Source organism: Clostridium sp. UBA5988, assembly GCF_002435615.1.
Classification (GTDB): Bacteria; Bacillota; Clostridia; order Clostridiales; family Clostridiaceae; genus Clostridium_J; species Clostridium_J sulfidigenes.
The window spans coordinates 1-57,671 of record NZ_DJBA01000019.1 but is presented as its reverse complement, the minus strand read 5'-3'; the positions used below and the strand labels follow the sequence as shown (position 1 = coordinate 57,671).

Below are 57,671 nucleotides of genomic sequence, written 5' to 3'. Positions count from 1 at the left end.
AATATTCATGAGCCTATAAATATTGGCAAGATACATCTACCTATAGGAATATCATTTTTCACATTTCAAGGACTTTCATATGTAATAGATGTATATAGAAGTGAAGCAAAAGTTCAAAAAAACATTTTTAACTTAGCACTATATATAGCACTATTTCCACAACTTATTGCTGGTCCTATAGTTAGATATCATGATGTTGCAAAGGAGATAGAGAATAGGCAAATAACAAGTGAAAAAATTACATATGGAATAAAAAGATTTATATTGGGTTTTGCAAAGAAAATTCTTATAGCTAATCAGCTAGGAGGTATTGCAGATAAAATATTTGATATATCTCAAGGAAGTATACCTACATCAGTAGCTTGGATAGGTATATTATGCTATACAATGCAAATTTATTATGATTTTTCAGGATATTCAGATATGGCTATAGGATTAGGAAAAATATTTGGATTTACTTTTTTAGAAAACTTTAACTTCCCTTATGTTTCTAAGTCTGTTAAAGAATTTTGGAAAAGATGGCATATATCATTGACAAATTGGTTTAGAGATTATGTATATATATCTTTAGGTGGAAATAGAAAAGGTAAATTAAGAACGTATGTTAATTTAATAACTATATTTTTACTTTCAGGTTTATGGCATGGGGCAAGTTGGAATTTTATACTTTGGGGAGGATACCATGGTATATTCTTAATTTTAGAAAGAACAAAGTTTGGTGATATTATAGAGGAACTATGGAGTCCATTAAGACGTATATATACTATGATAGTAGTTATGATAGGTTGGGTAATATTTAGGCTAGATAACTTAAATCAAGCATTTCAATATATAAAAAGCATGTTTATATTTGAACCTTCAAATAACATGTATTATAGTTCGTTATACTTGAATTCTAAGGTGATATTTATTTTAGTAATGGCAATATTATTCTCAGCACCAATTTTAGAATATATCAAAAAACTTATTGGTTTTAAAATAAAAAGTAATCCAGTATGTATTGCATGTTGTAACTTTGTAGTATTCGGCTTGTTTGCAATATGTTTAGTAACATTAGCGGCAACTACATACAATCCCTTCATATATTTTAGATTTTAAGGATGAGGAGAATAAATGAAAAACACAATGAAATTAAATATAAAAAAAATTATCAGTATAAGAAATATTATTATCTACGTTATATTTTTCTTATTTATTTGCTTAACTTATGTTGGGATATGGGGAAAGAATGTAAAGGTGGATATAAAGGCTAGTCATCAAGATAAGAAAGAATTAATGCTATTTTATACCAATGAGCATAATTTAATATATAACAATGAAATGTCTGTAAAGTCCGATAGTGTTAGTGATGGTAATTTAGTTAATATAAAATTTAACATACCATCTAGAGATATAGAGGGTCTTAAGATTCATTTTGGATATGATACTAAACCTACAGAAATTAAAAAAATTACTATAAGAACTTTATTCAAGACTATAAACTTTGATGCAAATGAAGTAAAAAGTATTTTCAACAATGTTTCCCCACATATAGACACAGTAGAAGTTAAAAATAAATATCTTAAAATTAATCCTATAGATATAGATGCTTATATTTATTCTAATGAAGTCGGCAACATAATAGGCAAGGGTAATATAAGTATTATAAAAATAATTATTATAGCAACTATAGCATTAGCTATATCAATAATTAGTATATTAATTTATGATTATGTTACAAAAATAAAAGGTATAAAGAGGGAAAATTTCTGGGTTATATTTGTATTCATATTTATACTATTTACCCCCAATCTATTTAATTTACTAGGAATTAGTGATGGAGAAAATACTGAAAAGAGGAATACAACCTATTATTCTTCAGATGAAAAAGAAAATATTTTAGTTAAAGCAATAAATAAGGTTGAAAATTACTACACAAATAATTTTGGATTAAGAAATATATTAATAAGATTAAATAGTAAAATTAATTTAAATATTTTTGGTATATCTCCTACTGAGAAGGTAATTGTAGGTAAAGAAGGATGGCTATACTACGGATTAGATGGAGATAAGGATTTAACAAATTTATATAGAGGGATAACAAGGTTTACAGATGAAGAGCTAGAAAAAATTAAAAGTAATCTTGAAGAAAAAGATAGATGGCTTGAATCTAAAGGTGTCCCTTTTGTACTAATGATTACACCTAATAAAGAGAGTATATATCCGGAGTACTATAGTGAAAAATATAAAATAGTAAATAAAGACACCAGAATGGATCAGTTAATTAAATATTTAAATGAAAACTCAAATATTAATGTTATTGATTTAAGAGATGAGTTGATAAGCAAAAAAGGCGAAGTAAGACTTTATGATGTTACAGATACTCATTGGAATGAATATGGAGCATATTATGGATATAAGATTTTGATAGAAAATTTAAGTAAATATTTCCCTGGCATGGAACCTAAACCTTTAGAGGAGTTTCAGGTTGTAAAAGAGGTAAGTGAAAGGGGTGGAGATCTAGCTAATATGATGAGCGTACCTATGGATTACAAAGAAGAGAAGATAATGCTTAAACCTAGAGAAGAAAGATTATCTGTGCCTTATACAGAAGATATATATGGATTGGTAAATGGAATGGATATGAGAAATGCGAATAGTTCATTACCTAGGTTGTTAATGTTTAGAGATTCATTTACAGTACAGTTACTTCCCTTTATATCTGAACATTTTAGTCAATCTGTATATCAATGGGATACTAATATGAATGTTGATCTTGTTAATTCTGTAAATCCAGATGTTGTAGTACAGCAGATAGTAGAAAGAAATATTGAGATGCTTTTAGAGGACAATCCCCAAGATATGAATTAATCTGCAGTTAAATATTAACTTAGAATAAAATACTAAACAGTGAGTTATTAAAGTATATGTAGTTATATGTTATAATAAAAGTCGTTATAGTAATAAGTTTGTTATAAAATATATATAAAAATAGGAGGTAAAGCAATGCTAGAACCCAAAGTAGAGTATTCAAGTTTGAGTATAAATGTAAAAGAAGAAAAAAATGTGTATAAGATCTTAAAAAGGACTGTTGATATAATAGGTTCTCTTTTAGGATTAATATTACTTTCACCAATATTTTTAATTTTATCAATAGTAGTTAAGGCGGATTCTCCAGGTCCCATATTTTTTGCACATAAAAGACTTGGGTATAATGGGGATTTAATAAAAATATATAAATTTAGAACCATGGTAATAAATGCAGAGGAATTGTTAAACAACTTATCTCCAGAGCAAAAGGAAGAGTTTGCAAAGAACTTTAAATTAGAGAATGATCCTAGAATAACAAAAGTAGGTAACTTTCTTAGAAAATCAAGCTTGGACGAGCTTCCACAGCTCTTGAATATTTTAAAAGGTGAGCTAAGCATAGTGGGACCTAGACCAATTGTAGAAAAAGAATTAAAAAACTACGGTATATATGGTGAGAAGCTGCTTAGTGTAAAACCAGGACTTACAGGAAACTGGCAAGCTAATGGTAGAAGTGACACAACCTATGAAGAGAGAGTAGAAATGGATATGCAGTATATAGATAATAGAAGTATATTTATGGATATAAAAATTATATTCAAAACTTTTAGTGCTGTAATAAAAAAGCAAGGGGCAAGGTAAAATGAAAAAATATGATTATGTAATAGTTGGAGCAGGGCTTTATGGGTCAGTATTTGCCCATGAAGCTAAAAAAAGAGGAAAAAAATGCTTGGTTATTGATAAAAGAAACCATATAGGTGGGAACGTATATTGTGAAAATAAAGATGGAATTAATATACACACATATGGAGCACATATTTTTCATACCAGTGATGACGAGATATGGGAATATGTAAATAATTTTGTTACATTTAACAGATTTACTAATTCACCTATAGCCAACTATAAGGGAGAGTTATATAATCTACCCTTTAATATGAATACCTTTAATAAGCTTTGGGGAGTAATAACTCCAGAGGAAGCAAAAGAAAAGATAGAAGGACAAAAACAAGTATTAGGAGGAAAGACTCCTGAAAACTTAGAAGAACAAGCCATATCCTTAGTAGGAACAGATATATATGAAAAGTTAATTAAGGGATATACAGAAAAACAATGGGGTAGAAAGTGCACAGAATTGCCATCTTTTATCATAAAACGACTTCCTGTTAGATACACCTATGACAATAACTATTTCAATGATAAATATCAAGGTATTCCTGTAGGTGGATATAATAAACTTATAGAAACACTATTAGAAGGAATAGAAGTTAAGCTAAGCACAGACTTTTTTAAGATTAAAGATGAAATTGTTGCAATTTCAGATAAAATAGTGTTTACGGGAATGATTGATGAATTTTATGATTATAAATTTGGAGTTTTAGAATATAGAACACTAAGGTTTGAAACTGAGTTTAAAGAGACTAATAACTATCAAGGTAATGCGGTGATTAATTATACTGATAGCGAGACACCATACACAAGAATAATCGAACATAAGCATTTTGAATTTGGAACAGGAGAAAATACTTTTATAACTAAAGAATATCCAAAGGAATGGGAAAAAGGGGACGAGCCTTACTACCCAGTATTAGATGAGAAAAATAGTTTAATATATGAAAAGTATAAAGAATTAAGTGAAAAAGAAGAAAAGGTTATTTTTGGAGGAAGACTTGGCCAATATAAATATTATGATATGCATAATGTTATAAAGGCTGCTATAGAACGTATAAAAGAGGAGTTTAAGTAATGGATATAAGGGTGTATGTTGCTACACATAAAAACTATAAAATGCCACAGGAAAAAATGTATATTCCGCTACATGTAGGTAGAGAGGGTAAGAATGATTTAGGATATTTAGGTGACAATACAGGAGATAATATATCTATTAAAAATTCAAATTACTGTGAGTTAACAGGATTATATTGGGTTTATAAAAATATAGATTGTGAATATATAGGATTAAGTCACTACAGAAGATATTTTACAGTTAAACCTTTAGTAAATAGAGTTTTATCCCAAAACGATAAATTTTCTCTAATCCTTAAAGAGGAAGAGGCATTACAGCTACTTAAAGACGCTGATATAGTTTTACCAAGTAAGAGAAATTATTATATTGAAACAGTAGAATCACATTATAAAAATGCCCATCATATAGAGGATTTAAATAAGGTAAGAGAAATAATTAAGGAATATCACAGTGAATATACTGAAAGCTTTAATGAAGTAATGAATGGAAAAAAGCTTTATTTATATAATATGTTCATTATGAAAAAAAAGGATTTTGATGAGTATTGCAAATGGCTCTTTGATATTTTATTTAAGTTAGAAAGTCAAATAGATATAAGTAACTATGATAACTATCAAAGTAGAATTTTTGGATTTTTAAGCGAAAGACTATTTAATGTATGGATAAGAAAAAATAACCTAAAAATAAAAGAAATTCCTGTTATAAATATGGAAGGAATAAATTGGTGGAATAAGGGTATAAACTTTTTGAAAAGGAAGTTTATTAAATAACAGTTAATGTTAAAGAGGAGAGACATACAGTGAGAAAATTAATATTTATATTCTCTAGTCTTATATATAAACTTTTTTCTTTGATCCCAATAAAAAAAGATAGAATAATAATGGAATGTGATTACGGAAAAGGATTTTATGGAAATCTATTATATATATATCAGGAGATTGAAAAAAGAAATCTCACAGTTGAGATTATAATTCCTTTGAATAAAGGGATAACTATAGATGTTAACAATGTAAAGGTAGTTAAAACTAGAACACCATTACATTTGTATTACCTTGCTACATCCAAATATTGGATAACTAATAATCATTATTATCACTTTTTAAAAAAGCGAAGTGGTACCATTATGATTAATACATGGCATGCGATGGGAGCTTTTAAGAGATTTGGTATAGATTCTGCTAAAAGTGAAGAAGAAATAAATAGATTTGAGAGAGATAGTAAAAATATCGATTACCTTTTAGTTAGTTCATCAGAACTAAGAAGTATTTATTCTAAAGCATTAAATGTAGATGAAAATAAAATATTATCTATGGGAATTCCAAGAACTGATGTTTTGATTAATGAAGAAGAGATAGAAAAAGCAAGGATTAGATTTTATAATAAATATCCTAGCCTTAAGGATAAAAAGCTTATATTATATGCTCCAACCTTTAGGGATGATGAAAAGGAATATTTTAATATGCAGTTAAATCTAAAATTATTAAAAAACAACTTTGGAGATAACTATAAATTTATATTTAAATTACACCCAATTATAAGAAATTCCTATGAAATAGATGATGAGGTTAAGGATTTTGTTATAGATATGGGGAAAGAAAACATAAATGATTTAATGATTGTATCTAATTGTTTAATCACTGATTATTCATCAGTGATATTTGAGTATTCCCTACTTAAGAAGCCAATGGCCTTCTTCACCTATGATTTCCATAAATATAAAGAAGAGCTTAGAAATTTTTATTTTCATTTTGAAGATTTTATTCCAGGAGAAATGATGAATACTACTGAAGAGATAGTAACCTTTATTAACAATGCTACAATGGGTGACTTTGATATAGATAGAATAAATAGTTTCTCAAGTAGATTTTGTGAATATAAAGATGGAGAGGCTTCAAAAAGATTTGTAGATTATTTTTTAAACTTTTAAATTCAATGAATATCTATCATTGATCACTAATAAAGGAGGAAGCTATGAATATAGGATTAATACTTGCAGGAGGAAGTGGCACTAGAATGGGTGGTGATCTTCCAAAGCAGTTTATAGATATATACGGTAAACCATTAATTGTACATACCATAGAGGCTTTTGATATAAATCCCAACATTGATTATATAGCGGTTATATGTAAATCAGACTATAAAGAGGATTTAAATATATGGGTTAGAAAATATGGGCTTACAAAGGTTAAGTGGATAGTAGATGGCGGAGATACAAGACAATCCTCTGTGGAAAATGGACTTAAGGCTATAGAGGAGTTTTGTGGTGGTGATGATATAGTAGTTGTTCACGATGCTGCAAGACCACTTATATCTCAAAGAATAATTGATGAGAACATAGAAGGTGCAAAGGAATATAAAGCTGTAGACACAGTTATTCCAAGTGCAGATACTATTATAAAAACCTTAGATGGAGAATTTATTGAGGAAGTACCCCCAAGACATGAGCTTCATTTAGGTCAAACACCTCAGAGCTTTGAATATGCCCTAATAAAGAAGGCACATGATCATGCTAAAGAAAATAATATTAACACAGCTACAGATGACTGTCAGCTAATTCTTAAGTTAGGAGAAAAGGTTCATTTAGTTAAGGGAGATAAACTTAACTTTAAGGTTACAACCTTTGAAGATTTGTTAATATTAAAATCTGTAATAAAGCTAGGAAAGTTAGAAGTTAAATAGTTAAATATACAAATAGTTAAACAGTAAAATTGTTAAATATGTGAGTAGTTAAATAGTTATATAGCTAAAAAGCTAAATAGTTAAATATAGATATAGGCTTTAGGTGGTGATAAGTGTGTTAAGTAAAGGGTTTAAAATAGTTTCTCCCAATACCTTTGAAATATATTATGAAGATGTAAATATAAAAGCCAATGAAGCCCTTGTGAAGATAGATATGGCAGCTATTTGCAAGGCAGACTTAAGATATTTTTTAGGTTTGAGATCAGAAAGAATATTAGGTCTTAAGTATCCTATGAGACTTTTACATGAGGCTGTGGGAACAATTATTAAAGATCCTACAAATACATTTGAAATTGGAGATACTGTGGTTTTAGTTCCAAACATAACTGACTGTAGTATTAATGGGGGAGAAGGTAATTGCAATTTATATAAAAATGTAGCAATATGCCCTCTTAAAGATAATAACTTAGGAGAAAATTATTGTCCTAAGGCAAAGTTTGCTTCTAGTAATATAGATGGTTTCTCTTGTGAGTATATATCATTTCCTATATCTAATATAGTGAAAGTTGGACATAAGGTTTCCAAGGAAGTGGCAGTATTTTCAGAGCTTACTTCTGTTGCTATGGCAGCGATGAGAAGGGTTAGAGATTTAAATAATAAAACCATAGCTCTATGGGGAGATGGAATTGTGGGATATATTCTAGCTTCTGTTTTGAAAAGTAAAACTAATAGTAAAATTATAGTTATAGGAAAGCATGAAGAAAAGTTAAAAAAATTTCCTGTTGATAATTATTATTTAGTAGGACAGTCATCTCTAAAAGAGTTAAATATGGACATAGCCTTTGAATGTGTTGGAGGAATTGGTTCACAAGGAGCAATAAATGAAATTATAGATTCCATAGCTATTGGTGGAGAAATAGTTTTAACAGGAGTTTCAGAAGAAAATATAGAAATCAATACTAGAAAAATACTAGAAAAAGGTCTCAGACTCACTGGAACTACAAGAAGTTCTATAGAGGATTTTCAGGAATCTGTAAAGCTCATGGAAAATCTTAATTACTCAAATTCTATAGAACAGTTAATAAATGGTGTGAAAGTAATAAATCACATTAGCGATTATTATGTAGTTTTCGAAGAAGAAGTAAAAAATAAATCTTTGGGAAAAACTATAATGAAGTTTTCAATATAGAAGGGAAAGAATATGAACACTAAGATTTCAGTAATAATACCAATTTATAATGTGGGAAGTTATATAAAGAAAACTATAGAATCTCTTGCAGTACAGAGTTTCAAAGATTTTGAAGTAATAGTTATAAATGATGGTTCCACAGATAATTGTAATATTATATGTGAGGAGGAACTTATAAAGTTTAATTTGACTTACACCATTATAAATAATAAAAATCAAGGGGTAAGCCACGCAAGAAACCAAGGCATATCTCTAGCTAAGGGAAAGTACTTATATTTTTTAGATGGTGATGACTATATTGAAAAGCAATGTCTTGAGAAGTTCTACAATTATGCTGAAAAAGAAGGTACATATATAGTATTTTGCGGCTATACACATCTAAGTGCTGATAATAATTATAGTGTTATCTCAAAGGTTCATAAATACATAGATTCCATATTAGAAGGAAAAGATGCTGCTGCAAGGATGCTTAGAAATGAATTTTGGATTAGTGCAATATCAGGATTTTATCTAAGAAGCTTTATAATAGAGGAAGCCTTGAAGTTTCCAACAGATATAAAATTTGGGGAGGATACTGTCTTTATAGTTAAAGCTCTTGCAAGAGCAGAGTCCGTAGGCTGTGTTAAGGAACCTTTAGTGAATTATGTAAGAAGAGGAACTTCTGTAACGAAGACACCAAGTACAGCCTATTATAATCTCCATGATTCAGATGTGAAAATTTTAGAGTATAACAAAGAAGTTTGTAAGGATAAAAATATTAAAAACGCTCTATTGAACTACCATATACCAAGAAATATAATAAGAATTTTTTCTACTATGGCAAAGGGTGGAGCAGATAAAAAAGAGTTATATGAGTTTATAATGAGGGAAGATGTACGAAATTTTTTAAAAGGGTTTAATCCTAAAAGTAAGAAATTTAAAGTGGCTTCCCTTATGATTTTGAGGGTTCCTAAGATAGCCTATAAAGTTTTTAATATCTATGGAAAAATGGGTAAAAAACAATGAGATTAAAGTATGCAAAACGTAATGTAATATATGGTACCATAACATATGTGGTTTTAATGCTTCTAACATTCATAAATAGAAGAATATTTATAAATATGTTAGGACAAGATATGGCAGGACTCCAAGGATTGCTTCAAAATGTACTAAGTTTCTTGAACTTGGTAGAATCTGGAGTTGGCATGGCCATAATGTTCTCATTATATAAACCCTTTGCAGAAGATGATAGGGTTCAGATAAAGAGTACAGTAAATTTATACTCTAAGATTTACAAGGTATCTGGAACTATAGTGTTAATAGCAGGAATTGTACTTTCAGGGGCTTTGGGTATTTTTGTGAAAAATCAAATACCTATAGACTATGTAAGGATATGTTTTATTCTTTATGTTATAGATACTACATTAACATATTATTTTTCTTATAAAACATGTATGCTATATGCAAGCCAAAAGGGATATATAATATCAATTTGTGATTTTGCATTTAAAGCTGTAAGAGGCATAGTTCAGATATTTATGTTGTTTATATTTAAATCATTTTTACTTTATATAGCAATACAGATTTTAACTAATGTAGGATACTTAATAACTATAAACTATATGGTTAAAAAGAAGTTTCCTTGGTTTAAGGAAACAGAAGTTTCAGAAGTTAAAGAGAAGAATAATATAATAAAAAATATAAAAGCATTATTTATTCATAAGGTGGGAGCCTTTGTAGTTTTTGGAACTGATAATATGCTAATATCATACTATTTGAATTTAAAAATAGTTGCAATGTATACAAACTACCAAATGGTAATATCATTTTGTCAAAATTTTATTAATAAGATTTTTGAAGGACTTACAGCTAGCATAGGAAATCTTCTTACAGAAGGAGATTCTGAAAAATCCTTTGGTATATTTAAAAAGCTGATGTTTGTGAACTTTTGGATTTCGTCTATGGCAACAATTTCTCTTTATAATGCCTTTGATAAATTTGTTACTATATGGATTGGAAAAGAATACATTTTAGACAATATGGTGGTAATAGTTCTCCTAGCAAACTTTTATATAACTACCATGAGAATGTGTATAGATAAGTTTAAAGAAAGTGGAGGCCTATATTATGAGGATAGATATGCTCCTATTTTTGAAGTTATTATAAACTTAGTTTTTTCAATTATGTTAGTTAAAAAAGTTGGCCTTGTAGGTGTATTTGTAGGAACATTGATAAGTAACTTATCTGTAGTATTCTGGGTTAAGCCTAAAGTGGTATTCAATAAGGTATTTAAAAGAAGCTTAAGTCAATATATTGTAAGGTACATTGGGTATTTAGGTATTGGAGTTATACCCTTTCTATTAACTAGAATTATAGGAAGTTTTATAAATGTTGAAAATATAATTTTTTCATTTTTAATAGAGGTTGTATTAAATGTAGTAGTAATAAATCTAACTTATTTGATAATTTTCTGTAGAAGTGAGGAATTTTTATATTATAAAGGGTTAGTTATTAAGAAACTAAAAAGGCGTTAGAAAGACTATGTAGTATAGAATGTTCGAGGTGGTAGAAATAATGGAATATATTAATAGGCAACTTAATAAGTTAGAAGAGTTTTCCAGAAATGAATTTTTTATTTATATATTAATATTTTCAACTTTATTAATAAGTTCAGGTGTGAGATATATAGAAGACTATAGGTTCTTAGGATTAATCAAAAATATGGTTATAATAATTATTCCATGTATGTTAATAGCAATTACGATTAAAAGAAAGAAACTTAAAGAATATGTATCAGGTGTAAATCTAATATTTTTTCTTATTGTATTATTTGCATTAATCTCATCTATATGGTCGCAATCTATAGTAGATACAATGAAAAATTCTATTTTTCTAGGATGCACAACTATTATAGCTATATATATATCTCTTAATTATGAAAAGGAAGATATATTTAAAGTTTTATTTATATGGTTTTTATCAATTGTAGCTATAAATTTTGTAATATTTATATTTAGGATAGGAAATATTTATGATGTTCAAGAAGTTAGATATGATAGTGTAATCAGAGGGATATTTAAACATAGAAACCTTTTAGGGTTTTACATGACTCTAGCAATAAGCTTTTCAGTATGGTTTTTATTATACAATTGTGATAATAAAAAAATGAAATATATATGTATATGTGAAATTATAATTGCGTCAATACTTTTATATATGAGTAAAAGTATGACATCAATACTATTATTAATTGGTATGTTAATACTTATAATTGTTACAAGGTATAAAAAAATTAATAAATTTGTAATATACGGATTTATACCATTGTTATTGCTATCTGTTTATATAATTATATATCAACCTCAATGGTATATAGACTTGTTGGCGTTAATAGGAAGGAGTCCTAATTTAACAGATAGAGATGTAATATGGAGAGGAGCTATTGCGGGGGTTGAAACTAAACCATTATTGGGTTATGGATACTCTGGGTATTGGACAAATAATATTTACTCAGTAAATTTTGTAGCAAAATTTTATGGGGGATTACCTAATCACGCTCATAATGGATATCTGGATGTGCTCCTGGATTTTGGGTTTATAGGAAGTACTCTAATTGTCAGTGCATTTGGAGTTACAATTAGAAAAATAAAAAGATTAAATAGTATAGACAAAATGGAATATATTAATTTTATTTTAGCTTATACAGTGTTTATATGTTTCTATAACTTAATTGAAAGTCCACTAGTTAGGCATCTATCAACTATTTATATATTGTTTATTATATTTTTTAATATTGTAGAAATGTCATATAAGAAGGAGTCCTTGAAGAATGACAAATAGTATGATATTTTATTCATATAAAAAGTTGGATTTACCTAAATTAAGAAATATATAAAAAAATAGTAAAATAGGAAATTGAATATCAATTATAATTTAAAGAGGAGAAAAAATGAAAGTTTCTATAATATGTCCAGTGTATAATGGAGAGTGTTTTTTAGAAGGTCTACATGATTCATTAATGAAACAGAGGAATGTTCAGATTTCATCTATTGAATATGTAATGACAGAAGGAGAAGATAAGACTGAAGAGGTATTAAAAAAATTAGATTGTAAGTATATAAAAATAAAAAAGAGTGAATTTAGCCACAGTATAACTAGAGAAGAGGCTTCTTTTAGAGCAGATGGCGAAATACTAGTATTTATTACTCAAGATATAAAAATAGAAGATGATCTATGGCTATATTATTTAATAACTCCTATAATAGAGGGTAAATGTGTGGCTTCATTTAGTAGACAAGTATGCATAGACAAGACAATAGAGAAGTATGTAAGAGAAAAGAATTATCCACTAGAGGCTAGAATTAAAAGTATAGATGATATAGATGAGTTAGGTATTAAAACTTTTTATTTTTCAGATGCCTCATCAGCTATACGAAAGGATATATTTGTAGAGCTTAAGGGTTATGATAATAAGAATTTATTGACTAATGAGGATATGTACATTGCATACAAAATTATAATGGCTGGATATAAAATAAGATATTCTCCTGAATCATGGGTTATACATTCTCATAATTTAACAATGAAGGAGCAATATAAACGATACTATAGTACAGGTATTTTTCTTGGAGAAAATAGTTATATGCTAAATTATAATGCAAAAAAAGCTGGTATGGGACTTCTTGAATATGTGGTGAAAAGAAGTTTAAAAGAAAAGAATTACAAGGCTTTTGTAAATATCATACCAAACTTTGGAGCTAGATATTTAGGAGACTTTTTTGGAAAGCGTAAAGGAAAGAAGAATCTTAAATAACACAGTACGTGATTTATATATTATATTAAATTAATTATAAGGAGAGAAGCACAATGAAGGGAATTGTACTTGCTGGAGGTTCAGGAACAAGATTGTATCCTGTTACAAAGGCTATGTCAAAGCAAATGGTACCAATATACGATAAACCTATGATTTATTATCCAATGTCAGTACTTATGTTATCAGGAATTAGAGAAATTTTAATAATATCCACTAAAAGAGACTTGGAAACCTTTAAAGAGCTTTTTGGCGATGGAAGTGAATTAGGGCTTCAAGTAAGTTATCAGGTTCAAGAAGCTCCAAATGGACTAGCAGAGGCATTTATCATTGGTGAGGATTTTATAGGAGAAGATAATGTAGCTCTTATTTTAGGGGATAATATATTTTGGGGACAAAGTTTTGATAAACATTTAAAGGCAGGAGCTGAAATTGAAAAAGGAGCTCTTATATATGGATACTATGTTCAAAATCCAAGGGAATTTGGAGTAGTAGAATTCGATAAAAACAATAGGGTTTTATCTTTAGAAGAAAAACCAGAAAAACCAAAATCTAAATATGCAGTACCAGGATTATATTTTTATGATAACTCTGTAATTGAAAAGGCAAAATCTTTAAAGCCATCAAAAAGAGGGGAATTAGAAATAACTGATTTAAACAAACTGTATATGAAAGAAAATACTCTAAAGGTAGATTTATTAGGAAGAGGAATGGCTTGGTTAGATACAGGTACCCATAGCTCTATGCTTAAAGCATCAAATTTTGTAGAAGCAGTTCAAAATACTCAAGGTACATATATAGCAAGTCTAGAGGAAATTGCGTTTGGAAAAGGTTGGATAAATAAAGAACAACTAAGAAAGTTAGCGGAGCCACTAATAAAAAGTGATTATGGAAAATATCTTATTGAAATTTCAGAAGAGTAAGTATAAGAAAATTGTGAGGGAAAGATTATGAGTAACTTCATATTTGAAAAAACATCTATTGAAGATCTATATATAGTAAAGCCAAAAGTATTTCAAGATAATAGAGGATACTTTATGGAAACCTATAGTAAAAAGGCATTCTTTGAAAATGGATTAACAATGGAATTTGTACAAGATAATGAATCTTTTTCAACAAAGGGTGTATTAAGAGGACTTCATTTTCAAACAAAGCATTCTCAAGGTAAATTAGTAAGAGTTATTCATGGAGAAATCTTTGATGTAGCTGTAGATCTTAGGAAGGATTCACCAACCTATTTAAAGTGGGAAGGGGTATATCTCTCAGGAGAAAATAAAACTCAATTTTATATTCCGGAGGGCTTTGCCCATGGATTTTTAGTTTTATCCAATGAGGTAACCTTTAATTACAAGTGTACAGATTTTTATCATCCAGAATATGATAGTGGCATTCGTTGGAATGATGAAACTATTGGGATAAAGTGGCCACTGGATAAAATAGAAGAAGTAATTCTTTCGGATAAAGATAAAAAGCAGCAATTTGTATCTGAATTTAACAGCCCTTTTTAGGTGAGAGGAGAAGGAAAATGAAAATATACTTAGTTACTGGAGGAGCAGGCTTTATAGGCTCAAACTTTATAATATATATGTTAAAAAATTTCAAGGATATAAGAATAATAAATCTGGATAGTTTAACCTATGCTGGAAATCTAAATAATCTTAAAGAGATAGAAAGTGATGTAAACTATCATTTTGTTCATGGGGATATAAGGGATAATTTCCTGGTAAATAAAATATTTGAGGATTTTAAAGTAGATTATGTCGTAAATTTTGCAGCTGAAAGCCATGTAGACAGAAGTATTGAAGATCCTGAGACCTTTGTAAAAACAAATGTACTGGGAACCTTAAATCTTCTAAACTGTGCAAAAAAAGCTTGGTATGTAGATGGAAAATGGAAAGAAGGAAAGAGATTTCACCAAGTTGGAACAGATGAAGTATATGGATCATTGGGAGAAACAGGTTACTTTACAGAAAGTACTAGCTTAGATCCTCATAGTCCATATTCTGCAAGTAAAGCTTCATCAGATTTAATGGTAAAGGCTTACTTTGATACTTTTCAGATGCCTATAACTATTACAAGATGTTCTAATAATTATGGACCTTTTCAATTCCCAGAAAAATTAATACCATTACTTATTAACAATGCAATAAATCATAAGGCACTGCCTATATATGGAGATGGTCTTAATGTAAGGGATTGGCTTTATGTAGAAGATCATTGCAAAGCTATTGATATGGTGATTAATAATGGAACTATAGGTGAAGTTTACAATGTAGGTGGACATAATGAAAGAAAAAATATTGAGATAGTAAAAGAAGTTATAGAATATTTAAATAGAGATTATGATAACACTATAACAGAAGAGCTAATAACCTATGTAGAAGATAGAAAAGGTCACGATAGAAGATATGGTATAGATCCTAGTAAAATTAAAGATGAACTAGGGTGGTATCCAGAAACCTCTTTTGAAAAGGGAATAATTAAAACTATAAAGTGGTACTTAAAAAATAAACAGTGGATGGAAGAGATAACATCTGGAGAATATGAAAATTACTACAACAAAATGTATAATAAGTAGGAAGATTAAAAGATATGAGAAAAAATATAATTAAGGATAGAAAGGTTAAGGATTTAATATATACCCTTTCTTCCAATATAATAACTCTTCTAGTTGGAGTGGTAATAACATTTTTAATACCAAAAGAACTATCAATAGGTGAATATGGATATCTTAAAATATTTACTTTTTATGTTGGATATATAGGATTTTTTCACTTTGGTTTTAACGATGGTATATATGTTAATTATGGAAATTATGAGTATGAAGACCTACCTAAAAAAACCTTTAGAGGTTATTTTAGGTTTCTTTTAGCATTTCAAGGTTTAGTATCAATATTAATAATAGCATTGGCCATAGCATTTTCTGGTGATAAGATTAGAACAATTATATATATATCACTAGGAGTAAATGCCTTGATATTAAATATCACGGGGTATTTTGAATTCATAAGTCAAATAATAAGGAAATTTAAATTTTATTCAATAACTTTAGTATTGAATAAGGTTATGTATATCATTGGAACTATATTTTTGATCTTAAGTAATTATAATGGGGCTATACATTTTATTATACTTCAAACTATAATAAACTTAATAATTTTAGTCATATATTTATCAAAATATAAGGAATTAGTATTTGGTGATTCCAAAGGTATTATAGAGTTGAAAGATGATGTAAAAAACAACATGTCAATGGGTTTCTTTATAATGCTAGGAAACTTTGTTAGCATCATAATTATAGGTGTAGATAGAATATTTATAGATAAATTCTTCACATTAGAGGATTTTGCTATGTATTCCTTTGCTGTATCTCTTTTATCTATGGTATATGTTATATTGAACGGTGTAAGATCTGTAGCCTATCCATATTTATCAAGAATTAATGAAGGAGACCTTAAAAGGACCTACGAAATAATGAAAACTGTAATTTTCATTATACTTGGGTACTGTCTTATGGCATACTTTATATTTAGTGTTATTGTAACTAATTTTATACCACAATATAGTGCTGCCCTTGGTGTTACGTCTATAATATTCCCTACAGTATTATTTAGTGGAGAAATTAATATTGTTACTACCAATTTTTATAAAACTCTTAAGTTAAAAAAAGAATATACTATAAATACTATTGTAGCGGTTGTTATTTCACTTATAACTATAATTACAGCCTTTATTATGTTTGGAACAAAAGAGGCCATAGCGGCTTCATCATTGATATCATTTTGTTTATGGGGTTTTTATGGAGATAGGTTTTTTTCTAAGTATATAGGGGTAAATACTATAAAACATAATATAGGAGAGATTCTTACAGTAATTTTATTTTTGTTTTTAGCATTTAAGTTTAAATGGTATATTGCAATAGTATTATATTTTGTAGGATTCACTAGTATATCTATTGTGTTATTTAAAAATGAAATAGTTAACAGTATTAACAGTCTTAAAAAGAAAAATAGTACAGAATAAGAGGAAATATTATGAAAAGAAAAATATATGTAAATGGAACTATACTTAATGAAAATCCAACGGGGCTTGGAGTTTATACTAAAAATATTATAAATAAATTGAAATATAAGGCACATATTAAGGTTTTTACACCTATTAATATTGATGATGTAGAGGTTATAAAGACAACAAAATACCTAAAACCTAACTATAAAAAAAAGGGTGGAATGGTAAGATTTCTCTATACACAGTTTATTATGCCTTTTAAAGTTAGAGGTAATAGTATTTTATACCATCCATTTCAATATTTATCCTTACTAAGTAATAAAAAGCAAATAATAACTATTCATGATTTTATACCACTACATTATCCTAAGGTAGCAAAACATCAATACAATTACTATAAATATTTTATGCCTATTTTACTTAAAAAGGCATATAAAATAGTATGTATATCAAATCAAACCAAAGGAGATTTATTAAAGTTTTACAATGTAGAAGAATCTAAAATAAAAGTTGTATATAACGGCTATGATAGAGAATTATTTAATAAGGATAATGTACACAAAGAAGTTATAGAAAACTTAAATATAAAATATCCATACATTCTAATGGTAGGTGGAGGTTATAGCCATAAAAACTTACATTCAGCTATAATGGCCTATAGCCAAATTGAAGATAATAAGGGTGTTAAGCTAGTTATAGTAGGGAAAACTTCACCATATATAGAAAGATTAAAGTCCATGGTAGAAGAATTAAATTTGGAGGATAAAGTTAATTTTGTTGGATATATTTCAGATGATAATTTACCAAGTTTATATGGGAAAGCAGAAGCTTTTCTATATCCAACATTATATGAAGGCTTTGGGTTACCTATTTTAGAAGCATGGGCTTGTGGAACGTTAGTATTATGCTCTAACAATTCATCCTTAAAAGAAGTGTCAGAGGATGGAGCTATAACCTTTAATCCAGAAAGTATAGAAGAAATTAAAACTGCGTTGGAAATTGTTATAAATAAGAAGGAAATAGATTATATTGAAAGAACTAAATTAAGAGGGGAATTACTACTGGGTAAGTACTCTTGGGAAAAAACTACAGAAGAAATATATGAAGTAATAAAAGGTATTTAAAAGGAGGAAAGGTATGACCTATGAAGTTTTTGCCATAATTCAGCTTTTAGTTTTGATTTTTATATTAGCAAGATATCTTAAAAAACAAGGAATTGTAATATTAGTAGATCAGGTTAAGATAATGTTTTTATTATGGATTATAACCTTAATATTATATGATTTTAAGCTTAGTACTTTATATAGTCCTACAATACAGATTAATATTATTTCCATAGTAATATGGGGAAGCTTTTTGATACTATCAAAATTTACTTTTCTTAAAACAAGGGATATAAATACACTGTGTCAAGAATTAAAGGAGAAAAAGAATTTTAATATTTATTTTCACATATCAAATTTAATATTTATAGTTGCAGTTATAGTATTTATTTATAATGTAAATAAATATGGTCTTAAAATATTAGAAGAAAATAAGATAGATAAACAGCAGATTGACCATTATGCTACTTATATTGTTCATATGCTAGTGTTATGTGCAGAAATAAAATATATTTTATTTAGAAACAATAAAAGAATAGTTGATATTATTGTATTTATAGGAAGTTTAGTAGTATTAGCTTTAACTTTAAACAGAGGGCCCATAGCATTTTTATTTATAACAATAGGAATATATGAAGTATTTAGATTTATAGATATAAAAGACTCTTTATCAAAAGGTAAAAAATGGATTATATATGGTGGTTTTACAGGAGTAATATTATTATTTATATGGTTCTTTGGATATATTGGAAATATGAGAATGGAGTATGTTCTTGAGAATATATATGATAGAACTCTTTGGGAACATTATGGTGTAAGTCCATTGATACCATCAGGGTTTCTATGGTTATATATATATTTAACTAGTCCATTACAGAATGCAGCCTTCGCAATTTCTAATGAAGTAATAAATGGTTATGGATTTTTTGGTAATCTATTTTACCCCTTTGTAAAGTTTGGTGCAAATATTATTGGAAAAGGTGAAGAATTTAAATTATGGCTTATTAACCAAGGAAATTATACTCCGCATCTTCAAGAAGAAGTCGGCTTAAATGCCATGACTTTTATTCCTGAAGCATTTCAAGATGCAGGATTGATAGGCCTTGTTAGTTATTTGAGTATATATATACTTCTTGGATATATATCTATAAGAATTATTAAAAGTAAAAAGATGTCAGCTGCCGGTAAAATATTAATATACACTAATATCACTAGTATTATATTATGGAGTATTTTTGTTAACTCTTTTAAAATACCTATATTAATATTAAATATATTATTAATTTTTGCCATAGAATATTTATTAATTAAAAAAGAAAGTTGGGTAAAGCCATGGATGAAAAGGTATATATAGTACTTTTAAACTATAAAGGATACGAAGATACGATGGATTGTATAAATTCTCTTAAGAAATTAACTTATAAGAATTATCAAGTAATTATAGTAGATAACGCTTCACCAGATGATAGTTATAATAGATTAAAAAAGGATATAGGTGATACCTATATCCTTTTACAATCTGGAGAGAATGGAGGTTTTGCTAAAGGTAATAATGTAGGAATTAAATATGCATTAGATCACGGAGGAGATTATATACTTCTCTTAAATAATGATACTTTAGTAGAAGAAAATTTAATAGAGGAACTACTAAAGCCTTTTAAAGAAAAGGGGAATATAGGAATTTCAACAGGAAAGATATATTACGAAGAAAAGAGAGACACATTATGGTTTGCAGGTGGAGAATTTAATACAAAAAGATTTTATGGAATGCATATAGGTGAAGGAGAAAGAGACGATAATAAATATAATGAGCCTAAGGAAATAACATTTTCTACAGGCTGTTTAATGATGATAAAAAAAGAGGTATTTACTAAAGTTGGATTTTTACCAGAAGAATACTTTATGTACTATGAAGATGTAGACTTTTCTTTGATGGTACAAAAGTGTGGATACAAGATTTATTATAATCCTAAGGCAGTTATTTATCATAAAGTAAGCGCATCTACAGGAGGAGAAGAATCCCCCTTTGCCATTGAATGGAATACTAGAAATAGAATATTTATAATGAAAAAATATAATAAGAACTTATGTTTTTTTTACTTAACTAGAATAGTAATTATATTAAAATATTTACTAAGTGGTAAAAGATTTAAAATTAATCCAATTTTTTTGGGGATTAAAAGAGGAATTTCGGAATATAAGTAGAATAAGTAATTTTAAAGAAATATATATATGTTTATACACATATGTAAATGGCGTAATTTTATTATAAAAACTTTAATAATTACAATTTAAATACATGTAAAATTATAGATTAATATTAGTTAATATTAACTAATATTAAGAATTTTATGGACAAGTATCTAATTATGTATTATAATTGTATTAGCATTTATTTCTATATAATAAAAATTAATAATAAATGCAATATAAAATGTATTTAATGGGGTATATTGGGGAGGATTTTTAAAACAATATGGATTAAAGACAAGAATTAATTAGATTTCTCAGTGTGCTCATTATAATAAATTTTGTTATCTAAAAATTAGGAGGTAATTCTAACATGAAAAAAAATGTAAAGGTATTAAGTGGAGCATTAGCTGCTAGCCTTACAATGGGAGCTATGCCAGTATTTGCAGCAGGTATGTCTGCAGATGATTTATACAAAGCCGCTTTTGAAGCTGTACTTGCAGCTCAAAAAGCAAGAACTCAAGAATCTATAAACACTGCAAGAACTGCTATAAAAGCTTTAGCAGGAACAGATGCAGAATTTGCTGTAGGAGAATTCTCTAAGCAAGTTGATGGTGTTCAACAAGAATTATTCGAAGGATTCTTAGCAGCATTAGACAAAGCTCAAAAATCAAACAAGCAAGCTGATATAAATGCAGCTAGAACATACGTTGAAATGTTCAGAACATGCCCAGATACATTAGTATATGTTGAAGGTGGATGGTCTCAAGAAGTTGACCTAGTTCAACAAAAATTAATAGATAAAGCAGAAGCAGCTGTAAACGCAGCTAAAGAAGCTAAAACTCAAGAAGCTGTAGATGCTGCTAAAGCATTACTTGAAGAGTTAGCTACATCTACAAACAAAGATGTAACGGCTTGGGTAACAGCTATTGGAGCTGAATTAGATGAAGTTGTAGTTGTAAATCCTAGTAATTATACAAAAGTTCAACTTATAACTGAAGGCATGATAAGAGTTAATAATAAAAACTACTTATTTACAAATGCAACAATGGCTACAATAGTAGAAGATGGAAAAGTAGTTGCAGTAGAGGTTGGTGGAGCTGATATAAAGGCTAAACTTGCTATGGGCGATTATTTAGTAGACATAGTTACTGAAGGAGATAAAGTTATTTCTTTAGAACTTAATAAGAATGTATCTGCTGGTCAACAATTTGTTGATGCTATAGAAGCTAATAAAACATTATTAGAAGAAGCGAAGGCAAATGTAACAGCTTTAACAGCTAATGATAAAGTAGCATTAGATACTGCAGACGATACTTTCATTAGTATTCTTAATAGCAAAGCATTTGAAAATGCAATAGTTGAAGCAGAAAAAGTAACTGTAAAAGATGCAAAACTTGTTGATATAACAACTGCTGCAACTACATTAACAGCTGCTGCAACTACATTTGAGGGTGCTAATAATACATTTAATACTGCAGTTAAAAACCTTAAAGATGCAAGAGTTAAAATGACAAACGATATAACTGCTGCACAAAAGTTATTAGCAGATAAAAAAGTTGAAGTTGCTGGAGTTAATTCAGATGACCAAAAAGCTTTAGGATCAAAATTCACAGATTTAAAAAATGCTGTTGCAAAAACAGGAGCTTATACTATAGCAATAGATACTGCTATAAAAGCAAATATAGAAAAAGCTACAGCAGTGGAATTAGGAGCAGCTAATACAGCATTAGGTAATGGAACAACTACATTTAATGCTACTATAACAGCATACAATGATGAAGTTAAAGCTTTAGCTACTGCTAGAACTGACATGAACAAAGCAATAAGCACAGCTCAAATATTATTAGATGAGCAAGTTGCAAAAGTTACATCTGTAAGTTTAAATGATAGAGTAGCTTTAGATACTGCTTACACAACTATGCAAACTGAAGTTATATACGGAAGTGATTATTATAAAGCAATAACAGTTGCAAATGTTGCTAACGTTGCAACTGCAAGTGCATCTACTTTAAATACTGCTAAAGATAATTTAACTGTTGCAAAAACTGCATTTGAAGGTAAAGTTACAACTTATGAAACAGCAGTTAAAGCTTTAGCTACTGCTAGAACAGAAATGGCTAAGGCAATAGCAGAAGCTCAAGAATTCTATAATGTAGAATCTCTAAGATTAAAAGGATTTACAGCAGCTGAAATAGCACTTGTAAATGCCGATGCAAATGGATTCACAGTTTATTTACAAGCTGTAGAAGCATTAAATACAAGAGTTAAAACTGCAGTAGGTGCAAATACTGCAACAGCAAGTGCATCTGATTTGGATACAGCTAAAGCTGCAATTAAATTAGCTGATGCACAAGTTGCGAAAGCAACATTTGATGGTTTAGCAAGTGTTGTTTCAATAGGAAAATAGTTCTAGTAAAATTATTTTAGGTTTATAAAGCAGGATATAGTCATTAATGACTATATCCTGCTATTATTTTTATGTATAAAATAGTATAATAGATTACAAAGATATTTTTAAGGTGGTGTAATTATGAAAAAAGATATTAGCATATTAAATATAAATGATATTGAATTAATTAAGAATTTAAATGATAATTTAACTGAAGATATAATTAGCAATATAGAGAATTTAATAGAAAAAATTTTAGATTATATTTCATATTCTTATACTAATGAAAATCTATGTAGAGATGTTACGGAATGTATAATATTGGATAATCCTTTTTCTAATATAAATATAGTTTCCGATAATATATACAATAATGTAGAAGAGATTATATTAAAGTGTGTTGATAAAGTAAATTTAATTATTGATAAAGTAAGAACCTCTAATTGTAACATTAAAATGTTACATGCAATAAGTTATTTAGAAATAGATGAATTTGATGAACTTAATTTAATAAAAAGGATTGAAATTGCTGAGGTGTTAATTGAAACTTTAAATAAAGATATATATTTAATTGAAAGAAAAGGATTAAAGTGGCTTAAAGAAATAATATATAATATTATAATTACACAAAGATTTTCTAAATAAACAAGTAGTATAAGTTTTCATATTGATTTAAAAGTAATTTTATTGGGGAGGAACTATATTGAATAACGATATTGTATTAAAAATTGATTTAAAAAATAGAATTTCTACGAATAGTATTATAATTAATACGAACGATATAAGTGGTATAAATAAAGATATAATAATTGATTTAAATTTCAACTTGAAAGTATTTGAAGAATATATTATTCGTAGAGAATATGAAAAAGCTTATGATTATTTAAAAAATTCATACAGAAAATTCTTATGTATTGATTACGAATTTTTAGACTATAATGCTAGGAATTTAAATGGGTTTATATATTTATTTCATAAATTCCAAGAGTTCGGTAATATTTCAAATACTGGTACTAATATTGCTATATATAAATCTTTAAAAAATTGTATGTCATATATAAATAAAATAAAGATGTATAGTGATAGTTCTTTATTTGAGAACTTATATAATGATGTGATTATTTATGTAGAGCATGAATTAAGCAAATTCGATATTTTTAAAATTCTTAAAGAATGTAAAAAAAGAATAGAAAAACTAAACTATACTACTGAAGATTTCGAGTTAATAGATGAATTATATATTTTAGGGTCAAAATCTGAATTAGAAAAAGAAATTTTAGTTGAATTAAGTAGTAAAATATATAATATAAGAAAATATTATATAGAAAATTATAATAAAAAAATAGATCTTGAAAAATCAATAGAAATTCTTATAGGAAATAAATATAAAGAAATTTTATCAGATTGTTTTAAGGATAAATATTTAGAAAAACTCAGTGTGTACTATAATACGTACGAAAAGTTTTTAAGTGACGTAGAACAATTATATAAGTTATATTGCTTAAATAATTCACTAAATTTTCAAGAGTACTATAATAACTTATTATCACTACCTGTAGATAAATTAATAAATCTTACTTCTTACTTAAGAGAATATGTATCTAGAAAACTTTATAATGAGAATAGGGAATATTATGATGTTAATGATCTTAACTTAGGTATAGAGAATATAGTAAGAAATCTAGATATAAAAAACAATTCTAAAACTATACCTTTAGTATAGAAATCTATATTAGAAAACAGGGAGTGATAATATGCCAAGTTTATTTGATAAATTATTTAAGAAACCAGAAGCCCTAGCTGAAGAGTTGGATCAGGTTTTAATTGGTAGGGAGTATAAAGAGTTTCCTTTAAGCTTTGATTATGGAGTTTCAGATTTTAAGAAAGAGCTAGTATATAAGGATTATAAAGACTTTGATAAGGCTAGGTTAGAAAACCAACTGACTATAGAAACTTTAAATATATATCATGGATATGAAGGGGTTGAAGCTGGAGTATTTATATTTAATACATCATCAACACCAGTAGAACTTTATAATGTAAATTTAGCATTAGAAAATAGTGAAGGAAAATTATTAGCTAGAAAAACTGTAGATTTTAAGGGAGATTGTAGAATAGAACCAAATTCAAGTGTGTTTCACGAAATACTTTTTGAAGATGTGGTAATAGAAGGAGAACCTAAAGATATACAAGTAATATTTACTAACTTATTTGGTATGAAAATTTCCTACACAGAAGAAATGGATATTGAATCTTTTATGGATGAAAATCTTCCTGAAGCAACTAAGGAATATCTTAGAAATAAGCTTTATGAAGTACCATCTATTCGTAGTGGTGAGTTAATTGTAGATCCTATAGTAGCTGTGGGTGGCAAAGATTCTATTACAGCAATGATTTTAATAAGAAATGCAAGCAAAAGCAATGTTACCATCAATTCAATACCAATAAAAATATATATGAAGGAAAATATCCCTATATATATCGGAGAATATACTGCATCAGAGAATGGGATAAAAATAGAAGGAAATAAGGGCAGGTTAATTACAGTGAAGATACCTAATAAGTATATATATGGTAATATAGTAAATGCCGACCTATACACTTTGAAAATAAAATAGCTATTGTGAAAATTTTTTTAAATTATTAGTCTAAAAATGATGAAAAGTTTGAAAAGTATGTTTAAATTTTTCCAATGATATGATATAATAAACATATGAGAAAGATTTATCCAATGGGTATGAGTATTTCTAATCTACTTCTATTTTAGATAATAAAAATGAAGGGTTGACCTTAGGGTTGACCTTTTGTTTTTTTTGGCAAATGTTAGGGTTACTTTTGCAATGCAAATAGAGTATAATTATACTGATAATTATATAAATAATATCCAAGGAAGGTGCAGCAATGGCAGGAATATTAGATTTTTTAGGAACATATAGTGATAGAGAATTAAAGAGTATAAATAGAATTGTAGATAAAATAGAAAACTTTGATGAAGAAACGTCAAAACTTTCAGATTATCAACTTAAAAATAAGACAGAGGAATTCAAAGAAAGACTATCTGCTGGAGAAAGTCTAGATAATATCCTACCTGAGGCATTTGCTGTAGTTAGAGAAGTAGGTTATAGAGTTTTAAATAAAAAGCATTACAGAGTTCAACTTATAGGTGGAGTAGTATTACATCAAGGTAGGATTGCAGAGATGAAAACTGGAGAAGGCAAAACTTTAGTTTCTACGTTACCAGCATACTTAAATGCACTTTCTGGGAAGCCTGTACATATAATTACTACTAATGATTATTTAGCAAAACGTGATAGTGATGAAATGAGACAAATTCATGAATTCTTAGGTGTTACTGTAGGTGTTATTCTCCATGACATGGAACCTGAAGAAAGAAGACAACAGTATAAATGTGATGTAGTATATGGAACCAATAGTGAATTTGGATTTGATTATCTTAGAGATAACATGGTTACTAATAAGGAAGAGAGAGTACAAAGAGAGTTATCCTATTGTATAGTAGACGAAATTGACTCTATACTAATTGATGAAGCAAGAACGCCACTAATTATTTCCGGTGAAGGGGAAGAGTCTACAAAGCTATATATAGATGCTGATAAATTCGTAAAAAAATTAAAGTATAAAATTCATTATGAAGTAGATAGAAAAGGTAAATCTGTAATTTTAACTGATGAAGGAATAGAGAAACTAGAAGAGCATTTTAATATAGAAAATTACTCTGATATGGAAAATAGAGATCTTCAACATCATATTACACAAGCCTTAAAGGCAAACTATACTATGGAAGTCAATAAGGATTATATAGTTAAAAAAGGTGAGGTTCTAATTGTTGATGAGTTTACAGGAAGAGTTATGGAAGGAAGAAGATTCAGTGAAGGTCTTCACCAAGCATTAGAGGCGAAGGAAAAGGTGAAGATACAAAAAGAGTCAAAGACTCTTGCTACTATTACCCTTCAAAACTATTTTAGAATTTATACTAAGCTTTCAGGTATGTCAGGTACAGCGGAAACAGAGGATATAGAGTTTCAAGAAATTTATGGATTAGACGTTATAGTAATTCCTACTAATAAACCTATAACAAGAATAGATGAACCTGATTTAATATATAAAAATCTTGCCCTTAAATATAATGCTATAGTAGAAGATTTAATAAAATGTCATGAAAAGGGTCAACCAGTTTTAGTTGGAACCTCCAGTATTCAAAAGTCAGAGGATATATCTTACCTATTAAAATTAAAGGGAATAAAGCATTATGTTTTAAATGCAAAAAATCATGAAAAAGAGGCAGCTATAGTTGAAAGAGCTGGAGAAAAAGGAGCTATAACTATAGCTACAAATATGGCTGGTAGGGGTACTGATATTAAGCTTGGTGAAGGTGTTATAGAGCTTGGAGGTCTTAGAATTATTGGTAGTGATAGGCATGAGGCTAGAAGAATAGATAATCAGCTTAGAGGAAGAGCAGGACGTCAAGGAGATGTGGGAAGCACAAGATTTTATCTATCCTTACAGGATGACATATTAAAGGTATTTGATACTGATATATTTAATAACATTTTTGGGAAGATGGATATTCCAGATAACATGGTTATCCAAAGTAAGGCAGTTTCAAGGGCTGTTGAAAATGCACAAAAAAATGTGGAAGGAAACAATTTTGAAGCAAGAAAAAATCTAATTGGATTTGATGATGTCATAAATAAGCAGAGAACGGTTATATATAATGAAAGAAATATTGTATTAGAAAATGAAGCGGTTAGCGATGAAATTGAAGCAATGATAAATTATATTGCAGCTGATATTGTTAAAACTCATCTTGAGGAAAATATAGGAGTACAAGATGATTATGAAGAAGTATACAGTGAAAATATAAAATCACTACTAATATCTGCAAAAACTTTTGGAATTGAAGATAGTTGCATAAATGAAAACAAGCTTTTAGATTTATCTTTGGAAGATATTGAAGAACTATTTAAAGAATTATTTATGATGAAATATGAAGACTCTAGGTGTAGCTTTGAAAATGATGATTTTACTTCAAAGGAAAGAGAAATCTTACTTTCTGTAGTAGATGAAAAATGGATAGATCATCTAGATAATATGGAGCATCTAAAAGAAGGAATAAAGCTAAGATCTTATAGACAAGAAGATCCTGTTGTGGCTTTTAAAATTGAAAGTAGTGAAGCTTTTAATGATATGATAAAAAATATAAAATATGAAGTTGTAAGAAGAATAATTACAATATAATAGTATTATGGAAATATGATTGTGGAGTAGATTATGAAAAAGAGAATTCAGTGGATTGATATAGCAAAAGGAATTGCTATTTTAGCAGTAATTATTGGTCATACAGTACCACATAGAGGGTATTTTAAATTACTTTGGAGTTTTATATTTTCTTTCCACATGCCCTTGTTTTTTATAGTGAGTGGATATTTATTTAATGAGAGCAGTTTTAAGGGGATTATAAGAAAAAACTTTAAAAGAATGATAGTACCTTATCTTATTACATTTGGAACATATTCAATATATGTTGCATATACTTGTGAGGAAAGTTTTATAAGTAGTATTCTAAAATCATTAATTTCTATAGTTTATGGTTCTGGAAAGGCAGTTGAGGCATTGCCTTGTATTCAGTCTGTTGGAGCACTGTGGTTTTTGGTAGCTTTATTCTTTTCAACTATACTTTTTAATTTAATATTAAAGATAGTTAAGGATAAAGATAGGATTACTGAATTAGCAATTGTAATGGGATTATGTATTATGGGATACATACTAAAGGATATTAAGTATCTTCCTTGGAGTCTAGACCTAGTTTTAGTATCTCAGTTGTTTATGTATGTAGGATATGAGCTTAAATCTATGGATAAAGGAAAAATAAAAATATCTAATATAGGATTAATTTTTCTTGTATTACTATGGTTTTTATGTATAAATAAATATGCATTTGATTTAAATCAAAGATCATATAGAGACTTTGCAATTTCTATATTAGGTTCTATTAGTGGAAGTATAGTTATATTATATATTTCTCAATATATAAGTAGATTTGATTATTTAAATAGATTTTTAACCTTTTGTGGTAAGGAGTCCCTTGTTATTTTATGCATTCATTTTTTAGAATACAGAATAATAAACTGGTATGGAATTTTCAAGTTTACCAACTTAAATGAAGCTAGCGCTTTAGTAATAATAATATTAAATATATCAAAGTTACTTCTAATTATACTGAGTACAAGAATTGTTGTTTATCTTAAGGTGAAAGTTAAATCCTTAGTACTTAAGAAACTATAAATATATTCATATGAATACAACAAAAAATTACAGTAAAGATGTTGATTTAATAGTGGTATGCTATTAGAAACTTCATTAAAATAGACAATAGACATATACCTATTGTCTATTTTATTATATATATAAATCTTTAAATTTTAATCTGAATTTCCACCATAGCATTCAAGTTTCTATGGGTAAGATATTTTTTTACAACTGTATTATAATTAAGGTTGTTTATCATGGAACATGAATATTGTTTATAGTATAGACATTAGTATATAATATAATAATTAGGTATAAATATATTTAAGGAGTTTTACTTATGAAGATATTAATAGCAGGAGGAAACTCTCAGCTCGCAAAAGAAATAAAGTATATAATAGATAAAGGAAGTTCATCCTTAGGAGATATAGACTCTAGAATTATTAAAGGAGAAGTGATTTCTTTATCAAGGGAAGAATTAGATATTACTGACTTAAATATGGTAAAGGAAGTTATTAATAATATAAAACCTGATGTTATTATTAACTGCGCTGCCTATACTAACGTAGATGGCTGTGAGAGTGATTTTAAAGGAGCCTTTAAGGTTAATACTTTAGGCCCAAGAAACTTAGCTATAGCAGCTAAAGAAGCAAATTCAAAGCTATTGCATATATCTACGGATTATGTCTTTGATGGAAAAGGCATTAGTCCTTATAAGGAATATGATAGGATTAACCCTAAAAGTGTATATGGAAAAACTAAGGCTCTTGGAGATGATTATGTAAGAGAGTTTTGTGATAAATATTTTATAGTAAGAACCTCTTGGCTTTATGGAAGGTTTGGGAAAAACTTTGTATACACGATAAGTAATTTAGCTGATAAAAATGATTCTATAAAGGTAGTTAATGATCAACTAGGTAACCCTACTAACTGTGAAGATTTAGCTTATAATATATTAAATCTTATAGTTACAGAAGAATACGGTATATACCATTGTACTGGTGAGGGGATTTGTTCTTGGTATGATTTTGCAGTAGAGATAATTAAACTTAAGGGCTGTAATTGCAGGGTGGAGCCTTGTACTACAGAAGAGTATCCTAGACCAGCTAAAAGACCGACCTATTCTGCTTTAGATAATTTAATGCTACAGTGCACTATTGGGAATACTATGAGATACTGGAAAGATGCACTTAAGGATTTTTTTCAATTACAGATTAATGATAAAAAGGAAGTGTAATATATAAGAAGATAGTGTTTTGTAACTAAACAGTAAATCTGTTACAAGAACATTATCTTTTTTTTATATGAGAAAAATGACTGTATTAAAAGTTTATCATAACAATAGCCTTACCGCTCATAATTTGCACAAATCCATGTTTTTTTCAGGCTCTATTGAAAATTATAGTGATAGAATATCATTGGCTATTTTCACTTCTTTAAAATAGCAAAATGTCTGAAACCCTTGAGGCCACAACAACTAGTTAACTAGTTATATAGTTATATAGTTACATAGTTTCCTATTAACATATATAAATAGTTTAATATATAACTATTTGTTGTATGTTAATATAGGTTCCCTCCAAATCTTATAACTTTGATTAACCACGGAGCATTTTTCAGTAAGTCTTGATAATCATAAGATGAATTTCTAAAGTTATAAATTGCATAGTGAGATATAAATGATATTTTCTACATATTCTTGTAAAATATTTGGAAATATATTATAATATTCAAGTGACATACAATATTATACAGATTGAAAGGGGAAAACTATGAAAAGAACAAAAAAGCTGATATCATTAGCCTTAGTGATATCTATGGTACTAGGGACAGATGTTGTAGCCTTTGCTTCAACTAATAATGAAGTAAAGGATAAAGTCTATTTCGGGGAAAATAGATTTACAACTGCAGTAGAAGTAAGTAAAGCTGGATGGACTTCAGCAAAGGAGGTTGTATTAGTAAATGGCAATGCAATGGTAGATGCTTTATCAGCAACACCATTTGCTTATACAAAGGGTGCACCTATACTATTAACAAATACAGACAAGTTACAAGAAGATACGGCTAAAGAATTAAAAAGACTTGGTACTGAAAAAGTATACATTATTGGAGGTAAGGGTGTAGTATCTGATAATGTGAAAAATAATCTTGAAGGTATGAAAATTATAGTTGAAAGAATAAGTGGAGAAAATAGATATGAGACTTCAATAAAGGTAGCTAAAAGCTTAGATACAGTTAAAGATGTATCTGAAGTAGCTATTGTAAATGGAGAAAAAGGGCTAGCAGATGCTGTTTCAGTAGCTTCCGTTGCTGCTCAAAATAATATGCCAATAATTTCAACTAAAACTAATGGAGATAAAGATTCCTACACATGGATAAAGGGAGAAGATATAAAAGCTTCATATCTTATAGGAGGTAGTGGAGTTTTAGGTGATGCGTTAGAAAAAGAATTACCAATGGCCAAGAGAATTGGAGGAAGTAATAGACATGAAACTAATGCAAATGTAATAGATAGATTCTTTACTGATGAAGAGTTAGATAAAGCCTATGTAGCAAAAAGCGGAATGAATAAGTTAAACGAAATAGTAGATGCTCTTGCTGTAGGACCATTAGCTGCTAGAGATAAAGCTCCAGTTATTATAGTGAATAATAAGCTGGATAAGACTCAACAGGAAGTTGCAGAAAAGAAAATTATTAAAGAGTTTATACAAATAGGTGGAGGAATAAGCACTTCTACAATAAAAGCTTTAAAGGATACACAACAAAGTAAAGAGTTTAATGTTACTACCATGGATGAGTTAAAAGCTTTATTATCTAAAATTAGAAGCAATGATGTAGTAAACTTTAGACCCTCAGCACCTATAGAAACAAATATAGACCTGGTTACTTCAAAATATATAACCTTAAATATATATGGTATGTTTAAAGGAAATGTATCAGTAAATATGCCTAATGCTGAGGTTGTTAATAAGGGAACAATGTTTAAGGATCTCATTATAGAAGATATTAAAGGTAGTACTTTTACTAATGAGGGAAGACTATTATCTATTAAAGTCAATGATACTAATGGAGGAAGAATTGTGAACTCTTCTACAGGAAGTATAGAGAGAATTCAATTAAATAAGGATTCTATAACTGAAATAGATGGACAAGTTAATGAAGTTTTAGTAGAAGGAAATAATGCTTCAGTTAATATTCAAGGTTCAGTAGACAAGGTTGAAATTAAGGGTAGAGATACTAAGTTAATAGTTAAGGAAAAATCAACAATTAAGAATGTGCAAGTTGTTGAAACTGCTATAGGTTCAACTATTAATAATAGTGGTAAATTAGTAAATCTACAAGTTGAGATAGAAGGTATAACTATAAAAAATAATGGAGTTATAGAAAAGGCTGAAATTCTTAAGGATACAGTGGTTGATGGAAATAAGCCTGTTGAAGTAGTATTACCAAAGGATGAAGAAGATAGTGGAAATACGGAAGAGCCACCAGTAGTAACTCCGCCAGAGCCACCAGTAGTAATACCACCAAGTGAAGGAAATCCTGGTGAAGAGACACCACCGCTTGTAACTAATATTGAACTTGGTACAGGAACCAATACTTTAACAAGTGGAAACTATGGTGTAGTTAGTGTAAAGGGAACTGAAGAAGTAGTTATTACAGGCGTAACTGCCAAGGTCTTAAATATTGAAACAGATCAACTTCTTAAGGTTACTAACTGTAATATAGAAAAAATAAATGTTATAAATCCAAAGAGCTTTTTAGCACTTAATAATGTTACTGTAAAAGAAATGATTACAAGTGATGTAGTTTCCTCCATTAAAGGATTTAAAACTACTAGAAATATCAGTGAAGAAATGAAGATATATATTTCAGGTGGAACTATAGATAACATAAAAGTAAATTCTCAATCTACTCCTAGGATTAAATTTGAAGGGGAATCTAAAGTCTCTGAAATTAATATAAATACAGGAGCTCTTATAGAAAGTATAAGTGATAATAATACTATTAATAAAGTTAATCTAAATAACTCAAAACCTGTAGAAATAAATGTAAACTCACAAGATACTAATATAGCTGTAAAGGGAACAGGAGAAGTTCAAATTGCGGGTAAAGTTAATAGTATTGATGTCAATACAGATAAGAAAATAAAATTCATTGACGGTTCAAAGGTTAATAACTTAATTATTAACAATGATGCAGCTAACATATCAATGATTAGTGGCGGCGAGGAAAAAGCAGTAGATGACAAAGCGTTAGTAACCATGGTAAGTAATATTACTCCAAATGTTGAGTTACCAGAAGACTCAATTATTAAAAAGGCTTCAAGTGTATCAGAAGAAGACAGAAAGAAAATTGAAGAAGAAAAAATAGCAGCTGACAATACTGATATTAACCTTAAAGCAATAAATGAATGTAAACAGATTTTAAATGAAAGTGGCGGAGAGCCTTGGGATGTAAAACAAAAGAATGATATAAAAATAAAAGAATTACTTTTAGATTCAGGAAAGTTTATAATACCAGAAGAAGTAAAAGCATATAGTGAAAATTATAAGCTTATAGTTGCATCATCCATAAGAGGAGGAATGCATCCTAGTAACTTCAAAGGGTTTGAAAATAAGGTTGAAGTTCAGAACGCTATTTATCAGGGCATAAATAGAAGTAAGGTCAATATAGAATCATCAAAGTTTGAAGGTCAATATAATTCTGCTATAAAGCAAATAACTATTGAGGGTAATGAAGGTAACATTGCTAAAGATATTACAGATGAAGTTATTAAGATAGTACCAGGAGAAACATTAAGTCCATTTACTTCTTATGAAATAGTAAGTGTATCAGACTTTGAAGAAGGTAAAATTGTTCCTAATGACCTCTTTGAAGTAAAAGATAATAGAATATATATACTACCTTCAGACATAAGAGAGAACTTTACTACAAATATCTTCATTAGAGTTAAATATGAAGCAAAAGGAAATATTTCAGCTTCTGAAACTAATTTAAGCATGGAAGTAAGGTTTACGGAGCAAGTGGAAACACTAGTCCAATCTATAAATAGATGGGCTAAGGATTATTCTAAAAAGAGTGCAGAGGAAAGAGATAAAGTGATATCCTTATTTACGGATAAAATATATGAAGAAATATTTAATGATGCAGAATTATCTAGCAGACTAGATGATAAATTTAAGGTAAACTATTTTCTAAGAGATGCTATGTTAAATTCTGTATTATTAAACATAGAAAAAAGTAGTGAGACAGTTAATACTTTAGAAGATATAGTAAATTTAATTAATAAAGTTATAGATGAGGAGTATGGTTATATACCAGAGGCTACAACTGAATATTTAGATAACGGAAGAACTATATTATCAATAAACTTCAATTCTCAAGTTTTTTATAAAGAGGATGGAGTTCTTAAGGCTTTTAATAGCTCTGAAGCTGAAGCCATAGATATAACTTCTGATATAGATATAACAGATGATATAAAGAATTCTGGTTATGTTATATATGGTGATACTAAATTGTATGATAGTCATATTATAAATAAAGAAGAAGGGCCATGGAATTGGAAGTTACTTATAGGAGATAGGTTTGGCTGGAATGAGCTAGGATTTAATAAAGAACTTTTTGATAAAGATGGTAAATCTTTAGGTTATCTTCATGTTGAAAATAATGGATATAATGTAAGTTTAACAGTAAAAGATACTCCTTTGAAAAATCCAGTACAAAGGGAGTTAAATGAAGTAGTTAAAGAAGCAATTTTGATGGAAACACCAAGTGACTATAATTATGAAGGACAAAGTAAATGGACAATAAGGTTAAAAATACCAACAAATTACTATATGGCGATTAGTCTCCATAAGATAAAGCTAAATATCAATGGAGTAGATGAAGAAAATCCTATAGTTGTAACAAGTGTATCATCAAAAGGAGATTGCTATGTGGATCTTGTATTGCGTCAAGAACCTAATACTAACTATGATGAAATACTTAGATATGAAGGATTAGAAAATATAAAGCTATCCTTTGAAGAAGGAAGTATATTATTACCAATAGGTATAAGTGAAGTTATTACTAATACTAAAGGAACCATAGATATTCTTCCAGGGAAATAGTTAAATAAAAGTTAAGCTAGAGGTATATGCTATAATGCATATGCCTCTTTTGTGATTTTCCTATATAGTAGACAAAACCATTGAAAATATATACAATATAAAGAAGGTAACAATTGATAAAAAGGAAGTGTAATATATGAATTATATATCAGAAAAAGCTATTATAGGAGACAATGTTAAGGTAGGAAAGTTTACAGTTATTGAAGATAACGTTACTATAGGAAACAACTGCATTATCGGTCATAATGTAGTTATTCATGAGGATACTATAATAAAAGATAATGTTAGAATAGATGATAATACTGTTATAGGTAAGACTCCAATGAGGGGGGTAAACAGTATATTTAAAGATGAAGAGAAGTTACCAAACTGCACCATAGGAGAAGGGTGTTTAATCGGTGCTACTACTATAATTTATAGAGGAGCAATCATAGGAGATAATACATTAATTGCAGACATGGCAACTATAAGAGAAAATGTAACTATAGGAGAGAAAACAGTTATAGGAAGAGGATCAACTGTAGAAAACTTCTGCACAGTAGGATCAAATTGTAAGATTCAAACTAATGTATATTTAACTGCATATTCTACTGTGGAGGATTATGTATTTATAGCGCCTTGTGTTGTAACTTCAAATGATAACTATGCAGCCCGTTCAAAGGAGAGATTTGGAAAGTTCAAAGGTATTACTATTAAAAATGGTGGTAGACTTGGAGCAGGAGTAGTAGTACTTCCAGCTAAGGTTATAGAAGAGGAAGGATTTGCAGCAGCAGGGTCTTTAGTTACAAAAGATATACCAGCGAGAAAAGTAGTAATAGGAAGTCCAGCAAAAGTACTAAGAGATGTACAAGAAGATCAACTTCTAGAGAATCAGTAGGTTTAAAAATTATGAGTAATTTAAATTCAAAATTAAGTGGTATAAAAAAGAACTCTTTACTTGGAAAGTTTCTATCTTTCTCTGTAGGGAATTGGTTAGTTTTAATCATAGGACTTATATCCTCTCCAATTATAACTAGGATAATAGAGCCTGTGGAATACGGTAAGTTTGGAATGTTCAATTTATATGCTAGTATACTTATGTTAATTATAACCTGTGGACTAGACCAATCTTATGTAAGGTTTTTTTATGAAGAGGATGAAGTTAATAGAAACAAATTATTATTTGAAAGTATAAAAATTCCGTTTATCTTAAATATAATAATATCAATTATAATCATTATATTTAAAGTTCCTATATCAAAGTATATAATATCTGAATATAATCCAAATTTTATAATATTACTTATATTAAATATAACTTTAGCTTCTATAAGTAGATTTTCACTTTTGACAGTAAGAATGAAGCAAAAGGGAAGACTATATTCTATGCTACAGGTTATGCAAAAGCTTAGTTACCTTATGTCTATAGCATTGTTCTTTATGATATATAATAATAGTTTCTTAACTCTTGCTTATGCAACCTTAATTTCTAATGCAGTAATAGCAGGTATATCTATATTTACTGAGAGAGATAGTTGGAACTTTAAGAACATTAAAGATAAAAAACTTAAAAATTCTCAATTAGATATCTTAAAATATGGAATACCCTTGATTTTTACAGTATTGGTTACATGGTTATTCCAATCCGCTGATAAGATAGCAATAAAAGCTTTTTATGGTGATTATCAAGTTGGAATATATAGCTCAGCTAATAATATAATAGCCATATTAAACATATTACAGACATCATTTGCAACCTTTTGGATACCCGTGGCTTTTGAAAAGTACGAAAAAGCTCCAGAGGATACAAAGTTTTTTTCAAATATTAATGATATAGTTAGTTTTTTAATGTTTGGAATAGGAATTGGTATAATATTGTTTAAAGATGTAATTGTGTTAATTTTAGGCCCTAAGTATAGAACTGCATCTTACATAATGCCATTTTTAGTATTTATGCCTGTATTATATACCATGTCAGAGGTATCAGTAGGAGGTATAAATTTTAAAAAGAAACCTAAATATCACATAGTAATAGCTTCAATAGCTTGCCTATTTAATGTTATAGGAAATAGTATTTTGGTACCAACCTTAGGAGCTAAAGGTGCTGGTATTTCTACTGGACTAGCGTATATAGTATTTTATTATGCCAGAACTTTAATATCTAGAAGACTCTATAAAGTAGATTATAGTATAGGAAGGACTACAGTAGCTATATTAGCTATATCTATTCTTGCTTTATACACAAGTTTTATGGAATTTTCTATTATTACAATAATTATTGGCATTATAGTTATATTAATAGTTTTATTCTTATATAGAAATACTATTAAAAGTATGAAGGATATGATATTTAAAGACAAAAAAATAAAAGTATAAGAACATAAAATATATAATAGGGAGGGGTATAATTGAATTATAGAGATAAATATAATTTATGGGTTAATTCACCTGAAATTGATGAGGTCACTAAAGCAGAATTAAAAAACATTATTGATGAAATCGAACTAGAAGATAGATTTTATAAAGATCTAGAGTTTGGAACAGGAGGATTAAGAGGAATAATTGGAGCAGGGAGTAATAGGTTAAATATATACACTGTAGGAAAGGCAACACAAGGATTTGCTAATTATTTAAATAATAAATATACTTCTCCAAAGGTTGCAATAGCTTATGATTCTCGTCATATGTCTAAGGAGTTTTCAGAGTACGCTGCTAGGGTTTTAGCTGGTAATGGAATAAAAGTATACTTATATGATAGGCTTACACCTACACCCATGCTTTCTTATGCTGTAAGAGAGTTAAACTGCCAAGGTGGTATAGTATTAACAGCTTCACATAATCCTAAAGAGTATAATGGATATAAAGTCTATGGTGATGATGGATGTCAAGTTACAGATGCATCGGCTAATGAAATTATAACCTTTGTAAATAATATTGAGTCCTTTGCTCAGGTTACAGTAATGGATATTAAGGAAGCAGTTGAAAAAAGGTTAGTTAACTATATAGGAGAAGAAATATATACTTCATATATAGAAAGAGTAAAGGAGCTTACCATAAGAAAAGATCTAGTAAAAAATCATGGTAAGGATCTTAAAATAATATATACTCCTATTCATGGTAGTGGAAATATTCCTGTAAGAAGAGTACTAGAAGAACTTTCTTATAAAAATGTAGAGGTAGTTAAAGAGCAAGAACTACCTGATGGAGCTTTTCCAACAGCGCCATATCCAAATCCAGAGGATAGTAAGGTATTTAAGCTAGCTTTAGAAATGGCTAAGGATTTTGCTCCTGATATAATCCTTGGTACAGACCCTGATTGTGATAGAATAGGGGCTGTGGTGAAAGATAATAAAGGAGAGTACAGAGTTCTTACAGGTAATCAAGTAGGAGTATTATTAACTCATTATATAATATCATCCTTAAGAGAAACAGGAAATTTAGATACTAAGGGCACTATAATTAAAACTATAGTTTCCACAGATATGATAAAACCTATATGTAAGAAATTTGACGTACAGATTAAGGAAGTTCTAACTGGATTTAAGTATATAGGAGAGCTTATTGGAAACTTTGAAAAAGCTCCAGGTAATAATAAGTTCCTATTAGGTTTTGAAGAAAGTTATGGATATTTAGCAGGGGATTTCGTTAGAGATAAGGATGCAGTTATAGCAGCAGCTTTAATATGTGAAATGACTCTTTATTATAAATCCATAGGTAAGACTTTATATGAGGGATTAATAGAGTTATATGAAAGTTATGGATATTATAAAGAAAAGTTAATATCCATAGAGCTAAAAGGTAAGGATGGTCAAGAAAAAATTAAAGAAATAATTGAGTATTTCCGAAGTGAGAATATAAGAAACTTTGGAGATTATAAAGTATCTGTTAAGGAAGACTATAAACTAAGTTATAGGATTAATGTTGAAGACTCTAGTAAAGAGGTTATTAATTTACCAAAGTCAAATGTTATTAAGTTTATTTTCTGCAATGGATGCTATTTTGTAGTAAGACCTTCAGGTACAGAACCTAAGATGAAAATATACTTAGGTGTAACTGGGGAGAACAATGAAGTTTCAGATAGGAATTTATTAAAATTAGAAGAAGCTGTTTTAAATAGTATAAAAGAGTTTTTACCACAATAAAAGCAAGAGCTACATGGAATTTAATCCATGTAGCTCCTATTAATTAGAAGATGTTTCTGGCTTTATATCTTCATAAATATATTTTTGTATCTGTTCTTTAGTTACTTCTTCATCAAAGGTAGTATAGTAAACACCATCTATTGAATCACCTTTACTATGTTCTGCAAGTGGGAATCTTAGTTGTTCTATATCAGTCATTCCAGAGGTTAATACTTTAGTACCTAAACTTAAAATTTCTGAAGTAGAAAGACTAGTTTGAACATGAGGCAATACTTCATTAATTACTGATGGTAATTTAAGTATACCTAGATTTTGAACTTTGTTGAATAGAGCAGTTAATACAGCTCTATGACGTTCAGTTCTTTTGTCATCTCCACCACTAGTAGCTCTAATTCTAGAATAAGCAGTAGCCTGTAGTCCGTTTAATGTTTGTACACCAGAAGAATTTACATATTGTGGTGTAATTCCTTGATCATTTGATAAGTCACGAACATAGTTATTTATATACTCAACTTCAGCTTCGTCTATAGTTAGTTCTATTCCACCTATAATATCAATAATTTCTTCTAATTCAGAGAAATTAACTTTGGCATAATCAGTTATATCAAGTCCAAAATTTTGATTTATAGTCTTAATAGCTAATTCTTCTTTACCATAAGCGTAGGCATGATTAAGCTTATCATATCCATGACCATCTATGTTTACATAACTATCTCTTGAAAGAGAAGTTAGTTTAAGTTTCTTGTGTTTAGAATCAACTGTGGCAATGATTATTGCATCTGAACGACCTACATCACCTTCACTTTGATCTATACCAAAAAGTACAACATTTTTAATTTTATCAGAAGAGGATTTAGGGTTAGACTTATCAATACCTAAATCTTTATTTTTAAAATCAACTGTATTAAGTTTACCTAGTGTTGATAATCCATAGGTCACTGCAATTGTAATGAAAAGTACTAAAAGAGTTATTATTATTAATATAATCTTATTAGCTTTCTTTTTTTTTCTTTTATTTCTGTTTTGCCTCTTTTTACTTGTGCTTGAGGGCTTTGTTGAATTTGTACTCATAATTATCTCCTCTCGTTAAGGGGTTGGATTTTCAGTAGAACCATCTTTAGGTGGCTCAGTTGGAGTTTCAACTGGAGTCTCTACTGGTGTATCATTACCTTGAGAATTATCATCCTTATTTTCATCTGATTTATCAGTAGTGTCATCTACAGGATCGGGTTTATTTGTAGTATCATTGTTACTTGGAGTAGAAACTTCTGGTTTAACATTGGTATTAGGTGATATAGTTTCGGTATTTGTATTTTGATAATCTGAAATTTCATTACCATGTGAGTGTTCAGCATCGTGATTATATACCTTTGGGTTAGGTTCTAGCCATATTTTTCTATCATTAAAAATATATTCATGAATTTGTTCCTCGGTATAATCTTCATCATAGCATAAGTAGAATACACCATCAATTTTTGAGTTTTGAGTATATTCATCTCTTGGGAATCTTTCTTGTTCTATATTTTTAGTTCCTAAGTTAAGTACATTTGCTGCTAGGTTAATTATTTCTTTGTTAGATAGACTGGTTTCTACATAAGGTAATAGTTTAGTTGCCATTGAAGCAAGTTCTGCAGTACCGGCTTTAGAGATTTTATTAAACATTTCAGTCATAATCTTACGATGTCTTTCCGTTCTATCAAAGTCACCATTAGCAGTACTTCTAATTCTACAATAACCCAAGGTTTGAAAACCATCCATATGTACTTTACCAGATTCATTTTTTACTAAAGTCTTTGCTGGAGTATTTGACTTACTTGAAACTCTTACTATATATTTGTCAACTTCTACAATTTCTTCATCGGATAATTTCATATCTATTCCGCCAATTGCGTCTACAAGTTTTTTCAATTCTTTAAAATTAATTTTAACATAGTCCTCAATATTAAGGCCAAAGTTTTGGTTTAAAGTTTTTATTGAAAGTTGAGGGCCGCCGTAAGCGTGGGCATGATTAATCTTATCTTTTCCATAATCAGGTATATCTGCATAGGTATCTCTCATTATAGATGTAATCTTTAGTTTCTTATGAACCGGGTCAAAGGTTGCTATCATAAGAGCATCTGAACGTCCTACATCAGTTTTAGTTTCATCAACACCCAGGATTGCTATATTTACTATATCCTTAATTTCACTAGTTTGTAGTTTTTCTTTAACCTCGTCCTTTATACCTAGATCATTTTCATCAATATCTGACCTTTTCATTTTTGACAGTAGATTATTTCCATAAAACAAACCAATACCAAGTATAACTATAAGCACAGCAACACAGGAAATAATTATCTTTTTATTTCGAGATTTTTTTCTTCTATTTAAGTTTTTGTTGTTTAAGTCTTCCAATGTTATCACATCCTAAAATTAAATTTTTTCTAATAAAATGATTTTTAAAAATATAATAATAACGAAACATATACTTTATTATTATAATATTACATATAATAATAAAGTATATATTTCAATAATATTTACATAAATATTACAATATATTTATAAGTTAGTTGTTATCAGATTCACCTTCAGAAGAATCACTATCATCAGAAACTTCACTTTCCCATAATTTCTTGTCTTTAAATATGTAGTCATGAATCTCTTCTCTTGCTATATTTTCATCAAAAGTAAAATAAAAAATTCCATTGATTAGAGAATCTTCACTATACTCATTTCTAGGAAATCTGGCTTGCTCTAATTGGGTGTTATTCATAGATAGAACTTGAGTACCGAGAGAGAGTATTTCAGAGTTAGATAAGCTAGTTTCTACAAATGGAAGAAGTTTATTCATTGTAATAGCTAATTTACCAACCCCAGAATTTGAAATATTATTAAATATCTCATTCATTACTTTTCTTTGTCTTTCTGTTCTATCAAAGTCACCGCCTAAGGTTCCACGAATTCTCGTATATCCAAGAGCTTCATATCCTGTCATATGAACCTTGCCATTTTCTTCAAAGTGTACATGTTTTGGAGTTTTACCTGCAGCAGTGTATACAACATCTAGATAGTTGTTTACATGTTCTAATTCAGTCTCAGACATTTCCATATCAATTCCACCCATAGCATCAATAATACTTTCGAGTTTTGAAAAATCAACAGAAACATAATCAGTAATATTAACATCAAAATTCTTGTTTATAGTTCTTATAGACAGTTCTGGTCCCCCGTAAGCGTAGGCATGATTAAGCTTATCATATCCATAGTCAGGAATATTAACATAGGAATCTCTCATTAAAGAGGTGATCTTAATTTTATTATTAATTGGATCAAGGGTTCCAATCATTATGGCATCAGAACGTTGTATATTATCAACTTTCTCATCTAATCCAAAGAAAGCAATGTTTACAACATCACTATATTCTTTTGTATAAGTATCATTAGTTTTAAATTTATCACTAATTTCTAAATTGTCATCATTGATTGTAGTACGTTTCATTCTACCTAGAGTAGAATTTATACTTACTAAGAATATTATAATGAATATAATTAATGAGATTATTGTAATGGATATAATTCTTCGTCGTTTACGTTGCTTTGCTCTTTTTTTCTTTAAGCTCTTTTTTGTAGCATCTATAGATGCTGTTTTATTGACAGTGGTTCTTCTATTAATAGAAGTCTTATCATCACCCAATGTAAAACCACCCTTTCTAAGTATTTTTTATACTAGATGTCAATTATATATTAACAACTACGGTATATATATAGATTACAAAAGTATTACAAAATTAAATTTATTCCATAAACTATTCTATAATTATACGATAAAATTTCTTATAATGGTATATTAAAAGAAGTTTTTATTCTTCACAAATTTCTTTTAAAGTTCATATTATGAAAATAAGCAATATAAAAGGTGATACTTGTGTTATACGCGTTAATTTTGGCAGGGGGCAAAGGTACAAGGTTGTACCCACTGTCTCGCTCTAATAATCCTAAGCAGTTTTTAAAAGTTTTCAATGAAGATAGCTTTTTGACTAATACAGTAAAAAGGATAGAACCTTTAATAAATAAAGAAAATATATTTGTAGTTACTAATAAAGAATATATTGAAAAAATTCATGGAGAATTATCTGAGTTAAATAAGGAAAATATATTTATAGAGCCTAGCAATAAGGAGACCGCTTTGTTGAGGATATAGGTCATTTTACCTGGTCCTTAGAATTTAAGGAAAATGATTTGATATATTTATTTTTCTATTATACACAAAAATATCCTATAGAGTAGACTTTTAAACTGTCTGCCCTATAGGACGTATTTTAAGGTTTATATAATTTTTTATTTATTAATTTATTTACATAGTTAATAAATGGTTTTTATTAGCAAATTATTAGACATTATATATTTAACAATTATGTCACCTTATATCTTAAATTTTTCGATTAATGAATTTAGATCCTCAGCAATAGAGGATAAACTTTCACCTGAATTTGCAATTTCTTCAATGGTTGCCGCCTGTTCTTCCATTGATGCCGAAGCTTCCTGGGTTCCAGCTGCATTTTCTTCGGATATAGCTGATAGATTATGAACAAGTTCTATGATATTATTTTTATTTTTTGCCATTAGGTCTGATGATTGGTTTAATTGTTCAATAATATTCATTATAAGCTCTGTAGCCTCAGCTATTCCTTTGAATTTTGATTCGGTCTCTTTTACACTATTACTTTGTTCATTGACAATTTCCTTTACTTCATCCATGGTATTTACTGCTAGTTGTGATTTGAATTTTAATTCATCGATTACAGCTTTTATATCATTAGTAAAGTGATTTGAATTTTCAGCAAGCTTTCTTATTTCTTCAGCAACCACGGAAAATCCTCTACCGGCTTCTCCAGCTCTTGCTGCTTCTATGGCTGCATTAAGTGCAAGTAAGTTGGTTTGCTCTGATATGCTTTGAATCATAGTACTAGCATTTTCAATTTTTTCTGCACTTTTATTATTTTTTAAAATAATCTCAAATATATTTGTTGTGGCTTCATTTGATTTTTCAGTATTGTTTACAAGGTTTTTTAATATTTCAATACCATCTTCTTTTTCGGTATTAATTTTTACTGCTGCTTCATTTAAATCCTTTATATGTTGAGCATCTTCATCTAAGAGTTTTCCTAATTCTTCAATATTGTAGGCAGTATTTTCTGTATCTTTAGCTTGATCATTTGCCCCTCTTGCAATTTCTTCAATAGTTTTAGCAACCTCTTCTGATGCTGTAGCAGCTTGCTCTGAGGTAGCTGTAAGTTCTTCTGAAGAAGCGGCTACTTGTTCAGCTGATTCAGAGGTTTTAGCTACGAAGTCAGCTACGTTATCTCTCATAGTTCTCAAAGCTCTGGTTATTTTACCTATTTCATCTTTCCGATTTAAATTTTTAGCAGCTTCTACCTTTTCATTTACAGTGAAATTAAGAGTAGCCAATTGATTAATTCTTTTAGTAACAGCAGAAATTGGTTTTGCAATGGAGGTACTGACAAAGTATGTAATAATTCCACCAACTATGATTGCACCAAGAATTAAGGCAATTAAAATATTTATTATAGCAGTTATTTCAGCTAAGATTTCATCTTCATGAACACACACCACCATAATCCAAGGGCTATCCGGTACTGGGGCAAATCCTACGATTCTATTTGCACCATCAAAAAAATAATCTCCGCTACCAGGTTCTCTAAGTAACATTTGTTTTTCTACTAATTGAGCTACTGCTTGTATATCTGAATCTTTCTTAGCAGCTTCTATGAAATTATACTGGTTTAAAACAAAATCTGTATCGGGATGTCCTACTACTGTACCCAGGTTATTGATAACATATCCATAACCTGTCTTACCATAAGTTAATTCTTTTGATATATCACTTAATGTTGTGCCATCTCTTCTACCGTAAAAAACTCCTGATTGCTTTCCGTTTAAGTAAATTGGAGTTGCATAAATTACAACGGGTTTTCCAGTGACTTGACTTATGATAACATCTGATGCATTAGGCTCGCCTTTTAAAGCTCGTTTAAAGTAATCTCTATCGCTGATATCTATAGCTGCTCCAGAATCATCTAATACTTGACCTTTTCCATTCATATCTGCAAAAGCAAAAGTATCATAACCTGTTCTCTTTGCTTCTTTTTCTAAAAAAGATATTTTTTCCTTTATAGGGATTTTTGTATCTTGAATAATGCTATTTTGGGCAAGTCCTTCTATGTACATAAGCTCTGCATCTCTTTTTAAACTAATATATTTGGCTTTTTCCTCAGCAATTACTTGTAAATCTTTATGGGCATCTCTAATTAAGTTGTTGTTTATAATTCTAACTGTTATGAAACCAAGTGCTCCTGTTATAATGAGTATTACAAGTGTAAAAGTTGCTACTAACCTTGTTTTTATAGTTTTCATTTAAAACACTCCTTTATATATCTTTATTTCTCCTTTTTTATTGAAATTATCACTTCCTTTTTAAAATAATTAGAAATATTTATAATCATAATTATATCACAATACTATATTATTTCTTATGATGAGATTTATCAAGACCTTTATATAGGTGAATAAATTTGATGCTTTTATTTGATTTTTCTATACTTTATGGTGGCAAGTTTAAATTACTAGTTCTTTTTAAACTATTATTGACAAACAGAATATGTTAATGATAAGTATGGTTTTTATTTAATATTGTATGGAGTATAATATATAAAAACGTATTATTATGAGTAATTTGAACATTGATGAAATATGGTTAATATGATAGTATCAAAGATAGAAAATTATTAGAGTTTTGCAGTACTTTAGAGCATGACAAAATAAAAATATTTATTTTAAATGAATAGGAGTTATATAAATGTATGATAGGTTTTTACAAATATTAAAGGAAACAAAGGGTATTCATAATTCATTAAATGAAATATTAAAATATGATTTTATTTACCATTCCAATAAAATAGAGGGAAGTACATTCACAACAGAAGCTTTACAAATGCTTATGGAAAAAAATATAGTTACAGGAACACATACTTTAGATGATGTACAAGAAACTGTTAATTCATTTTATACATTTGATTTAGTTATTGATAGTTTAGATAAGCCCTTAACTTTAGAAATGATAAAAGAGTGGCATGGTAGTTTGATGTATAGAACTAGACTATATGATTTAGGTTTAGCGGGGGTTTTTAAGAAGTATTCTAATAAAATATTAGGAGCTAACTTTGATACAGCAAGTCCTTGGGAAGTTGAAGATAAATTGAGTATTTTAATAAATATATTTAATAATCTAAAAGAAGTAACATTAGAAGACATAGCAAAATTTCATTTAGAATTTGAAAGGATACATCCATTTCAAGATGGTAATGGAAGAATAGGTCGCTTTATATTTTTAAAACAATTACTTGATAATAGATTATCACTTAAATATATGAATGGTGAAACTTCAATTGAATATAAAAAAGCTTTAGAGGAATCTACAAATAACAATGTAAAACCTCTTATTGATTATTTAAATAAACAGAAGGATTTTATTGAAGAGAATAGAAATATGTTTTAATTAAACTATTGAATGGGATAAATTGAATCCTACCATAAATAAAGAAATTATAAAACCTATATATGATGTTATTATAATGTATTGATACTACATTACATTATAATCCTTCCTCCAGCATATTAATATATAAAGCAATATGCTGGAGGATTTTTGTGTCTAAAGTAAATATAGAATTTTATTATGGGGAAAAGAATTTTGAAGAACTTATGGAGAAAATCATATTAGAAAAGATTGTATGTTATAGCTTTACAGAAAAAAATAAAATATGCTATAGTAAAGACAATCACACAACTGCCATTTACTCTAAAAAGAAAGAGTAAGGGAGTGAATGGTATGAGAAAAATATGGAATGTAGCTATATATGCTAGGGTTTCCACAGATAAAAAAGAACAACAAGAGTCTATACCAGCCCAAGTTTCCAGTCTTAAAAAATGGCTTTTAGAAAAAAGTAAAAATGATGAGAAATCTGTTTACAATCTTATTGAAGTTTATGAAGATGCAGGTTTTTCAGGGTCTAATTTTGAACGGGACAGCTTTATAAGAATGAAGGAAGATATAGAACATAAAAAGATAAATATGGTTTTAACAAGAGATTTATCAAGGTTCTCAAGAAACTATATTACTGCTGGTTATTACCTAGAGGATTATTTTAAGGTAAATGGAATACGTTTTATATCCGTACTTGATAATGTAGATACCCTTGAGGAAGTTAATGATATAGTTCCATTTAAAAATATTTTAAATGAGATGTATATAAAAGACTGTTCAAGGCGTTCAAGAGATGGATTAAAACAGAGAATGCTTAGAGGTTCTTCTATTGCCAGTAAACCACCTTATGGTTATACATTTCAAAAGAGTTATATTGAAAATATTAAAACTATATGTCTTATACCAGCTGGAGATGAAACCACTGAAATAGTAAAGGAAATTTATAGTTTATATTTGCAAGGGTGGGGCGCAGGCAGAATTGCATCTTATTTAAATAATAAGGGTATTAAGCCACCCTCAGCAAGATTAGAAAATTTTGCTTTTTCTAAATTTGGACTTTGGAACAGCAATACAATATTATCTATATTAAAAAATCCAAAATATGCAGGATATATGACTCAAGGTAGATATAAAAAAGTAAGCTACAAGGTAAATAAAGTAGTTAAGACACCGAAAGAGCAATGGATAATAGGTGAAGAATTCATAGGGATAATATCAAAAGAAATTTTTAAAAAAACTCAAAGTGAGATACAAAAAAGAGCTAAGGGATATAGATATAAGGATGATAGAGTGCATATTTTTTCAGGAATATTAAGGTGTCATGAGTGTGGTGGTAGTATGTCCTATAGAAAAAAATATAAAGGATATAAATGCACAAATAGTCAGCAAGGAGCAAAAAGATGTACTGCACATTCAATAAAAGAAGATTATCTTAAAGAAACTATTATTTCAGATTTGAAAAATTATGTATCTAAAATTAATAAGGCTGAAATTTATAAAAAAGCAAAGTCAAAGGTAACAAAAAAGAAAAACAAAAATTCAGAATTAGATACTATTCAAAGAGAACTGCAAAAATTAGATAAGCAATTTGAAAAGCTATATTTAGATAAGCTTGAAGAGATAATAAATGAAAGAAATTTTAAGAAAATTTTAGAAAATGTTCAAGCAAGGCAAGAAAAGCTAGTTAAAAGAAAAGAAGAATTAAGCAAGGTAGGAGACGATGAAAAATCTTTAGATGATGAATATAAATGTTATAAAGATAAAATAGAAAGAATTATAAATTTTGAGGAATTTGATAGAGCTATTGTGGAAAGCTTAATAGATAGGATTGTAGTTACTGAAGATAAAGACACTAGATATAAAAAAGTACAGGTTTATTATAAGTTTTATAAATAATTTTAAGCTAAAAAGACCCATGTCCTGAATAAGGAGACCGCTACTTGCATAGGTCTTGCAGCAGCCAAGCTGTTAAAGAGAGATAAGGATGCTGTTATGGTAGTTCTACCATCTGACCATTATATAGAAGGAGAAAAGGAATTTTTAGATACCTTGAGGAATGCAGTAGAGCTTGCAGAAAAAAGAAGAGGGCTTATAACTATAGGCATTGAGCCTAGTAGGCCAGAAACAGGTTATGGATATATTGAAATGGGAGATCCAGTGGTAAGCTCTATGAAAACTTATAAGGTAGCTAGATTTACAGAAAAGCCCAATATAGATGTGGCTAAGGATTTTATTTTAAAAGGTACCTATCTATGGAACTCTGGAATGTTTGTATGGAGAGCTGATGTATTTCTAAGAGAAATGCAAAAGTATTTACCAAGGATGTATAGTTCTATAAGTGAAATTTATAAATATGTTGGAGAAGAAGAGGAAGAAGAAGTTATAGACAGAGAATACAAGATAATTGATGGTATCTCAGTTGATTTTGGAATAATGCAGAAAACTAGAAAAGGATATGTAATAAAAAGCGAATTTCAGTGGGATGATATTGGAAGCTTTGCATCCTTAACTAGATTTTTAGATGAACACAATGGTAATAGGATAGTTGGTTCTGCATACTTAAATTCCAGTGAGAACTGTGCAGTATTTGGACAGAAAAATCTAATTATAGGTTTTGGAATTAAAGACTTAGTTATTGTAGATGCAGGGGATGTTATTTTAGTAATGGATAAAAATAAGGATCAAGAGTTAAAGCATCTGATTAATGAAATGAAGGAAGAAAAGGAGTTAGAAGAGTTCTTGTAATATGAATTTAAGCTTAGTTTTAGAGGGGAATAATATCTTACTAAAACTAAGCTTAATAATTAAATTTTTTCAAACATATGAAACCCTACAGTGTATATTGACTGTAGGGTTTTATATGTTTCAATGAGAACAGAAAATATATATTTAAAATAAAGTCATTTAGAAGAGCATCACCTTTATTCCAGAGATCTCTTATAGATTTCATTATAGATATCTAAAGTTTTCTTAGCTGTATTTTCCCAAGAAAATTCCTTAGCTCTCAAAAGTGATATTTTGCTAAATTCATTTCGAAGGGTTTCACTACCAAGCATAAGTTCCATGGCATCTAAAAGAGCTTTATCACTATGTGGATCAATTAGAATACCACTATGTCCAACTACTTCTGGGATAGAGGTTGTATTTGAAGAAATTACTGGGGTACCGCAACTCATTGCTTCAAGTGGTGGTAATCCAAAGCCTTCATATAACGAAGGATATGCAAAGCATTCACAAGCATTGTAATAAATAGGTAAATCTTCATCAGGTGCAAAACCTGTAAATTTTATATATCTTTTCATATTAAGTTTATCAACTAATTTTACTAGTTCCTGAGATTCATCTCTATAGGAGCCTACAATTACTAAATTATATTCTTTATCCATATGGTTTACTAACTTACTAAAGGTACTTATAAGGGAATATACATTTTTTCTTTTACTAAAACCTCCAACATAAAGAATGAAAGGTTTATCTATATCATATTTTTCTTTTATTATATTTTTGCACAGCTCTTTGTCTAAGGGCATGTATTTTTTATCCGCAGCTAAGGGAGTAACAAATACTTTACTCTCATCTATTGGGAAAAATCTTAATATATCTTGTTTTGAGTATTCTGATACTGTAATAATTCCGTTACTAGCTTCTGCGATATAAGGCATCTCTTTTAAAAATTTTAGTAAATATCCTCTGCCTACAGTTTCAGGCATTATATAGGGAATTAAATCATGAATTGTAACTACTTTTTTGCAATGAACTTCAGGAGTCAACCCTATACCATTTTGTGGGATATGATATAAATCTATATTTTCTCTTTTTAAGTCTTCAGGGAAAAAATTATCCTGAAAGAATCTTTGATATTTTTTTGAGCACATAACTAGATTAGTATTTTCCTTTTGATAACTTTCATAGTTTTCACCAGACCAATAAATTTGATAAAAATTATTTCTATCTATGTTAAGTAAGTTTTTCAAAAGGTTTTCTGTATATGTTCCTATACCACTTCCGTTATACCAGTTTATGCCTCTACCATCTATGGCTAACTTCATAAATTTCACTCCTTTTAAAACCATATATTACATATTAATCAGGGAATAAATAAGTGTTACAAATACTTGAAAACTAAACACACATTTATTGGAGTTATCATATATTACCTATAGAAGGTTTATGGAGGAGGTTTTTTTGAAAGATTTAGAGATATCAGAAATATTGAAAAAAGAATATAACATTCGAGTAACTTCTATAGAAAAAATAAAAAGCGTTTATAGAGTAGAGGCAGGTAAACAGATATATTGTCTAAAGGTAGTAAAATATGAACTTCCACATTTTTTATTCATATTAGGAGCTATGAAGCATCTAGATAGCAACGGATTTCAGTATGTACCAAACATAATAAGAACAACAAAAGGGATGGATTATATAAAATTCCATGAGAACTTTGCATATGTAACGCCATGGCTTAATGGTAGGGAGAGTTCTTATGAAAATCCCATTGAACTTTCTATAGCTGCTAAAAAATTAGGACAGCTTCATAAATGTAGTGAAGGATTTATAGTAAGTAGAGATATGAAACCTAGAGTTGGTTGGTTTAAGTGGATAGAAGTGTATAGGACAAGAAAGGGTGAAATATTAAGCTTCAAAGATACTATAGATAGAAGAGACAAAAAAACTGATGTGGACTTGTACTATTTGAGTATGATGAAAGAGGAGCTTCAGAGATGTGACTGCGCAATTAATAATCTTTGTGATACAAATTATGAAAATAAGATCCTTGAAGAAATAAGGCTAGGAGGATTTTGTCATCACGATTATGCCAACCATAATGTATTAATAGGCAAGGATAATAAGGTTAATATCATTGATTTTGACTATTGCATTTTAGATACACATTTACATGACTTATCTAGCCTTTTAATTAGAGCTATGAAGTATGGAAGATGGAATGAAGAAAGAGTAAAAATTATATTAAAAGCTTATAAATCAACCCATAGATTAGAGCAAGATGATATTAAAATCATGGCTGCATTTATGGAATTTCCTCAAGATTATTGGCAACGAGGAATTCAATATTATTGGGAGAAAAAAATGTGGGGAGAGGATTTCTTTTTAAGAAAATTAAAAGCCTATGCCGATGACAGAGAAGAAAGACAGGAATTTATAAATATCTTTAGGGAATTTAAGCTAGATAATCTTTAAGGAGGGGATTATGTGAGTAAGAATGAAAACAAAAATTATGGTGAATTTATTGAAGAGCTGGAAGAACTAAAAACTATAGAGGATTATGATAAAAGATTAGAGGACATGGAAGCTTACGTTAAAGAATTAAAGAAAATAAAAAAAAGAAAAAAGAAGATGATGGAGCTTGAAATGGAGAAAGAAGAAATACTGAAGAAGATAAATAAAGTAGAAAAAAATAAACGTAAGTAGAGGTGTTAAAATGAATAGATTTTTTTATGATAGCTTTCAGCAATATTTATGTACTAAGGGTGTTAAAAAAGTAAATTTTATGCTGAAAAGCAATGAGACCTTAAGTAGACGCATATTAGAGGAAAAAGTAATAAACCAAATTCATATTATAAATGAAGTCCATAAGTTATCTTGTGGCTTTAATGGATATTTAAGAAAAAGAATAAATAATCACACTTGTAAGCTTATTGAAGATGATAAAATTCAGCTTAAAAAATTTAGACGTAGCTTAGAAAAAATTAAAGATAATGGACCAATAGATAGAGTAGAAGAGATAGTTTTAGAAAGAGGAGACAGAGTTTTAGCTAGAGGTGAAAAGGTTATTGATACCATAATGAATAATGGCTATATGGAGTTAGTTGCAAGAAGTATGGATAATGTAGAGATATGTTTGACTAATGTAGATTTTGATAATCTAGGGAAAAGTGAAATCATAGAAATTGTAAATTTCGATGACATAGCATATAACATGGTAGAGATGGATTGCTATTATTTTTTAGTAAAGCTTAAGAGAAAGGGATTTAAGGTGGATTTTAATAAGTGTATAGATGAATTTTGTCAGTTAGAAGGATTGGGTGATAGTAGTAAAGTCTTCATTAGAGCACTGTTATCTTATCCCTATGAATTTATTAAGATATATGAGAAGTATAAGAAGAATAAAAAAAATTGGAATGAAGAGGAGTATATAAGAAGGTTATTAAATGGTATTAAAGAGGATGAAATGTCTTTAATATAAGGAGGTGACTGAAATATTATGGAAAATAGATTTTCTTATAAGGAATGGCTTAGTAAATACAACTTAGATATAAAACTTTTTAATAGTTATGATTTTTTAGTAACGGATGTAATTCCATTAAGAAAGGTATTTATTCTGTTAACAGATAAGGGAAATAAAATATTAAAAAAAATAGATTATACCAAGGAAGATTTATATTTTATAGTATATGGTATAGATTATCTAACAAACAATGGATTTGATAGAATCATAAATTTTTATCGAAATAATATGGGACATATCACCACAGTGTGGAAGGACAGTACCTATGTAGTTATGGATTTGATAGAAGGCAGAGAGTGTGAATACAATAATCCTTTAGATATTAATATAGCAGTTAGGAGTCTAGCAGAGATGCATGAAGCATCGAGAGACATAGGATTTTCTAAGGATTGTAGCAGATTTAAGGGTTTTAAACTTATAAATAGTTATAAGGAAAAGCTTCAGGATTTAGAAAATATGAAGACTATGGCTCTAAGTTATAAGAATAAAAATGAGTTTCATGAAATATTTCTTACTCACGTAGATTATTTCCTTGAAAGAATGAAAAAGAGTATAGAAATATTAGAAAAGTCACCTTACATGGAGCTATGTAAGGAAAAAAATAATTTTATTCTTTGTCATCATGATTTAGCTTATCATAATATCTTAATAAAGGATAATAAAGGATATTTTATAGATTTTGATTATTCCATAATAGATTTAAGAGTTCATGATATATGTAACTTTATAAATAAGACCACAAAGAATAGTTGCTATGACTTCAATGTGTTGAAACAAATTATAAAAGAATATAATTCTATAGCACCTATATCAAAGGAAGAGTACGAAGTGCTTTATGGAATGTTATTATTCCCAGAAGGATTTTACTCTATATCTAGAGATTATTTTTATAGAAAAAAACTTTGGAAATTTAATAGTTACCTGTATAAAATACAAAAAAAAGTGCAAGATATAGAGGAAAGACAAGATATGGTAGAAACATTCAAAAATATTTACAAGTTGGCTACACCCTAGCCCCCCCTAGGATGTAGTATAAAAGGAAGATACTCTATGTATCTTCCTTTTTATCTGATGAGACTATTTTTTTATAGCTATCTAGAGTTTGTATTGCAGTGCTCTCCCAAGATAGAGAGTTTACTTTCATAAAACCCTTATTAATTAAATCATTTCTCAATACATTATCTAGTAGTGCCTTTAAGATACTTTCTCCCAGTTCCTCTATAGAATAGGGAGAGCATAGTAGTGCACTATCACCTAAGATTTCAGGTATAGAAGTTACATTGGATGCAACTACAGGAATACCGCATGCCATAGCCTCTATAGGAGGAAGTCCAAAGCCTTCATAAAAGGAAGGATAAACTAGAAGGTCTGCATTATTGTAGAGATAAGGCATATGTTCCATTGCTATAAACCCAGGAAATATGACTTTGTCAGTAATTTTTAACTTTTCACAAAGATTCTTATAAATACTATAGGATTTACCCTTAGTTCCTGCTATGACTAACTTCATTTCATTAGGTAATTTATCATGAATTCTACTAAAAGCTTCTATAAGACCAGAAATATTCTTTCGAGGACTGAAACCACCTGTATATAAAATGTAATTTTTAGGTAAAGAATAGTATTTTTTTATTATAGTACTGCATAGAATTTTATCAAGGGGTTTATAGATATCTTCACTAGCTAAATAGGTAACATATATTTTTTCTTTGGGGAAATTAAAATCCTTTGATATATCTTCCTTAGAAAAATTAGAAACAGTAATTATACCATCACATCTATTTACTATATCCTCCATGGAACTGTTGAAAAGACTAAGATATTTATCACCAACTGTGTCTGGCATATGTGCTGGAATTGTATCATGGAGAGTGATAACAAAAGGAAGATTATGATCCAAAGGTAAGCCGATACCATTTTGAGGTACATGATATATGTTTAAATCTTCATTGTTTAAATTTATAGGAAGACTTACACTTTCCCAAAAATTATTAGTATTTATATTAGGAGTAGAGCAAATTTTAAAATTAGAGTTAAAGTTTATGGGCGTAGAATTACAATCACTAAAGAGGGTGTACTTATTTAAGGTATCAATTTTATTAATAGCGTTTATGAGCTGATAGGAATAAGTTCCTATACCTGTACCCCTGTACCATTTGGCAGCTCTAATGTCTATACCAATATTCATATAAATGCTCCTTTACAATAGGTATTATAATCCATACTATTCACTAAAACTCAAATATGTTATGGCTATTCTAAATTATCATGGTGATACATATAAATTATAGAGGGGGTGCGAAATTATGATGAGAGAGTTTGAAATTGAACGTCAATTTGATATTAAAATTGAAAATATTAAACCTAATAAGGGTGTATATCAATTAAAAACTAATAAAGGTGTCAGGTGCTTAAAGAAAATAAGCTATGGTACTCAAAAATTATTCTTTGTATATGGAGCTAAAGAACATCTATACAATAATGGGTTTAAGAACATAGATAGATATTATCTTAATACAGAGGAAAAACCATATGCTTTAGTAAACGAAGATATTTATACTTTATCTCAATGGATAGAAGGGAGAGAATGTGATTTCCATAGTGATGATGATCTAATATTGGCATCTAGAGCTCTAGCTAATTTTCATTTAGCGTCAAAGGGATATGAACCATCTGAGAATAGCAAATTAAAATCTGACTTAGGAAGATGGCCTCATTTAATGGAAAAAAGGATAAAATCCTTTGATAAGATGAAAGAAATGGTTAGAAAGAAAAGGAATCATAAGACAGACTTTGATTTAAATTATATAAAATCAATGGACTATTATAAAGTTTTAGGTCAAAAGGCCCTAGAGGTTCTAAATCAATCTAATTATTATAATATTTGTAGGATATCCGAGGAAGAAAAAAGCTTTTGCCATCATGACTTTACTTATCACAATATAATAGTAGACGAAAAAAATGAAGTAAGTATAATAGATTTCGATTACTGTAAAAGAGAGGTCAGAGCTTTTGATTTATCTAATTTTATGATTAAAGTTTTAAAGAGGCGAGAATGGGATTTTGAAATAGCAAAGCTTATCATTGATAATTATAATGAAATATCTCCAATAGAGGATGATGAATATATGGTGCTATATGCATTCTTGATGTTCCCTCAAAGATATTGGAGAATATGTAATAGGTATTATTATAATGAAGTAAATTGGGTACAAAACACTTTTAACAAGAAAATGGAAGAGCTTATACAAGAAAGAGAAAAATTTGAGAACTTTATGAGACAATTTAAAGAATTTTATAATATTTAAGGAGATTATCCTTGAGCATATTAAAAAAGTTGTGGAATATGTGATATACCACAACTTTTTATCTATTTATATCTATATAATAAGTCTAATATCTCACAATTATTAAGTAAAGTTCATATGATATAAAGAGGAAATCATGAGGAGAGATATAGGTGAATATAGGTGATAGAGTAGTAAGAAAATCTTATAATAAAGATATAGTCTTTAAAATAATAGATATAGAAACTGATGATAAGGGAGTAAAAAAATATTTATTAAAGGGGTTAAATATAAGAATTGAAGCAGATAGCATAGAAGATGATTTAGAGGTTATTGATAGTGAGGGAGTTGGGGAGAAAGATAAAGTATTTAATAAAAAAGTAAATACTGCTCTAAAGAAAGTTTTGCTATCAAGGTCATATACAAGAGGGAGTTCCGCTGCATTAAGAGTTATAGACACTGAGATAAACAGAAAAGAAAAGAAAGGTACATCTTTTAAAAATAGTGAATTATTCTTTGGAAGACCAGGTAAAATTCTTCATATTGATGGTGATCCTCAATACCTAGATATTTGTTTAAAAACATATAAGCAATTATCCATTGAGGCTGTAGGTAAAGTCATAGCAGAAAAGGATCAGCCCTCCCAGATACTAGATTTAGTAAAGGAAATAAACCCAGATATAGTTGTAATTACGGGCCATGATGGAATGAGCAAGAATATATTAGATTATATGGATCTTGGAAACTATAGGAACTCAAAATACTTTGTAGAATGTGTTTCTTTATTAAGAAGTTATAATTCTAATTATGATGATTTGGTTATTTTTGCAGGTGCCTGTCAATCAAACTACGAAGCATTGCTTGATGCAGGTGCTAATTTTGCATCTTCCCCCAGTAGGGTCCTCATCCATTGTTTAGATCCAGTATTAATTTGTGAGAAGGTAGCTTACACTAATATCGATGATATAGTAAACATTGAAGATGTAA

At 28.7% G+C, this 57,671-nt stretch carries 46 protein-coding genes and 1 pseudogene (1 of these 47 running past the window's edge); 41 read left to right on the top strand and 6 right to left on the bottom strand.

The features are described from left to right. From B3J31_RS03865 to B3J31_RS03720, 30 genes are all read left to right on the top strand, one after another. On the top strand, positions 1-1,098 hold the 3' portion of the coding sequence (locus B3J31_RS03865) for an MBOAT family O-acyltransferase (protein ID WP_346873637.1). It extends 330 nt beyond the left edge of the window; the window shows 1,098 of its 1,428 coding nt (coding positions 331-1,428); its start codon lies beyond the left edge, outside the window; it ends in the stop codon at positions 1,096-1,098. A gap of 15 nt (positions 1,099-1,113) precedes the next feature. Beyond that, a complete protein-coding gene (locus tag B3J31_RS03860) occupies positions 1,114-2,850 on the top strand; it encodes an alginate O-acetyltransferase AlgX-related protein (protein ID WP_346873636.1) in 1,737 nt (578 codons plus the stop codon). A gap of 135 nt (positions 2,851-2,985) precedes the next feature. Next, positions 2,986-3,648 carry a sugar transferase gene (locus B3J31_RS03855; protein WP_346873635.1) on the top strand — a complete coding sequence of 221 codons (663 nt, stop codon included), beginning with the start codon at positions 2,986-2,988 and terminating at the stop codon, positions 3,646-3,648. Position 3,649: 1 nt separating this feature from the next. Beyond that, a complete protein-coding gene (gene glf, locus B3J31_RS03850) occupies positions 3,650-4,753 on the top strand; it encodes a UDP-galactopyranose mutase (protein ID WP_035130887.1) in 1,104 nt (367 codons plus the stop codon). Further along, entirely contained in the window at positions 4,753-5,523 is a 771-nt protein-coding gene (locus tag B3J31_RS03845; protein ID WP_346873634.1) for a DUF4422 domain-containing protein, read from the top strand. The genes glf and B3J31_RS03845 overlap by 1 nt, the downstream gene beginning before the upstream one ends. 29 nt (positions 5,524-5,552) lie before the next feature. After that, positions 5,553-6,680 (top strand): CDP-glycerol glycerophosphotransferase family protein, encoded by a 1,128-nt coding sequence (locus B3J31_RS03840; protein ID WP_346873633.1) that lies wholly within the window; start codon positions 5,553-5,555, stop codon positions 6,678-6,680. 44 nt (positions 6,681-6,724) lie between these two features. Further along, positions 6,725-7,432 (top strand): 2-C-methyl-D-erythritol 4-phosphate cytidylyltransferase, encoded by a 708-nt coding sequence (gene ispD, locus B3J31_RS03835; RefSeq protein ID WP_035130893.1) that lies wholly within the window; start codon positions 6,725-6,727, stop codon positions 7,430-7,432. A gap of 115 nt (positions 7,433-7,547) precedes the next feature. After that, positions 7,548-8,621 carry a zinc-binding dehydrogenase gene (locus tag B3J31_RS03830; protein ID WP_346873632.1) on the top strand — a complete coding sequence of 358 codons (1,074 nt, stop codon included), beginning with the start codon at positions 7,548-7,550 and terminating at the stop codon, positions 8,619-8,621. Between the two features lie 12 nt (positions 8,622-8,633). Beyond that, positions 8,634-9,626, top strand: a complete 993-nt coding sequence (locus B3J31_RS03825) for a glycosyltransferase family A protein (RefSeq protein ID WP_346873631.1) — start codon at positions 8,634-8,636, stop codon at positions 9,624-9,626. Then, a complete protein-coding gene (locus tag B3J31_RS03820; RefSeq protein ID WP_346873630.1) occupies positions 9,623-11,134 on the top strand; it encodes a lipopolysaccharide biosynthesis protein in 1,512 nt (503 codons plus the stop codon). Before B3J31_RS03825 ends, B3J31_RS03820 begins: the two co-directional genes overlap by 4 nt. A 40-nt stretch (positions 11,135-11,174) precedes the next feature. Then, positions 11,175-12,440 (top strand): O-antigen ligase family protein, encoded by a 1,266-nt coding sequence (locus tag B3J31_RS03815; protein WP_346867049.1) that lies wholly within the window; start codon positions 11,175-11,177, stop codon positions 12,438-12,440. 109 nt (positions 12,441-12,549) lie between these two features. Next, complete coding sequence (locus B3J31_RS03810) at positions 12,550-13,413, top strand: glycosyltransferase (RefSeq protein ID WP_346867050.1); 864 nt, start codon at positions 12,550-12,552, stop codon at positions 13,411-13,413. 53 nt (positions 13,414-13,466) lie between these two features. Further along, entirely contained in the window at positions 13,467-14,333 is an 867-nt protein-coding gene (gene rfbA, locus B3J31_RS03805; protein WP_346873629.1) for a glucose-1-phosphate thymidylyltransferase RfbA, read from the top strand. A gap of 27 nt (positions 14,334-14,360) precedes the next feature. Beyond that, positions 14,361-14,918, top strand: coding sequence for a dTDP-4-dehydrorhamnose 3,5-epimerase (gene rfbC, locus B3J31_RS03800; protein ID WP_346873628.1), 558 nt, complete (start codon positions 14,361-14,363; stop codon positions 14,916-14,918). Between the two features lie 17 nt (positions 14,919-14,935). Next, on the top strand, positions 14,936-15,988 hold the full coding sequence (gene rfbB / locus B3J31_RS03795) for a dTDP-glucose 4,6-dehydratase (RefSeq protein WP_346873627.1): 1,053 nt from the start codon (positions 14,936-14,938) through the stop codon (positions 15,986-15,988). A gap of 14 nt (positions 15,989-16,002) precedes the next feature. Beyond that, complete coding sequence (locus B3J31_RS03790) at positions 16,003-17,433, top strand: oligosaccharide flippase family protein (protein WP_346867054.1); 1,431 nt, start codon at positions 16,003-16,005, stop codon at positions 17,431-17,433. A gap of 11 nt (positions 17,434-17,444) precedes the next feature. Continuing rightward, positions 17,445-18,542 (top strand): glycosyltransferase family 1 protein, encoded by a 1,098-nt coding sequence (locus tag B3J31_RS03785; RefSeq protein ID WP_346873626.1) that lies wholly within the window; start codon positions 17,445-17,447, stop codon positions 18,540-18,542. Positions 18,543-18,555: 13 nt separating this feature from the next. Next, entirely contained in the window at positions 18,556-19,875 is a 1,320-nt protein-coding gene (locus B3J31_RS03780; RefSeq protein WP_346873625.1) for a hypothetical protein, read from the top strand. After that, positions 19,854-20,726 carry a glycosyltransferase family 2 protein gene (locus tag B3J31_RS03775; RefSeq protein WP_346873624.1) on the top strand — a complete coding sequence of 291 codons (873 nt, stop codon included), beginning with the start codon at positions 19,854-19,856 and terminating at the stop codon, positions 20,724-20,726. Before B3J31_RS03780 ends, B3J31_RS03775 begins: the two co-directional genes overlap by 22 nt. A 358-nt stretch (positions 20,727-21,084) precedes the next feature. Then, the gene (locus tag B3J31_RS03770; RefSeq protein WP_346873623.1) at positions 21,085-23,121 is read left to right on the top strand and encodes a hypothetical protein; all 2,037 of its coding nucleotides are present in this window, start codon (positions 21,085-21,087) and stop codon (positions 23,119-23,121) included. A gap of 123 nt (positions 23,122-23,244) precedes the next feature. Beyond that, positions 23,245-23,748, top strand: a complete 504-nt coding sequence (locus B3J31_RS03765) for a hypothetical protein (RefSeq protein ID WP_346873622.1) — start codon at positions 23,245-23,247, stop codon at positions 23,746-23,748. A gap of 58 nt (positions 23,749-23,806) precedes the next feature. Then, positions 23,807-24,826, top strand: a complete 1,020-nt coding sequence (locus B3J31_RS03760) for a hypothetical protein (RefSeq protein ID WP_346873621.1) — start codon at positions 23,807-23,809, stop codon at positions 24,824-24,826. A gap of 31 nt (positions 24,827-24,857) precedes the next feature. Further along, entirely contained in the window at positions 24,858-25,721 is an 864-nt protein-coding gene (locus B3J31_RS03755) for an SLAP domain-containing protein (RefSeq protein WP_346873620.1), read from the top strand. A gap of 283 nt (positions 25,722-26,004) precedes the next feature. Beyond that, a complete protein-coding gene (gene secA, locus B3J31_RS03750) occupies positions 26,005-28,362 on the top strand; it encodes a preprotein translocase subunit SecA (RefSeq protein ID WP_346873619.1) in 2,358 nt (785 codons plus the stop codon). A 33-nt stretch (positions 28,363-28,395) separates the two neighbouring features. After that, the gene (locus B3J31_RS03745; protein ID WP_346873618.1) at positions 28,396-29,409 is read left to right on the top strand and encodes an acyltransferase family protein; all 1,014 of its coding nucleotides are present in this window, start codon (positions 28,396-28,398) and stop codon (positions 29,407-29,409) included. A gap of 304 nt (positions 29,410-29,713) precedes the next feature. Further along, positions 29,714-30,610, top strand: a complete 897-nt coding sequence (gene rfbD, locus B3J31_RS03740) for a dTDP-4-dehydrorhamnose reductase (protein WP_346873617.1) — start codon at positions 29,714-29,716, stop codon at positions 30,608-30,610. A gap of 535 nt (positions 30,611-31,145) precedes the next feature. Next, the gene (locus B3J31_RS03735) at positions 31,146-35,483 is read left to right on the top strand and encodes a cell wall-binding repeat-containing protein (protein WP_346873616.1); all 4,338 of its coding nucleotides are present in this window, start codon (positions 31,146-31,148) and stop codon (positions 35,481-35,483) included. A 136-nt stretch (positions 35,484-35,619) separates the two neighbouring features. Beyond that, positions 35,620-36,360, top strand: a complete 741-nt coding sequence (locus tag B3J31_RS03730; protein WP_346873615.1) for an N-acetyltransferase — start codon at positions 35,620-35,622, stop codon at positions 36,358-36,360. 11 nt (positions 36,361-36,371) lie between these two features. Next, positions 36,372-37,838 carry a lipopolysaccharide biosynthesis protein gene (locus B3J31_RS03725; protein WP_346873614.1) on the top strand — a complete coding sequence of 489 codons (1,467 nt, stop codon included), beginning with the start codon at positions 36,372-36,374 and terminating at the stop codon, positions 37,836-37,838. 32 nt (positions 37,839-37,870) lie between these two features. Then, complete coding sequence (locus B3J31_RS03720) at positions 37,871-39,604, top strand: phospho-sugar mutase (protein WP_346873613.1); 1,734 nt, start codon at positions 37,871-37,873, stop codon at positions 39,602-39,604. Positions 39,605-39,643: 39 nt separating this feature from the next. Here B3J31_RS03720 and B3J31_RS03715 read toward each other — a convergent pair whose 3' ends face one another. The 3 genes from B3J31_RS03715 to B3J31_RS03705 all read right to left on the bottom strand — a co-directional run bounded on the left by B3J31_RS03715 (position 39,644) and on the right by B3J31_RS03705 (position 43,280). Beyond that, positions 39,644-40,675, bottom strand: a complete 1,032-nt coding sequence (locus tag B3J31_RS03715; protein ID WP_346873612.1) for an LCP family protein — start codon at positions 40,673-40,675, stop codon at positions 39,644-39,646. A 15-nt stretch (positions 40,676-40,690) separates the two neighbouring features. Further along, a complete protein-coding gene (locus B3J31_RS03710) occupies positions 40,691-41,998 on the bottom strand; it encodes an LCP family protein (RefSeq protein ID WP_346873611.1) in 1,308 nt (435 codons plus the stop codon). 154 nt (positions 41,999-42,152) lie between these two features. Continuing rightward, positions 42,153-43,280, bottom strand: a complete 1,128-nt coding sequence (locus tag B3J31_RS03705; protein WP_346873610.1) for an LCP family protein — start codon at positions 43,278-43,280, stop codon at positions 42,153-42,155. A gap of 231 nt (positions 43,281-43,511) precedes the next feature. Between B3J31_RS03705 and B3J31_RS03700 the strand changes: the two genes are divergently transcribed. After that, the gene (locus B3J31_RS03700) at positions 43,512-43,787 is read left to right on the top strand and encodes a sugar phosphate nucleotidyltransferase (RefSeq protein ID WP_346873609.1); all 276 of its coding nucleotides are present in this window, start codon (positions 43,512-43,514) and stop codon (positions 43,785-43,787) included. A gap of 221 nt (positions 43,788-44,008) precedes the next feature. On the opposite strand, the gene B3J31_RS03695 is transcribed toward B3J31_RS03700, so the two are convergent. Next, a complete protein-coding gene (locus B3J31_RS03695; protein WP_346873608.1) occupies positions 44,009-46,021 on the bottom strand; it encodes a methyl-accepting chemotaxis protein in 2,013 nt (670 codons plus the stop codon). A gap of 442 nt (positions 46,022-46,463) precedes the next feature. Between B3J31_RS03695 and B3J31_RS03690 the strand changes: the two genes are divergently transcribed. From B3J31_RS03690 to B3J31_RS03675, 4 genes and pseudogenes are all read left to right on the top strand, one after another. After that, positions 46,464-47,162, top strand: coding sequence for a Fic family protein (locus B3J31_RS03690; protein ID WP_346873607.1), 699 nt, complete (start codon positions 46,464-46,466; stop codon positions 47,160-47,162). Between the two features lie 152 nt (positions 47,163-47,314). Next, positions 47,315-47,482, top strand: a complete 168-nt coding sequence (locus tag B3J31_RS03685; protein WP_346873606.1) for a hypothetical protein — start codon at positions 47,315-47,317, stop codon at positions 47,480-47,482. 13 nt (positions 47,483-47,495) lie between these two features. Further along, positions 47,496-49,046: a recombinase family protein gene (locus B3J31_RS03680; RefSeq protein ID WP_346873605.1), complete on the top strand. Its 1,551-nt coding sequence runs from the start codon at positions 47,496-47,498 to the stop codon at positions 49,044-49,046. Between the two features lie 27 nt (positions 49,047-49,073). Then, positions 49,074-49,895, top strand: a pseudogene (locus B3J31_RS03675) (mannose-1-phosphate guanylyltransferase); the annotation flags it as partial. Positions 49,896-50,071: 176 nt separating this feature from the next. Here the strand turns inward: B3J31_RS03675 and B3J31_RS03670 are convergent. After that, positions 50,072-51,199, bottom strand: coding sequence for a glycosyltransferase family 1 protein (locus B3J31_RS03670; protein WP_346867069.1), 1,128 nt, complete (start codon positions 51,197-51,199; stop codon positions 50,072-50,074). A 136-nt stretch (positions 51,200-51,335) separates the two neighbouring features. Here B3J31_RS03670 and B3J31_RS03665 point away from each other — a divergent pair, with 136 nt between their 5' ends. The 4 genes from B3J31_RS03665 to B3J31_RS03650 are packed head-to-tail and all read left to right on the top strand — an operon-like array spanning position 51,336 to position 54,411. Further along, positions 51,336-52,349, top strand: coding sequence for a CotS family spore coat protein (locus B3J31_RS03665; protein WP_150846272.1), 1,014 nt, complete (start codon positions 51,336-51,338; stop codon positions 52,347-52,349). A gap of 12 nt (positions 52,350-52,361) precedes the next feature. Further along, the gene (locus B3J31_RS03660; protein ID WP_150846273.1) at positions 52,362-52,580 is read left to right on the top strand and encodes a hypothetical protein; all 219 of its coding nucleotides are present in this window, start codon (positions 52,362-52,364) and stop codon (positions 52,578-52,580) included. A 10-nt stretch (positions 52,581-52,590) separates the two neighbouring features. Further along, positions 52,591-53,355 (top strand): hypothetical protein, encoded by a 765-nt coding sequence (locus tag B3J31_RS03655; protein WP_346873604.1) that lies wholly within the window; start codon positions 52,591-52,593, stop codon positions 53,353-53,355. An 18-nt stretch (positions 53,356-53,373) separates the two neighbouring features. After that, positions 53,374-54,411 carry a CotS family spore coat protein gene (locus B3J31_RS03650; protein WP_346867071.1) on the top strand — a complete coding sequence of 346 codons (1,038 nt, stop codon included), beginning with the start codon at positions 53,374-53,376 and terminating at the stop codon, positions 54,409-54,411. Between the two features lie 34 nt (positions 54,412-54,445). Here B3J31_RS03650 and B3J31_RS03645 read toward each other — a convergent pair whose 3' ends face one another. Next, positions 54,446-55,585: a glycosyltransferase family 1 protein gene (locus B3J31_RS03645; protein WP_346867072.1), complete on the bottom strand. Its 1,140-nt coding sequence runs from the start codon at positions 55,583-55,585 to the stop codon at positions 54,446-54,448. A 118-nt stretch (positions 55,586-55,703) separates the two neighbouring features. Here B3J31_RS03645 and B3J31_RS03640 point away from each other — a divergent pair, with 118 nt between their 5' ends. Both B3J31_RS03640 and yabG read left to right on the top strand, forming a co-directional pair. Continuing rightward, positions 55,704-56,705: a CotS family spore coat protein gene (locus tag B3J31_RS03640; protein ID WP_346873603.1), complete on the top strand. Its 1,002-nt coding sequence runs from the start codon at positions 55,704-55,706 to the stop codon at positions 56,703-56,705. Between the two features lie 152 nt (positions 56,706-56,857). After that, a partial coding sequence (gene yabG, locus B3J31_RS03635) for a sporulation peptidase YabG (RefSeq protein WP_346873602.1) occupies positions 56,858-57,671 on the top strand: 814 nt, incomplete at its 3' end.

Excerpts from the sequence above, each read along its gene's own strand:
- B3J31_RS03860 (WP_346873636.1), top strand. The coding sequence starts at position 1,114 with ATGAAAAACACAATGAAATTAAATATAAAAAAAATTATCAGTATAAGA.
- B3J31_RS03855 (WP_346873635.1), top strand. The coding sequence starts at position 2,986 with ATGCTAGAACCCAAAGTAGAGTATTCAAGTTTGAGTATAAATGTAAAA.
- glf (WP_035130887.1), top strand. The coding sequence starts at position 3,650 with ATGAAAAAATATGATTATGTAATAGTTGGAGCAGGGCTTTATGGGTCA.
- B3J31_RS03845 (WP_346873634.1), top strand. The coding sequence starts at position 4,753 with ATGGATATAAGGGTGTATGTTGCTACACATAAAAACTATAAAATGCCA.
- ispD (WP_035130893.1), top strand. The coding sequence starts at position 6,725 with ATGAATATAGGATTAATACTTGCAGGAGGAAGTGGCACTAGAATGGGT.
- B3J31_RS03825 (WP_346873631.1), top strand. The coding sequence starts at position 8,634 with ATGAACACTAAGATTTCAGTAATAATACCAATTTATAATGTGGGAAGT.
- B3J31_RS03820 (WP_346873630.1), top strand. The coding sequence starts at position 9,623 with ATGAGATTAAAGTATGCAAAACGTAATGTAATATATGGTACCATAACA.
- B3J31_RS03815 (WP_346867049.1), top strand. The coding sequence starts at position 11,175 with ATGGAATATATTAATAGGCAACTTAATAAGTTAGAAGAGTTTTCCAGA.
- B3J31_RS03810 (WP_346867050.1), top strand. The coding sequence starts at position 12,550 with ATGAAAGTTTCTATAATATGTCCAGTGTATAATGGAGAGTGTTTTTTA.
- rfbA (WP_346873629.1), top strand. The coding sequence starts at position 13,467 with ATGAAGGGAATTGTACTTGCTGGAGGTTCAGGAACAAGATTGTATCCT.
- rfbC (WP_346873628.1), top strand. The coding sequence starts at position 14,361 with ATGAGTAACTTCATATTTGAAAAAACATCTATTGAAGATCTATATATA.
- rfbB (WP_346873627.1), top strand. The coding sequence starts at position 14,936 with ATGAAAATATACTTAGTTACTGGAGGAGCAGGCTTTATAGGCTCAAAC.
- B3J31_RS03790 (WP_346867054.1), top strand. The coding sequence starts at position 16,003 with ATGAGAAAAAATATAATTAAGGATAGAAAGGTTAAGGATTTAATATAT.
- B3J31_RS03785 (WP_346873626.1), top strand. The coding sequence starts at position 17,445 with ATGAAAAGAAAAATATATGTAAATGGAACTATACTTAATGAAAATCCA.
- B3J31_RS03780 (WP_346873625.1), top strand. The coding sequence starts at position 18,556 with ATGACCTATGAAGTTTTTGCCATAATTCAGCTTTTAGTTTTGATTTTT.
- B3J31_RS03775 (WP_346873624.1), top strand. The coding sequence starts at position 19,854 with ATGGATGAAAAGGTATATATAGTACTTTTAAACTATAAAGGATACGAA.
- B3J31_RS03770 (WP_346873623.1), top strand. The coding sequence starts at position 21,085 with ATGAAAAAAAATGTAAAGGTATTAAGTGGAGCATTAGCTGCTAGCCTT.
- B3J31_RS03765 (WP_346873622.1), top strand. The coding sequence starts at position 23,245 with ATGAAAAAAGATATTAGCATATTAAATATAAATGATATTGAATTAATT.
- B3J31_RS03755 (WP_346873620.1), top strand. The coding sequence starts at position 24,858 with ATGCCAAGTTTATTTGATAAATTATTTAAGAAACCAGAAGCCCTAGCT.
- secA (WP_346873619.1), top strand. The coding sequence starts at position 26,005 with ATGGCAGGAATATTAGATTTTTTAGGAACATATAGTGATAGAGAATTA.
- B3J31_RS03745 (WP_346873618.1), top strand. The coding sequence starts at position 28,396 with ATGAAAAAGAGAATTCAGTGGATTGATATAGCAAAAGGAATTGCTATT.
- rfbD (WP_346873617.1), top strand. The coding sequence starts at position 29,714 with ATGAAGATATTAATAGCAGGAGGAAACTCTCAGCTCGCAAAAGAAATA.
- B3J31_RS03735 (WP_346873616.1), top strand. The coding sequence starts at position 31,146 with ATGAAAAGAACAAAAAAGCTGATATCATTAGCCTTAGTGATATCTATG.
- B3J31_RS03730 (WP_346873615.1), top strand. The coding sequence starts at position 35,620 with ATGAATTATATATCAGAAAAAGCTATTATAGGAGACAATGTTAAGGTA.
- B3J31_RS03725 (WP_346873614.1), top strand. The coding sequence starts at position 36,372 with ATGAGTAATTTAAATTCAAAATTAAGTGGTATAAAAAAGAACTCTTTA.
- B3J31_RS03715 (WP_346873612.1), bottom strand. The coding sequence starts at position 40,675 with ATGAGTACAAATTCAACAAAGCCCTCAAGCACAAGTAAAAAGAGGCAA.
- B3J31_RS03695 (WP_346873608.1), bottom strand. The coding sequence starts at position 46,021 with ATGAAAACTATAAAAACAAGGTTAGTAGCAACTTTTACACTTGTAATA.
- B3J31_RS03690 (WP_346873607.1), top strand. The coding sequence starts at position 46,464 with ATGTATGATAGGTTTTTACAAATATTAAAGGAAACAAAGGGTATTCAT.
- B3J31_RS03680 (WP_346873605.1), top strand. The coding sequence starts at position 47,496 with ATGAGAAAAATATGGAATGTAGCTATATATGCTAGGGTTTCCACAGAT.
- B3J31_RS03670 (WP_346867069.1), bottom strand. The coding sequence starts at position 51,199 with ATGAAGTTAGCCATAGATGGTAGAGGCATAAACTGGTATAACGGAAGT.
- B3J31_RS03655 (WP_346873604.1), top strand. The coding sequence starts at position 52,591 with ATGAATAGATTTTTTTATGATAGCTTTCAGCAATATTTATGTACTAAG.
- B3J31_RS03650 (WP_346867071.1), top strand. The coding sequence starts at position 53,374 with ATGGAAAATAGATTTTCTTATAAGGAATGGCTTAGTAAATACAACTTA.
- B3J31_RS03645 (WP_346867072.1), bottom strand. The coding sequence starts at position 55,585 with ATGAATATTGGTATAGACATTAGAGCTGCCAAATGGTACAGGGGTACA.
- B3J31_RS03640 (WP_346873603.1), top strand. The coding sequence starts at position 55,704 with ATGATGAGAGAGTTTGAAATTGAACGTCAATTTGATATTAAAATTGAA.